The 56,944-nt window shown below is 68.1% G+C and carries 49 protein-coding genes, 1 tRNA gene and 1 pseudogene (1 of these 51 cut by a window edge); 30 read left to right on the top strand and 21 right to left on the bottom strand.

What is annotated here, in order from left to right; all coding sequences use genetic code 11:
• On the top strand, window positions 1–639 hold the end of the coding sequence (locus tag AC5I49_RS24900; RefSeq protein WP_495790054.1) for an EAL domain-containing protein. Its footprint begins 1,245 nt before the window's first position; the window shows 639 of its 1,884 coding nt (coding positions 1,246–1,884); the start codon falls outside the window, past its left edge; its stop codon occupies window positions 637–639.
• Between the two features lie 70 nt (window positions 640–709).
• On the opposite strand, the gene AC5I49_RS24895 is transcribed toward AC5I49_RS24900, so the two are convergent.
• Both AC5I49_RS24895 and xdhC read right to left on the bottom strand, forming a co-directional pair.
• Window positions 710–2,047, bottom strand: a complete 1,338-nt coding sequence (locus AC5I49_RS24895) for a urate hydroxylase PuuD (protein WP_495790053.1) — start codon at window positions 2,045–2,047, stop codon at window positions 710–712.
• A 186-nt stretch (window positions 2,048–2,233) separates the two neighbouring features.
• Window positions 2,234–3,109 (bottom strand): xanthine dehydrogenase accessory protein XdhC, encoded by an 876-nt coding sequence (xdhC, locus tag AC5I49_RS24890; RefSeq protein WP_043790727.1) that lies wholly within the window; start codon window positions 3,107–3,109, stop codon window positions 2,234–2,236.
• Between the two features lie 130 nt (window positions 3,110–3,239).
• Between xdhC and AC5I49_RS24885 the strand changes: the two genes are divergently transcribed.
• On the top strand, window positions 3,240–3,728 hold the full coding sequence (locus AC5I49_RS24885; RefSeq protein WP_495790052.1) for a hypothetical protein: 489 nt from the start codon (window positions 3,240–3,242) through the stop codon (window positions 3,726–3,728).
• 3 nt (window positions 3,729–3,731) lie between these two features.
• On the opposite strand, the gene AC5I49_RS24880 is transcribed toward AC5I49_RS24885, so the two are convergent.
• Window positions 3,732–4,121, bottom strand: coding sequence for a hypothetical protein (locus AC5I49_RS24880; protein ID WP_016449774.1), 390 nt, complete (start codon window positions 4,119–4,121; stop codon window positions 3,732–3,734).
• Between the two features lie 93 nt (window positions 4,122–4,214).
• Here AC5I49_RS24880 and AC5I49_RS24875 point away from each other — a divergent pair, with 93 nt between their 5' ends.
• Entirely contained in the window at window positions 4,215–4,544 is a 330-nt protein-coding gene (locus tag AC5I49_RS24875) for an Arc family DNA-binding protein (RefSeq protein ID WP_047217817.1), read from the top strand.
• A 65-nt stretch (window positions 4,545–4,609) separates the two neighbouring features.
• Here AC5I49_RS24875 and AC5I49_RS24870 read toward each other — a convergent pair whose 3' ends face one another.
• The gene (locus tag AC5I49_RS24870) at window positions 4,610–5,194 is read right to left on the bottom strand and encodes a BPSL1445 family SYLF domain-containing lipoprotein (RefSeq protein WP_016449776.1); all 585 of its coding nucleotides are present in this window, start codon (window positions 5,192–5,194) and stop codon (window positions 4,610–4,612) included.
• 318 nt (window positions 5,195–5,512) lie between these two features.
• Between AC5I49_RS24870 and AC5I49_RS24865 the strand changes: the two genes are divergently transcribed.
• Window positions 5,513–5,902 (top strand): DoxX family protein, encoded by a 390-nt coding sequence (locus tag AC5I49_RS24865; RefSeq protein ID WP_016449777.1) that lies wholly within the window; start codon window positions 5,513–5,515, stop codon window positions 5,900–5,902.
• 110 nt (window positions 5,903–6,012) lie between these two features.
• Here the strand turns inward: AC5I49_RS24865 and uraH are convergent, their stop codons facing one another.
• Window positions 6,013–6,363 (bottom strand): hydroxyisourate hydrolase, encoded by a 351-nt coding sequence (gene uraH, locus AC5I49_RS24860; protein ID WP_012204044.1) that lies wholly within the window; start codon window positions 6,361–6,363, stop codon window positions 6,013–6,015.
• Between the two features lie 337 nt (window positions 6,364–6,700).
• Between uraH and ggt the strand changes: the two genes are divergently transcribed.
• A complete protein-coding gene (gene ggt / locus AC5I49_RS24855) occupies window positions 6,701–8,521 on the top strand; it encodes a gamma-glutamyltransferase (RefSeq protein ID WP_047325885.1) in 1,821 nt (606 codons plus the stop codon).
• Between the two features lie 96 nt (window positions 8,522–8,617).
• On the opposite strand, the gene glxR is transcribed toward ggt, so the two are convergent.
• From glxR to gcl, 3 genes are all read right to left on the bottom strand, one after another.
• On the bottom strand, window positions 8,618–9,532 hold the full coding sequence (gene glxR / locus AC5I49_RS24850) for a 2-hydroxy-3-oxopropionate reductase (protein ID WP_126312416.1): 915 nt from the start codon (window positions 9,530–9,532) through the stop codon (window positions 8,618–8,620).
• Between the two features lie 52 nt (window positions 9,533–9,584).
• A complete protein-coding gene (gene hyi / locus AC5I49_RS24845; protein WP_016449781.1) occupies window positions 9,585–10,385 on the bottom strand; it encodes a hydroxypyruvate isomerase in 801 nt (266 codons plus the stop codon).
• 115 nt (window positions 10,386–10,500) lie between these two features.
• Entirely contained in the window at window positions 10,501–12,291 is a 1,791-nt protein-coding gene (gene gcl, locus AC5I49_RS24840; protein ID WP_495790051.1) for a glyoxylate carboligase, read from the bottom strand.
• 120 nt (window positions 12,292–12,411) lie between these two features.
• Here gcl and AC5I49_RS24835 point away from each other — a divergent pair, with 120 nt between their 5' ends.
• Window positions 12,412–13,329 carry a LysR family transcriptional regulator gene (locus tag AC5I49_RS24835; RefSeq protein ID WP_016449783.1) on the top strand — a complete coding sequence of 306 codons (918 nt, stop codon included), beginning with the start codon at window positions 12,412–12,414 and terminating at the stop codon, window positions 13,327–13,329.
• Between the two features lie 83 nt (window positions 13,330–13,412).
• On the opposite strand, the gene AC5I49_RS24830 is transcribed toward AC5I49_RS24835, so the two are convergent.
• The 3 genes from AC5I49_RS24830 to AC5I49_RS24820 all read right to left on the bottom strand — a co-directional run bounded on the left by AC5I49_RS24830 (window position 13,413) and on the right by AC5I49_RS24820 (window position 16,976).
• Window positions 13,413–14,735 carry a glycerate kinase type-2 family protein gene (locus AC5I49_RS24830; protein ID WP_016449784.1) on the bottom strand — a complete coding sequence of 441 codons (1,323 nt, stop codon included), beginning with the start codon at window positions 14,733–14,735 and terminating at the stop codon, window positions 13,413–13,415.
• 104 nt (window positions 14,736–14,839) lie between these two features.
• Entirely contained in the window at window positions 14,840–15,817 is a 978-nt protein-coding gene (locus AC5I49_RS24825; protein ID WP_126312413.1) for a tripartite tricarboxylate transporter substrate binding protein, read from the bottom strand.
• Between the two features lie 52 nt (window positions 15,818–15,869).
• Entirely contained in the window at window positions 15,870–16,976 is a 1,107-nt protein-coding gene (locus AC5I49_RS24820) for a tartrate dehydrogenase (protein WP_495790050.1), read from the bottom strand.
• Window positions 16,977–17,100: 124 nt separating this feature from the next.
• Here AC5I49_RS24820 and AC5I49_RS24815 point away from each other — a divergent pair, with 124 nt between their 5' ends.
• The 8 genes from AC5I49_RS24815 to AC5I49_RS24780 all read left to right on the top strand — a co-directional run bounded on the left by AC5I49_RS24815 (window position 17,101) and on the right by AC5I49_RS24780 (window position 27,376).
• Window positions 17,101–18,024, top strand: a complete 924-nt coding sequence (locus AC5I49_RS24815; protein ID WP_126312412.1) for a LysR family transcriptional regulator — start codon at window positions 17,101–17,103, stop codon at window positions 18,022–18,024.
• Window positions 18,025–18,110: 86 nt separating this feature from the next.
• Window positions 18,111–18,788 (top strand): GntR family transcriptional regulator, encoded by a 678-nt coding sequence (locus AC5I49_RS24810; protein WP_012204034.1) that lies wholly within the window; start codon window positions 18,111–18,113, stop codon window positions 18,786–18,788.
• Window positions 18,785–19,741, top strand: coding sequence for an allantoinase PuuE (gene puuE / locus AC5I49_RS24805; RefSeq protein WP_016452629.1), 957 nt, complete (start codon window positions 18,785–18,787; stop codon window positions 19,739–19,741). The genes AC5I49_RS24810 and puuE overlap by 4 nt, the downstream gene beginning before the upstream one ends.
• Window positions 19,742–19,747: 6 nt before the next feature.
• Window positions 19,748–21,523, top strand: a complete 1,776-nt coding sequence (uraD, locus tag AC5I49_RS24800) for a 2-oxo-4-hydroxy-4-carboxy-5-ureidoimidazoline decarboxylase (RefSeq protein ID WP_016452630.1) — start codon at window positions 19,748–19,750, stop codon at window positions 21,521–21,523.
• Entirely contained in the window at window positions 21,520–22,812 is a 1,293-nt protein-coding gene (locus AC5I49_RS24795) for a M20 family metallopeptidase (RefSeq protein ID WP_495790049.1), read from the top strand. Before uraD ends, AC5I49_RS24795 begins: the two co-directional genes overlap by 4 nt.
• A 404-nt stretch (window positions 22,813–23,216) precedes the next feature.
• Complete coding sequence (locus AC5I49_RS24790) at window positions 23,217–24,704, top strand: nucleobase:cation symporter-2 family protein (protein WP_016449790.1); 1,488 nt, start codon at window positions 23,217–23,219, stop codon at window positions 24,702–24,704.
• Between the two features lie 185 nt (window positions 24,705–24,889).
• Window positions 24,890–27,187, top strand: a complete 2,298-nt coding sequence (locus AC5I49_RS24785; protein WP_495790048.1) for an NADP-dependent malic enzyme — start codon at window positions 24,890–24,892, stop codon at window positions 27,185–27,187.
• Between the two features lie 101 nt (window positions 27,188–27,288).
• Window positions 27,289–27,376: transfer RNA gene (locus AC5I49_RS24780), tRNA-Ser, on the top strand.
• Window positions 27,377–27,483: 107 nt separating this feature from the next.
• Here the strand turns inward: AC5I49_RS24780 and AC5I49_RS24775 are convergent.
• The 5 genes from AC5I49_RS24775 to AC5I49_RS24755 form a co-directional block, all read right to left on the bottom strand.
• Window positions 27,484–28,461, bottom strand: a complete 978-nt coding sequence (locus AC5I49_RS24775) for a VOC family protein (protein WP_495790047.1) — start codon at window positions 28,459–28,461, stop codon at window positions 27,484–27,486.
• 76 nt (window positions 28,462–28,537) lie between these two features.
• A complete protein-coding gene (locus AC5I49_RS24770) occupies window positions 28,538–29,374 on the bottom strand; it encodes a fumarylacetoacetate hydrolase family protein (RefSeq protein ID WP_016449792.1) in 837 nt (278 codons plus the stop codon).
• Between the two features lie 77 nt (window positions 29,375–29,451).
• Entirely contained in the window at window positions 29,452–30,576 is a 1,125-nt protein-coding gene (locus tag AC5I49_RS24765) for a porin (RefSeq protein WP_495790046.1), read from the bottom strand.
• A gap of 157 nt (window positions 30,577–30,733) precedes the next feature.
• Window positions 30,734–32,404, bottom strand: coding sequence for an FAD-dependent monooxygenase (locus AC5I49_RS24760; RefSeq protein WP_495790045.1), 1,671 nt, complete (start codon window positions 32,402–32,404; stop codon window positions 30,734–30,736).
• Window positions 32,405–32,420: 16 nt separating this feature from the next.
• Window positions 32,421–33,389: a Bug family tripartite tricarboxylate transporter substrate binding protein gene (locus tag AC5I49_RS24755; RefSeq protein ID WP_495790044.1), complete on the bottom strand. Its 969-nt coding sequence runs from the start codon at window positions 33,387–33,389 to the stop codon at window positions 32,421–32,423.
• Window positions 33,390–33,615: 226 nt separating this feature from the next.
• Between AC5I49_RS24755 and AC5I49_RS24750 the strand changes: the two genes are divergently transcribed.
• The gene (locus AC5I49_RS24750) at window positions 33,616–34,533 is read left to right on the top strand and encodes a LysR substrate-binding domain-containing protein (RefSeq protein ID WP_016449796.1); all 918 of its coding nucleotides are present in this window, start codon (window positions 33,616–33,618) and stop codon (window positions 34,531–34,533) included.
• 191 nt (window positions 34,534–34,724) lie between these two features.
• Window positions 34,725–36,257, top strand: coding sequence for an ArnT family glycosyltransferase (locus tag AC5I49_RS24745; protein ID WP_461609118.1), 1,533 nt, complete (start codon window positions 34,725–34,727; stop codon window positions 36,255–36,257).
• A gap of 24 nt (window positions 36,258–36,281) precedes the next feature.
• On the opposite strand, the gene AC5I49_RS24740 is transcribed toward AC5I49_RS24745, so the two are convergent.
• Both AC5I49_RS24740 and AC5I49_RS24735 read right to left on the bottom strand, forming a co-directional pair.
• Entirely contained in the window at window positions 36,282–36,809 is a 528-nt protein-coding gene (locus tag AC5I49_RS24740; protein WP_016452638.1) for a hypothetical protein, read from the bottom strand.
• Window positions 36,810–36,830: 21 nt separating this feature from the next.
• Complete coding sequence (locus AC5I49_RS24735; protein ID WP_016452639.1) at window positions 36,831–37,175, bottom strand: hypothetical protein; 345 nt, start codon at window positions 37,173–37,175, stop codon at window positions 36,831–36,833.
• Window positions 37,176–37,333: 158 nt separating this feature from the next.
• Between AC5I49_RS24735 and AC5I49_RS24730 the strand changes: the two genes are divergently transcribed.
• Window positions 37,334–37,882 (top strand): hypothetical protein, encoded by a 549-nt coding sequence (locus AC5I49_RS24730; RefSeq protein WP_016452640.1) that lies wholly within the window; start codon window positions 37,334–37,336, stop codon window positions 37,880–37,882.
• A 31-nt stretch (window positions 37,883–37,913) separates the two neighbouring features.
• On the opposite strand, the gene AC5I49_RS24725 is transcribed toward AC5I49_RS24730, so the two are convergent.
• On the bottom strand, window positions 37,914–38,573 hold the full coding sequence (locus tag AC5I49_RS24725) for a TetR/AcrR family transcriptional regulator (protein WP_013803729.1): 660 nt from the start codon (window positions 38,571–38,573) through the stop codon (window positions 37,914–37,916).
• A 60-nt stretch (window positions 38,574–38,633) separates the two neighbouring features.
• Here AC5I49_RS24725 and AC5I49_RS24720 point away from each other — a divergent pair, with 60 nt between their 5' ends.
• From AC5I49_RS24720 to AC5I49_RS24665, 12 genes are all read left to right on the top strand, one after another.
• Window positions 38,634–39,842 carry an arabinose transporter gene (locus AC5I49_RS24720; RefSeq protein WP_495790043.1) on the top strand — a complete coding sequence of 403 codons (1,209 nt, stop codon included), beginning with the start codon at window positions 38,634–38,636 and terminating at the stop codon, window positions 39,840–39,842.
• Entirely contained in the window at window positions 39,835–40,608 is a 774-nt protein-coding gene (locus tag AC5I49_RS24715; protein WP_495790042.1) for a siderophore-interacting protein, read from the top strand. The genes AC5I49_RS24720 and AC5I49_RS24715 overlap by 8 nt, the downstream gene beginning before the upstream one ends.
• A gap of 136 nt (window positions 40,609–40,744) precedes the next feature.
• A complete protein-coding gene (locus AC5I49_RS24710) occupies window positions 40,745–42,187 on the top strand; it encodes an amidase (protein WP_495790041.1) in 1,443 nt (480 codons plus the stop codon).
• Between the two features lie 16 nt (window positions 42,188–42,203).
• On the top strand, window positions 42,204–43,079 hold the full coding sequence (locus AC5I49_RS24705) for a polysaccharide deacetylase family protein (RefSeq protein ID WP_016449802.1): 876 nt from the start codon (window positions 42,204–42,206) through the stop codon (window positions 43,077–43,079).
• 28 nt (window positions 43,080–43,107) lie between these two features.
• The gene (locus tag AC5I49_RS24700) at window positions 43,108–44,553 is read left to right on the top strand and encodes an MFS transporter (protein WP_016449803.1); all 1,446 of its coding nucleotides are present in this window, start codon (window positions 43,108–43,110) and stop codon (window positions 44,551–44,553) included.
• 7 nt (window positions 44,554–44,560) lie between these two features.
• The gene (locus AC5I49_RS24695; protein ID WP_495790040.1) at window positions 44,561–45,337 is read left to right on the top strand and encodes an SDR family NAD(P)-dependent oxidoreductase; all 777 of its coding nucleotides are present in this window, start codon (window positions 44,561–44,563) and stop codon (window positions 45,335–45,337) included.
• An 11-nt stretch (window positions 45,338–45,348) separates the two neighbouring features.
• Window positions 45,349–46,107, top strand: coding sequence for an SDR family NAD(P)-dependent oxidoreductase (locus tag AC5I49_RS24690; protein WP_495790039.1), 759 nt, complete (start codon window positions 45,349–45,351; stop codon window positions 46,105–46,107).
• A gap of 183 nt (window positions 46,108–46,290) precedes the next feature.
• On the top strand, window positions 46,291–46,584 hold the full coding sequence (locus AC5I49_RS24685; protein WP_016449806.1) for a hypothetical protein: 294 nt from the start codon (window positions 46,291–46,293) through the stop codon (window positions 46,582–46,584).
• Window positions 46,581–47,624 carry a CobW family GTP-binding protein gene (locus tag AC5I49_RS24680; RefSeq protein WP_016449807.1) on the top strand — a complete coding sequence of 348 codons (1,044 nt, stop codon included), beginning with the start codon at window positions 46,581–46,583 and terminating at the stop codon, window positions 47,622–47,624. The genes AC5I49_RS24685 and AC5I49_RS24680 overlap by 4 nt, the downstream gene beginning before the upstream one ends.
• A gap of 13 nt (window positions 47,625–47,637) precedes the next feature.
• Window positions 47,638–48,828, top strand: a complete 1,191-nt coding sequence (locus AC5I49_RS24675) for an ABC transporter substrate-binding protein (protein ID WP_203399845.1) — start codon at window positions 47,638–47,640, stop codon at window positions 48,826–48,828.
• A gap of 63 nt (window positions 48,829–48,891) precedes the next feature.
• Window positions 48,892–49,944 (top strand): GntR family transcriptional regulator, encoded by a 1,053-nt coding sequence (locus tag AC5I49_RS24670; protein WP_016449809.1) that lies wholly within the window; start codon window positions 48,892–48,894, stop codon window positions 49,942–49,944.
• 192 nt (window positions 49,945–50,136) lie between these two features.
• On the top strand, window positions 50,137–50,526 hold the full coding sequence (locus AC5I49_RS24665; protein ID WP_016449810.1) for a hypothetical protein: 390 nt from the start codon (window positions 50,137–50,139) through the stop codon (window positions 50,524–50,526).
• Window positions 50,527–50,538: 12 nt separating this feature from the next.
• Here the strand turns inward: AC5I49_RS24665 and AC5I49_RS24660 are convergent, their stop codons facing one another.
• Complete coding sequence (locus AC5I49_RS24660; RefSeq protein WP_154835176.1) at window positions 50,539–52,047, bottom strand: L,D-transpeptidase family protein; 1,509 nt, start codon at window positions 52,045–52,047, stop codon at window positions 50,539–50,541.
• Complete coding sequence (locus AC5I49_RS24655; protein WP_227740817.1) at window positions 52,047–53,384, bottom strand: L,D-transpeptidase Cds6 family protein; 1,338 nt, start codon at window positions 53,382–53,384, stop codon at window positions 52,047–52,049. Before AC5I49_RS24655 ends, AC5I49_RS24660 begins: the two co-directional genes overlap by 1 nt.
• A 480-nt stretch (window positions 53,385–53,864) precedes the next feature.
• Between AC5I49_RS24655 and AC5I49_RS24650 the strand changes: the two are divergent.
• A pseudogene (locus tag AC5I49_RS24650) lies at window positions 53,865–56,944 on the top strand (hypothetical protein); the annotation flags it as partial.

Here is a 56,944-nt window from a genome sequence, read left to right as displayed (position 1 = left end):
CTGGTGCGCCGCGTGACCGAGGCCCGCATCGAGGCCGCGCGCCACGCCAACCCGCTGACCTTCCTGCCCGGCAACATCCCCATCAGCCTGCACATGCAGCGCCTGCTGGACAGCGGCGCCGGCTTCGTGGCCTGCTACGCCGACCTCAACCACTTCAAGCCCTTCAACGACCACTACGGCTACTGGCGCGGCGACCAGATGATCCGCCTGGTGGCGCGGCTGGCCGTGGCGCACTGCGATGCGCGGCGCGACTTCGTGGGCCATGTGGGCGGGGACGACTTCATGCTGCTGCTGCAAAGCGAGGACTGGCAGCGGCGCTGCGAGGACATCGTCGGCGCCTTCGCAGGCGAGGCGCGCCAGCTGTTCGACGACCAGGCGCGCGAGGCCGGCGGCATCTGGGCCGAGGACCGCCACGGCATCCGGCGATTCTTTGCCTGTACCACGCTGTCCATCGGCGTGGTGCGCGTCGCGCCGGGCAGCGTGCTGGCACCCGAGGACATCGCCAACCTCGCGGCCCTGGCCAAGCAGCAGGCCAAGGCGCAAAGCCTGCCGGGGCGCGGCGCCATCGCGCTGCACACGCCGCACGATGAAGCGCGGCATCCGGCCCTGCACGGCGCCGCAGCGGCCTGGCCTGCCTGAAACAAGAAGCCCGCAGGCTCTTGCGAGACTGCGGGCGGGTGGTTGGCAGCGCATGGGCGCGGCAGGATGATCAGTTCACCGATGCACCCGATTCGTACCAGCGCTTGACCATGCCGCGCTCGTCATCGCTCAGGGCGCCCGGATTGCCGAAGGGCATCTTGCGCAGCTGCACCACCTGCTGGTAGATCTGCTGGGCATGGGCCTTGACCTGCTCGGGCGAGTCCAGGCGCACATTCTTTTGCTGCAGGGCGGCACCGTGGCAGACCACGCAATGCTGCTGCAAGAAGGGCGCGAGCTGGGCATAGCCGACGGCGCCGTCGGCAGGAGCGGCGGCAGCCGGTGACGCAGGGGCTGCAGGGGCTGCAGGCGCAGCCGGCGCTGCCGTGTCACCACCGGGAGCCGCTGCTGCGGGCCCGGTCGTTGCGGCAGGCGACTGTACGGCGGCGGGAGCCGGCGCAGGCGCTGCGGCAGGCGCCGGCGCGGGCTTGAGCCAGACGGCCGTGCCGATCAGCACCAGCACGCCGACCAGGGCGTAGGGCCAGGGATGGGCATTGCGGCCCAGCTTGAAGCCGTGGCGCATCACGAAGAACTGGCGGATGGCGGCGCCTGCGAACATCATCAGGATCAGCACCAGCCAGTTCAGCTCATGGCTGTACAGCCAGCCGTAGTGGTTGGACAGCATGGCGAACAGCACCGGCAGCGTGAAGTACGTGTTGTGCACGCTGCGCTGCTTGCCGCGCTTGCCGTGGATGGGGTCCACGGGCTGGCCTTCCTTCAGGGCCTTCACCACCGTGCGCTGGCCGGGGATGATCCAGAAGAACACGTTGGCGCTCATCGAGGTCGCCAGCATGGCGCCCATCAGCAGGAAGGCGGCCTGGCCCGGGAAGATGTGGCAGGCCAGGAAGGCCGCGATGCACACCAGCACCAGCACCATGGCGCCCACCGTGGCGTCGCCGTTCTTCTTCTGGCCGAAGACGCGGCAGATGCCGTCGTACAGCAGCCAGAACACGACCAGGAAGGCCAGGGCCGAGGCAATGGCCGCAGCCGAGCCCATGGCATTGGGATCGGCCGGATTGACGAGGTAGATCTTGGCGTTCCACAGGTACGACACCGTCAGCAGCGCAAAGCCGCTGAGCCAGGTGGTGTAGCTTTCCCAGTAGAACCAGTGCAGGTGGTCCGGCAGCTTGGGCGGGGAGACATTGAACTTGACAGGGTGGTAGAACCCACCGCCGTGCACGGCCCAGAGTTCGCCGCTGACGCCCTGCTTCTTGAGATCGTCATCGACGGGCGGCGTCAGGCTGCTGTCGAGGAAGACGAAATAGAAGGAGGAACCGACCCAGGCGATGGCCGTAATGACGTGGAGCCACCGCAACAGCAGGTTGGCCCAGTCGAGAATGTAGCTTTCCATAGCTCTCAACCTTGGCAGCGTGGGGGCCGCCGGTGTTCAACCTGCTCACCACTGCGGGCGCTCTGAGCAGAAGAAAAAGGCCGCGCACCCGGTAGATATACCGCCGGTGCACCGCTGCGACCATTTCGTAGACACAAAGTGTATGCAATTTTTCGCCAGCCCATCGGCTTGCGCAGCATCAATTCACTAGAGATTTCCCTGATTCCGCGCGGACACCGCGCTGCGCCGCTGCAGAAGCTGCGCCGCCACGGCCACCGCGATCACCTCGGGCTCCTTGCCCTTGATGCCGGGCACGCCGATGGGGCAGGTCACATGGTCCAGCTCGGCATCGCTGAAGCCGCGCTCGCGCAGCCTGCGCCGGAAGGTGGCCCATTTGGTGGCGCTGCCGATCAGGCCCACATAGGGCAGATCCCCCTGCGCACGCTGGCGGCCCAGGCACTGGGCGACCACTTCCAGGTCCTCGGCATGGCTGAAGCTCATGATCAGCACCTGGGAGCCTGCAGGCAGATCGGCCACGGCCGATTGCACGGGGTCTGAATACTCGCACTGCACGAGCTCGTGCTCCTCCTCGGGGAAGACCGAATCGCGGCTGTCCACCCACATCACGCGGTAGGGAAGATTGCACAGCAGGCGCACCAGCGCATGGCCGACGTGGCCTGCGCCGAACAGGGCCACGCAGTCGCGCGGCGGCTGCAGCCGCTCGCGCAGCATGTCCATGCGGCCCTGGGGCACCAGCACGAACCTCAGCATCACCACGCCGCCGCAGCACTGGCCCAGGCTGGGGCCCAGCGGATAGCGGTGCTGGTGCTCGGTGGCGACCTGGCCGCCCTGGCTACCCTGCTCGCCAGGCGTTGCCCAGCCGCGCAGCAGGCTGCGGGCCCTGTCGATGGCATCGAACTCCAGGTGCCCACCGCCGATGGTGCCGGCCACGCGGTCGGCGAAAACCGCCATCCAGGCGCCGCGCTCGCGCGGCACGGAGCCTCGCGAGTCCATCACTTCGACCCAGCACAGCGGCCCCTGCGCAAGGCCCTGCTCGACTTTGTTGAACGTGTCACTCCACATGGGCGCACCTGACAGCCCGTCGTGGCGCCTGCGGGCTTCGTTGGAATTTGTTGCGGGATTGTCCGCTGCGGCACTTGAGTTTTGCGCTCCGACTGCCGGTGCCGCAGTGTTTCAGGATACGCTCGCAATCATGCCCGATTCCCCTGATTCCACGCAGCACAGTTCCGTGCAAAAGCCACGTTCCGGCCGCCCCTGGCTGTGGACCGGCCTGATGGCCGCCATTGCCTCCCTGGTCACGGCCTGCAAGTCCCCGCCCGGCCCCGGCCCGCGCCCCGACGACGTCAGCTCCAGCGCACAGCTGCAGTACCGCAAGGTGGCCGCCAACCATCTGTACGCGCGCAATGCCGATCGCATCTACAAGGGCCAGTTGCCGCCCATGCTCTACGCGATCGGCGTGCTCCAGGTCCAGATCGACCGCAACGGCCAGGTCCAGCGCCTGCACTGGATGCGCGCGCCCGGCCATGCCCCCGAGGTGGTGAGCGAGATCGAGCGCCTGGTGCGCGCCGCCGCGCCCTTCCCCGCCCCGGCCGGCGCCGCCCGCATCACCTATACCGATACCTGGCTCTGGGACAAGTCCGGCCGCTTCCAGCTCGACACGCTGACCGAGGGCCAGCTCTGAGCCTCAGGCCGCTGCGCACGGCTGGCCGTCGGCAAAGCTTCGGGCGCTTCTGAGCAGGCAGGTCACGGCATAGAGCACCAGGTCGTCCGGTGCGTCATCGTTCACGCGATCGATGACCTCGATGGCATAGCCCAGGTCCTGCGACAGCTGCGGCAGCACGCCTGCCGAGCGGCCGCCGGCCTGCAGGCCGGCCACCGCCTGGTCAGCGCTGGCGTGGTAGCCACGCAGCAAATCACGCGCGGCACACACCATGGCCGAGCCGGCGCGTTCGGCATGCAGCTCCAGCACGCCCAGGGCCGCTCCCATATGGCACAACGCATCCACCGCCAGCACCTCCTGGTGCTGCGGTGAGGGTTCCTGATGGCTGTGGCCCGATTGCTTCACTGTCTTCATGGCATCCCTTGCGCGGGACCGTGCTGGTCCCGAAGCAACAATACCTATCAGGTCCCTTGCAGTCAATACCTTTCCGGTCCATGATTGCCGGCGATGAAACAGACCGATCCTCAGTACAAGCTGCGCCTGCCGCAGGAACTCAAGGACCTCGTCGAGGAGGCAGCCAAGCGCACCGGCCGTTCCATGAACGCCGAAGTCGTGGCCCGGCTGCAGACCACGTTCGAGGCCCCCCTGCTGGGCCGCCTGTCGGCCTCGACGGACCCTTCGCTGGAATGCGAAGAGCCCGTGAGCATCTACGACATCAAGATGAGCGCCGAAGCCGTGGAGCGTATCGAAAAGCGCCTGGAACGCATAGAGCAGGCCGTGCTCGCGCCCGCTGCGCCGCAATCCGCCAGTGAAGACGGCGCAACCGGCAGCGCCTGATCCGCCCGCACAAAAGAAAACCGGCCCGCAGGCCGGTTTCGTTCAAAGGCCCCTCAGGGCCGGGATCATTCGACCACCTTGGTGATCTTCGAGCCCTGCAGCGACACGCCGGCTTCCAGGCCCGCGTTGGTCAGCACGTAGCTGGTGACGGGGCCCTGGGCGGTCGTGGTGTCCACGCTGCCATTGGCGCCCACCTTGCCTGCGGCCACCGTGGCATCCGCGCCCACGGACCAGCCGTCGCTGGCCAGGAACTTGTCCAGCGCTTCCTGGGTGTTGAACACATAGATCACAGCCTTGGACTGGCCGCCTGCCTGCCAGCCCACCGAGGCGCCCGTGGTGCTGTAGAAGCCCTTGTTCTGGCCGCCGACGCGCAGCACGCCGCGGCCATGCTCCACACCGATGACGAAACTGCCGCCGATCACCGAGGGGAAGATCAGCACGCCCTTGGAGCGGGCCACCATTTCCTTGGAGCCCGGCGCCGTCTGGTACAGCCGCTCCAGCGCAGCGTTGGCGCGCGCATTGACTGTGGTGGAATCAGCACGCGGCGCGGACTGGGTTTCCGGCTTGGTGGTGGTGCAGCCGACCATGGCCACGCTGCCGGCCGCCAGTGCAGTGGCCATCACGACGGTACGCAAAGAAAACTGACGCATGGGAAAACCTGCCTTTCTTGATTGGACGTTTTGGGGAGACCCCATCGGTTCATTGGATTGATCACCTTGCCTCCCGGTCCCGGGCACCCCTACCAGTGCTCGCAAACCGCTTCGGAGACAGGCTGGGGACGATGCTAGGCCGCTTTGCGGTACTTGTGATGAGACATGTCACAAGTTGCGCCATAGGACTACAGGCCCGCAGGAAATGTCTGAAAATCCCGTTCCGGGCCGCCACAGCCGACACCGAAAGCCCGCTGATGCCAGAATGCACCCACAGCAACACCCGGCCCACCGGGCCCATCCACATCGAGGGAGTTCATGAAGTTCTGGAGCCACTTTCACCATCCCCAGGCAGCCATGGTGCTGTTGCGCGTCACGCTTGCGGTCCTGCTGCTTTTTCATGGCTGGGCCAAGATCCGCTACGGCATAGGCAGCATCGAGCGCATGGTGGAGTCCGCGGGCGCGCCGGGCTGGCTGGCCTATGCGGTGTATCTGGGTGAGGTGGTGGCGCCGCTGCTGCTGCTGGTGGGCCTGTGGGTGGTGCCCGCGGCGCTGGTGATTGCGGTCAACATGATCGTGGCCTTCGCGCTGGTGCACACGGGCCAGGTGATGCAGCTGCACAGCTCGGGAGGCTGGGCGCTGGAGCTGCAGGCCTTCTTCTTCATCTCGGCCCTGGTCGTGGCCATGGGGCATTCCAAGGGCAAGTAGGCCGCACGCTTGCTGGAGATGCAAAAGCAACGGCCCGCAATGCGGGCCGTTCGTCATTTCAGGTTTCACTCCAGGCCATCCCCCGACAGCCTGCGCCTGCAGTCCAGGGCTCAGGAGCCCCGGTACGTCGAATAGCTCCAGGGGCTGACCAGCAGGGGCACATGGTAATGCTGGTCGGCATGGGCCACGCCGAAGTCCAGGCTCACCTTGTTGAGGAAATTGGGCTCGGGCAGTTGCACGCCACGGGCCTTGAAGTAGGCCGCCACGTCGAAGGTCAGGCGGTAGGTGCCGGTCCTGAGGCTGTTGTTGTCGAACAGCGGCGCATCGGTGCGGCCGTCGTGGTTGAGCACCAGGCTCTTGATCAGCGTGGCCTGGTCGCCATCGGTGGAATACAGCGCGACAGCCATGCCGGCTGCGGGGCAGCCGTTCATGGTGTCGAGGACGTGGGTGCTCAGGCCCATGGAAATCTCCTGTGAAGCGGGAGCTGGCCCGCCCGGTTGTCATTGGTTGGTCGATGCACGAAGCGCGGCGCGCGACAGCACTCGCGGCCCCCTCGTGCATTCGCAAAGTGTATACAGTTTTTGTACGCCCTTGAAGTGCGCCATGCAGCTCGAGCCTAGGCAGATACCCGCACTTTCGGCGTCGGCAGCGGCCCGTGGGCAGGCCTGCAACGCCATGCTTCTACACTGTGGTCCGCCGCCGCCCCGGCTGCAGGCCCTGCGGCCATCGCATACCGGGCGGCAAAGGACTTTCGCTCATTTCAACGGTTCCACTGTTTCATCTGCCAAGGAGATACCGATGCCATTTCGCTCCCCCTTGCTGGCAACCAGCCTGGCGCTGGCCATTGCCAGCCTGGCCGCCTGCAGCAGCACACAGCCGCCCGCGGCCTCGGCGCCGCCAGCGCCGGTGGCCGCAGCACCTGCACCGGCGGCAGCGCCCATCACGCAAAGCAATGCAGCCCAGGCGGCCAGTGCGGCCTATGACTTCGACATGGATGTATTCCATCCCGTCGTGGCCAGGAACGGCATGGTGTCCAGCGAGCAGGAGCTGGCCTCGCGCATCGGCCTGCAGATCCTGAAGTCGGGCGGCAATGCGGTGGATGCCGCCGTGGCCATGGGCTTTGCGCTGGCGGTGGCCCTGCCCAATGCCGGCAACATCGGCGGCGGCGGTTTCATGATCGTGCACGACGCCAAGAGCGGCAAGAACATTGCGCTGGACTTCCGCGAGGTCGCACCCTCCAAGGCCACGCGGGACATGTACGTGGGTGCGGACGGCCAGGTCATCGACGGCAAGTCGCTGTACACCCACTACGCCGTGGGCGTGCCCGGCACCGTGGCCGGCATGGAGCATGCATTGAAGAAATGGGGCTCTCTGCCGCTGTCCACGGTGATTGCGCCATCCGTGAAGCTGGCCGACAAGGGCTTTACGGTCAGCGAGACCCTGGCCAAGATCCTGGAGCAGGAAAAGAAGAACATGGGCCAGTGGCCCGCCACCCAGGCCATCTTCTGGCGCAACGGCGAGCCCCTCAAGCGCGGCGACCGCCTGGTGCAAAAGGACCTGGCGCAGTCGCTGCGCCTGATCGGGCAGCAGGGCTCCAAGGTGTTCTACGAAGGCGCCATTGCCCGCAAGCTCGCGGCCGAGATGGCGCCGCATGCGGGCGCCCTGTCGCTGCAGGATCTCAAGAACTACAAGGTGGTCGAGCGCGAGCCCGTGCGCGGCACCTATCGCGGCTATGAGATCGTGACCATGCCGCCCCCGTCCTCCGGCGGCGCCCACCTGATCCAGATCCTCAACATGATGGAACGCTGGCCCATGAACCAGTGGGGCGCCAACAGCGCACAGAGCATTCACTACATGGCCGAAGGCATGAAGCTGGCCTATGCCGACCGGGCCGAATACCTGGGCGACCCGGACTTCGTGACCGTGCCGCTCAAGGGCCTGACGTCCAAGCGCTACGCCGAGGCGCTGGCCGCCGGCATCGACCCCTACCAGGCGCGCGCCGGCAAGGACATCAAGCCCGGCAAGCCCCAGCCCTACGAGAGCGACCAGACCACGCACTACTCCGTGGTGGACAGGATGGGCAACGCCGTGGCCGTGACCTATACGCTGAACACCAACTTCGGCAGCGGCATCGTGGCCAAGGGCACGGGCATCCTGCTCAACAACGAGATGGACGACTTCTCTGCCAAGCCCGGCGTGGCCAACGCCTACGGCCTGGTCGGCGGCGATGCCAATGCGGTGGCCGCAGGCAAACGCCCGCTGTCGTCCATGACGCCCACCATGGTGCTCAAGGACGGCAAGCCCGTGCTGGTCACCGGCAGCCCCGGCGGCGCGCGCATCATCACCACCGTGCTGCAGACCGTGGTCAATACCATCGACTTCGGCATGAACCCGGCCGAGGCCGCCGCCACGCCGCGCTTTCACCACCAGTGGACGCCCGACGAGCTGCGCGTGGAAAAGGGCATCAGCCCCGACACCGTGGCCCTGCTCAAGTCGCGCGGCCACAACGTTGCCGTGAAGGCATCCATGGGCCGCACGCAGACCATCCAGCTGCGCGACGGCATGCTCTACGGCGCCTCCGACCCGCGCAACCCCGACGGTCAGACGCTGGGCTATTGAAGCAAGAAAAAGCCGCGCCCGTTGCCGAGCGCGGCTTTTCACAACAGGGCGGCGCAAGGCCGCCCTCCCACCAATCGCGTTGTCAGTTGCGCGGCATCAGGCCGTGACCTTCTGGCCGACCTCGAAGTTGGCCTGGATCTCCAGCGCACGCACCATGCCCGAGTGGTCCCAGTTCGCGCCGCCGTGGGCCACGCAGCTGTTGAACAGCTCCTGGGCCTGGGCGGTGTTGGGCAGGGACACGCCGAGCTGGCGCGCGCTGCTCAGGGCCAGGTTCAGGTCCTTCTGGTGCAGCGAGATGCGGAAGCCCGGATCGAACGTGCGCTTGATCATGCGCTCGGCATGCACCTCCAGGATCTTGGACGAGGCAAAGCCGCCCAGCAGCGCCTCGCGCACGCGGGCCGGGTCGGCGCCGGCGCGCGATGCGAACAGCAGGGCCTCTGCCACCGCCTCGATGTTCAGCGCCACGATGATCTGGTTGGCCACCTTGGCGGTCTGGCCGTCGCCATTGCCGCCCACCAGGGTGATGTTCTTGCCCATGCGCTCGAACAGCGGCTTGACGCGCGCGAACACGTCCTCGGGGCCGCCGACCATGATGGACAGCGTGGCGTTCTTGGCGCCCACCTCGCCGCCGGAGACCGGCGCATCCAGGTACTGGGCGCCGATGGCCTCGATGCGGCGAGCGAAGTCCTTGGTGGCCACGGGCGAGATGGAGCTCATGTCCACCACCACCTTGCCGCTGCTGCCCTTGAGGCCGGCGGCCACGCCGTCCTCGCCGAACAGCACCTTCTCGACATCGGGCGTGTCGGGCAGCATCAGGAAGATGATGTCGGCCCGCTCGGCCACGCCGCGCGCGGTGGTGCACTGGGTGGCGCTGCTCTCGGCGATCTGCGCCGGGATCTTGCCCAGGGTGTTCACGAAGAGCTGGTGGCCAGCCGCCAGAAGGTGGCCTGCCATGGGCGCGCCCATGATGCCCAGGCCCACGAAACCGAGCTTGAGAGAGGATGCATTCATGCTGTGTACTCCTTGTCGTTTTTGAAAAGCTGAGAAAAAACTCCGGCGGCGCTCAGGCGGCGACTGCCGTGCGCACGCTGGTGTGGGCGTCCAGCCAGCCCAGGCCCGATTCGGTATCGCGCGCAGGCTTGTACTCGCAGCCCACCCAGCCCTGGTAGCCGATGCGGTCCAGGTGCGCGAACAGGAAGGGGTAGTTGATCTCGCCCGTGCCCGGCTCGTTGCGGCCCGGGTTGTCGGCCAGCTGCACATGGCCGATGCGCGCCAGATGCTTTTGCAGCGTGGCCGCCAGTTCGCCCTCGGTGCGCTGCGCGTGGTAGATGTCGTACTGCACGAAGGCATTGGGCGCGCCCACCTCGTCGAGGATGGACAGGGCCTCGTCCGTGCGGTTCAGATAGAAGCCGGGAATGTCGAAGGGGTTGATGGGCTCGATCAGCAGGCGCAGATTGGCCGCGCTCAGCGCCGATGCGGCAAAGCGCAGGTTGTCCACGAAGGTGCGGCGCAGCAGCGCGGCATCGGCACCGGCAGGCGCCTTGCCGGCCAGGCAGTTGAGCTGGGGCACGCCCAGCGCATGGCCATAGGTCACGGCCTTGGCCACGCCGGCGCGGAACTCGTCCACGCGGTCGGGGTGGCAGGCAATGCCGCGCTCGCCCGCATCCCAGTCGCCGGCAGGCAGGTTGTGCAGCACGATCTGCAGGCCGTGGGCGTCGACGCGCTCCTTGATCTCCTGGACCGTATGGGCGTAGGGAAACAGGAATTCCACGGCCTCGAAGCCGGCGCGCGCCGCGCGCTCGAAACGGTCGAGGAAGGGCACCTCGGTGAACAGCATGCTGAGGTTGGCAGCAAAACGGGGCATGTCAGAAGTCTCCGGTTGTCGTTTGGTGGGTTGGGAGCGGCAGGGCACGCAGGGTGCCCCGCCGATAGAAAAAGCAGTGCAGTGCAATGCCGTGCGATGTGCCGTGGCGGGCCGGTCAATCCAGCAGTGCAAGCGCGCTGGGCACGTCGGCAGGCGCTGCGGCCAGGTCCTCGAACTCGATCACGTTGTCGATCTCGGCACCCATGGAGATGTTGGTCACGCGCTCCAGGATGACCTCGACGACGACCGGCGTGCGGTGCTCGGCCATCCAGGCCTCGGCCTGCTGCATGGCGGGCGCGAAGTCCTCGGGACGGTGCACGCGGATCGCCTTGCAGCCCAGGCCCTCGACCACCTTGACGTGGTCCACGCCGTAGCCCTTGGACTCTTCCTTGTCGTCGACATTGATGTTGTCGAAGGCCAGCTGCACGCAGTAGTCGATGGAGAAGGCGCGCTGCGCCTGGCGGATCAGGCCCAGGTAGCTGTTGTTGACCAGCACATGGATGTAGGGCAGCTTGAACTGCGCCCCCACGGCCAGCTCCTCGATCATGAACTGGAAGTCATAGTCGCCCGACAGCGCCACGATCTTGCGGGCCGGGTCGGCCACGCGCACACCCAGGGCGGCCGGCACGGTCCAGCCCAGCGGGCCGGCCTGGCCGCAGTTGATCCAGTTGCGCGGCTTGTAGACATGCAGGAACTGCGCGCCGGCAATCTGAGACAGGCCGATGGTGGAGACGTAGCAGGTGTCCTTGTCCAGGCTGCGGTTCATGCACTGGTAGACACGCTGCGGCTTCATGGGCACGTTGTCGAAATTGGTCTTGCGCAGGTACTCCACATTGTTCTTGCGGGCCTGGCATTCGGCCACCCAGCCGCTGCGGTCCTTCAGGCGGCCAGCCGCCTTCCACTCGCGCGCCACCTCCACGAAAAGCTGCAACGCCGCGCCGGCATCCGAGACGATGCCGTAGTCGGGCGCGAACACGCGGCCGATCTGCGTGGGCTCGATGTCCACGTGCACGAACTTGCGGCCCTTGGTGTAGACCTCGACCGAGCCCGTGTGGCGGTTGGCCCAGCGGTTGCCGATGCCCAGCACGAAGTCGGAGGCCAGCATGGTGGCATTGCCGTAGCGGTGGCTGGTCTGCAGGCCGCACATGCCGGCCATCAGGCGGTGGTCGTCAGGGATGGTGCCCCAGCCCATCAGCGTGGGGATCACGGGTACGTCCAGCAGCTCGGCGAACTCCACCAGCAGATCGGACGCATCGGCGTTGATCACGCCGCCGCCCGACACCAGCAGCGGACGCTCGGACTCGTTGAGCATGGCGATGGCCTTTTCCACCTGCTTGCGCGTGGCGGCAGGCTTGTAGACAGGCAGGGGCTCGTAGGTATCGATGTCGAACTCGATCTCGGCCAGCTGCACGTCGATGGGCAGGTCGATCAGCACGGGGCCGGGGCGGCCCGAGCGCATCAGGTGGAAGGCCTGCTGGAAGGCGCGCGGCACCTGAGCCGGCTCCAGCACCGTGGTGGCCCACTTGGTCACGGTCTTGGCGATGGAGGCAATGTCCACGGCCTGGAAATCTTCCTTGTGCAGACGCGAGCGCGGCGCCTGGCCCGTGATGCACAGGATCGGAATCGAATCCGCGCTGGCCGAGTACAGGCCCGTGATCATGTCCGTGCCGGCCGGGCCGCTGGTGCCGATGCACACGCCGATGTTGCCGGCCACGGCGCGGGTGTAGCCCTCGGCCATGTGGCTTGCGCCTTCGACGTGGCGCGCCAGGATATGGCCTATGCCGCCATGGTCCTTGAGCGCTGCGTACAGCGGGTTGATGGCGGCACCGGGAACGCCGAATGCGACGGTGACGCCTTCTTTTTCCAGCACGCGGACTGCGGCTTCGATTGCTTTCATTTTCGCCATGGAGGTCTCCTTCAAACTGGAGACAACTCTAGGCAGACGGGCCTGTTGGTGGAACGCCTGCACAGACCATAAAATTTATTCCGTGCAGGAATAACTACCAATGAAAAAGGAGACAGCACCATGGACAGACTCGATGCCATGCACATGTTCGTGCGCGTGGTGGAGACCGGCAGCTTCACCAAGGTCGCGCACGAGTTCGCCACCACCCAGCCCACGGTGACCAAGCAGGTCGCGGCCATGGAGACGCGCCTGAAGGTGCGCCTGCTCAACCGCAACACGCGTGGCGTGAGCCTCACCGAAGCGGGCGCGCTGTACTACGAGAAATGCAAGACCATCGTCAACGACGTGGCCGAGGCGGACAAGGTGGTGCAGGTGCGACAGACCCAGGTGCAGGGCCAGCTGCGCATCGGCAGCTCGGTGGCCTTCGGCCGGCGCGTGCTGATCCCGCTGGCGCTGGAGTTCATGACGCACAACCCCCAGGTGCAGATCGACCTGAGCTTCGAGGACCGCTACACCGACCTGGTGGCCAACGGCATCGACGTGGCCCTGCGCCTGGGCAAGCTGGCCGACTCCAGCCTGGGCGCACGCACCCTGGGCGTGAACCCCTGGGTGCTGGTGGCCTCGCCCGCCTACCTGCGCAAGCGCGGCACGCCGCGCCGCCCCTCCGACCTCAAGGAACACGCCACGCTGATCTACAGCAGCGTGCAGGGCAACGACCTCTGGCGCCTGCGCAACGCCAGCGGCGAGCCCGTGTCCGTGCCCGTCACCGGCCGCCTGCGCTCCAACAACCTCTCGGCCCTGCTGGCGGCCTCACGCTCGCACATGGGCATCGCCGCCCTGCCCCGCTACGTGGCCCACGACTCGCTGCAGGCCGGCCGCGTGGTCGAAGTCCTCAAGACCTGCCGCCTGCCCGAGCAGGAAATCCACGCCGTCTACCCCTCGCCGCGCCTGGTGCCGCAGAAGGTGCAGTCCTTCATCGCCTTCCTGCAGGGGCGGTTCGATGCCGAATGGTGGGAGACGCTGCCGCGCGGGGCGTGAGCGCCTGAAGCAAGCGGGCCTGAAACAAGTGGCCGGGCGCACGTCCCGGCCTCGAAAAACAACCACCCGGCAGGGACAAAAACCTAGAGAACCAGAATCGCCCGGAAGTCATTCACGTTGGTATGCGTGGGCCCGGTCACCACCAGATCCCCCAGCGCATCAAAGAACCCATACGCATCATTGCGGTCCAGGTACTCGGCAATCCGCATGCCCTGGGCCTGGGCCCGCGCCAGGGTATCCGGCGACACGCGCGCTCCCGCGTTGTCTTCCACGCCATCGATGCCATCGGTATCGGCCGCCAGCGCCCAGACCTTCTCCTGCCCCTGCAGGGCCTGGGCCAGGCCCATGCAGAACTCGCCCGCGCGGCCGCCGCGTCCCTTGGGCGTGCCGGCCGGGCGCTGCCGGATCGTGACCGTGGTCTCGCCGCCGGACAGGATCACGCAGGGCTTTGCAAACGGCTGGCCGTGGCGGGACACGGCGCGCGCCAGGGCGGCGTGGACCTTGGCGACTTCGCGCGATTCGCCCTCGATCTCGTCGGACAGCACATGGGCGCGCAGGCCTGCGGCCTCGGCCACGCGTGCGGCCGCCTCCAGCGAGTGCTGGGGCGTGGCGATCATGTGGACCTCGTGGCCGTCGAAGCGCGCGTCGCCGGGCTTGGGGGTTTCCAGCTCGCCTGCCTCCAGCGCGCGGCGCACGGATTCGGGCACGTTGATGCGGTAGCGCGCGAGGATGGCCAGCGCGTCGGCGCAGCTACTGGCATCGGGCACGGTGGGGCCGCTGGCGATGATGGAGGGGTCGTCGCCCGGCACGTCGCTGATGGTCAGCGTGACAACGCGCGCAGGTGCGCAGGCCGCGCCCAGGCGCCCGCCCTTGATGCGCGACAGGTGCTTGCGCACGCAGTTCATCTCGCCGATGGCGGCGCCGCTTTCCAGCAGGGCGCGGTTGATGCGCTGCTTTTCCTCCAGGTCGATGCCTTCGGCCGGCAGGGTCAACAGGGCCGAGCCGCCGCCCGAGATCAGGCACAGCACGAGGTCGTCCTCGGTCAGCCCTTCGGTCAGCGCGAGGATGCGTTCGGCGGCGTCCAGGCCTGCCGCATCGGGCACGGGGTGGGCGGCCTCGACCACCTCGATGCGCTGCGCCAGCCCTTCGGGGCGCGGCGGGATGTGGCCGTAGCGTGTGACCACGAGGCCGGACAGCGGCGCGTCCGCCGGCCACAGCGCCTCCAGCGCCTGGGCCATGGAGCCGCCGGCCTTGCCCGCGCCCAGCACAAGGGTGCGGCCCTTGGGAGGCTTTGGCAGGCATTGGGCCATGCTGTACAGGGGCTGCGCATCCTTGACCGCAGCGCGGTAGAGGTCGAGCAGAAAGGCTTGGGGATCGGTGAGGTGCAGGTCCGTGGTGCTGGTCATGGTGTGTTGTCTCCGCCGGGCATTATGGAATTTCCTGCACCGGCGGTGGCATGCGGTCAAGTCACAACTGATTCGCCCGGCCTCGTTCCTCGCGCCAACTCAACTCAATCCAGGGCCACCTTGGCGTCCTTGACCAGCCTGGCGAAGCGGTCGGTGTCGTCGCGGATCTGGCGCGCCATCTGCTCCGGCGATCCGCCGATGGGCTCGGCGCCTATCTCCTCCATCTTCCGGCGGAACTGCGGGGACTCGATGATGCGGTTCATGTCCGCGCCCAGCCGCGCCAGTACCTCCCTGGGCGTGGCGGCCGGTGCCAGCACGCCGAACCAGGTGCCCATGTCGAAGCCCTTGAGCCCGGCCTCGTCCAGCGTGGGCACATCGGGCAGGGCCACCGAGCGCCGGGCCGTGGTCACGGCCAGCGCGCGCAGCTTGCCGGCCTTGATGTGGGGCAGCACAGGCGTGACGGTATCGAAGGACATGGCGATTTGCCCGCCCAGCAGGTCCGTGGTCAGCGGCCCGCTGCCCTTGTAGGGCACGTGCAGCAGCTGCACGCCGCCCATGGACTCGAACTGCGCGCCGATCAGGTGCTGGCCCGTGCCCGCGCCGTTGGAGCCATAGGCCAGCTTGCCGGGCTGGGCCCGGGCCTGGGCCAGCAGCTCCTGCACGGTTTTGGCGGGCACCTGCGGATGGACCACCAGCACATTGGGGACCACGGCCACCACGGTGATGGGCGCCAGGTCCTTCTGGAAGTCATAGCCCAGCCTGCGGTAGACGCTGGTGGCAATGGTGTGGTGCACGGCGCCCATGAGCAGGGTGTAGCCGTCAGGTTTCGCCTTGGCCACATGGTCGGCGCCCAGGGTGGCGCCCGCGCCGGGGCGGTTTTCCACGACCACGGGCTGGCCCAGACTCTTGGACAGCTCCTGGCCCAGCGCACGCGCCAGCACATCGGTGGTGCCGCCTGCGGGAAACGGCACGATGAGGTTGACGGGGCGCGCCGGCCAGGCCTGGGCCCAGACAGCTGGGATGGTGGCAGGAATGGCGGCGGCCAGCGCGCACGCTGCGGCAACCCTGGTGATGCGGTTCATGGCTTGTCTCCTGTCTGTTCTTTTGTGGGTTATCGGACCATGCAGCGCGCGCTCAGGCAGGCACGGGCTCGGCCTGGGTCTCGGCGGTCTGCGCGCGCAGCCGTGCGCAGACCGCGTCGGTGACCTGCCGCGTGGTGGCCTTGCCGCCCAGGTCGCGCGTGTGCAGCGCGGCATCGGCGGTCACCTGCTCCACGGCCTGCATCAGCCGCTGCGCGGCACGGTGCTCGCCCAGGTGCTCCAACAGCATCACGCAGCTCCAGAAGGTTCCCACGGGATTGGCCAGGCCCTGGCCCATGATGTCGAAGGCCGATCCGTGGATGGGCTCGAACATGCTGGGGTAGCGGCGCTCCGGATCGATGTTGCCCGTGGGCGCAATGCCCAGGCTGCCGGCCAGCGCGGCCGCCAGATCGCTGAGGATGTCGGCATGCAGGTTGGTGGCAACCAGGGTGTCCAGCGAGGCCGGGCGGTTGACCATGCGCGCCGTGGCTGCGTCCACCAGTTCCTTGTCCCAGCGCACGTCGGGAAACTCGGCGGCCACCTGCACCGCGATCTCGTCCCACATCACCATGGCATGGCGCTGGGCGTTGGACTTGGTGATCACCGTCAGCAGCTTGCGCGGCCGCGACTGCGCCAGGCGGAAGGCGAAGCGCATGATGCGCTCCACGCCCGCGCGGGTCATCATGCTCACGTCGGTGGCCACCTCGATGGGATGGCCCTGGTGGGCGCGGCCGCCCACGCCCGCGTATTCGCCTTCGGAATTCTCGCGCACGATGACCCAGTCCAGGTCCTCGCGCGAGCAGCGCTTGAGCGGCGCTTCGATGCCGGGCAGGATGCGCGTGGGCCGCACATTGGCGTACTGGTCGAACCCCTGGCAGATCTTCAGGCGCAGCCCCCACAGCGTGACATGGTCGGGAATGTGCGGGTCGCCGGCCGAGCCGAACAGGATGGCGTCCTGGCCGCGCAACGCGTCCAGCCCGCCGGCCGGCATCATCTCGCCGTGCGCGCGGTACCAGTCGCCGCCCCAGCCGAAACTGGTGAAGGCAAAGCCCAGGCCGGGCTGGGTTTCGGCCAGCGCCTGCAGCACCTCCTGCCCTGCGGGCACCACTTCCTTGCCGATGCCATCGCCGGGAATGCAGGCGATGCGGTATGTCTTTGTCATGAGGGCTCCTTGGATTGCGGTGGATGAAGCGCCATGCGGATCCATGGCCTTGTCCGTGAATCTATCGATGGAACAACGCCGCGCGCGCCTCTAGAGTGATGGCATCGTTCACTTTGATTCAACAATGAGCACTCCCGTCTCGGCGCCATCGGAGATGGCCTTCTTCTGCCTGCTGGCCCGCAGCGCCAGCCTGTCGGCCACGGCCCGCGAGCTGGGCATCACCACGCCGGCGGCCAGCAAGCGCCTGTCCCAGATGGAGACGCGGCTGGGCGTGCAACTGGTCAGCCGCACGACGCGGCGCCTGGGCCTGACCGATGAGGGCCAGACCTACCTGGCCCATGCGCGGCGCATCCTGGACGACATTGCCGCCATGGAGCAGGCCGTGGCCGGCATGCCCGGGCAGCCGCAGGGCCTGCTGCGCATCAATGCGACGCTGGGATTCGGGCGCAGCCATATCGCGCCGCTGATCGCCAGCTTCGTGCGCAGGCACCCGCAGATCCAGGTGCAGCTGCAGCTGTCGGCCTCGCCGCCGCCCCTGGTCGATGACAGCTTCGACCTGTGCATACGCTTTGGCGAGCCGCCGGACGCGCGCGTCATCGCGCGGCGCCTGGCGCCCAACCGGCGGCTGCTGTGCGCGTCTGCCGCCTACCTGGCGCGGCGCGGCACGCCGGCCACCCCGCGCGAGCTGATGCAGCACGACTGCATCGACATCCGCCAGGGCGACGACGCCCACGGCGTCTGGCGCTTCACCCACAACGGCCCCGGCCGCAAGACCGAAGCCATCCGCCTGCGCGACAGCCTGAGCACCAACGATGGCGAGATCGCCGTGGGCTGGGCCCTGGCCGGCCTGGGCATCGTCATGCGGGCCGAATGGGATATCGCCCGCTACCTGCGCAGCGGCCGTCTGGTGCAGGTGCTGGCCGACCATGCCACGGCACCGGCCGACATCCATGTGGTCTATCCGCAGCGGCATGCGGCAACCCAGCGCGTGCAGCGCTTTGTCGAGCACCTGGCACGGCACTTCGATACGGCCGCGCCCGGTTTCTGAAAAGGGATGCCGTATGCGGGGAAACGCCAATAAGCAGTAGACAGAAACTGTATACAACTCTTGTGGCCAGCCGCTATGATGGCCGGATGGAGACTTCCACCACCAGTTTCATTGTCGAGAGCCTGACCCGGGCCATCGTCGAACACCGTCTTCTGCCCGGCACCAAGCTGGCCGAGCAGAAATTGGCAGACCATTTCGGCGTCTCGCGCACCCTGGTGCGCCAGGCGCTGTTCCAGCTGTCGCAAAACCGCCTGATCCGGCTCGAACCCGCGCGCGGGGCCTTCGTGGCCACGCCCTCGGTGGACGAGGCGCGCCAGGTCTTCGCCGTGCGCCGCATGCTCGAGGCCGAGATGGTGCGCGCCTTCATCGCCCAGAGCACGCCGGCCAAGATCCGCGCGCTGCGGCAGCACGTGGCGGCCGAGAAAAAGGCCATGGACGGCAACGACGTCGGCCAGCGCACCGAGCTGCTGGGCGACTTCCACGTGCGCATGGCCGAACTTATGGGCAACGAGGTGCTGGCCCAGCTGCTGGGCGAGCTGATCTCGCGCTGCGCGCTGATCACGCTGATGTACCAGTCCAGCACGGCCGCCGAGCATTCCCATGACGAGCATGCCGAAATCGTCACGGCCCTGGCCGGCGGCGACGCCGACCACGCCGTGCAGCTCATGCAGCAGCACCTGGACCACGTGGAAGCCGGCCTGACCTTCGACCGCGACATGCCGACCAGCGATCTTTCGATGGCCCTTTCCTCCGTATCCGCATGACCTACGACGCCACTGCCCCCTATCCCCGCGACCTGATCGGCTACGGTCGCACGCCCCCCCACGCCCGCTGGCCCGGCCAGGCCCGCGTGGCCGTGCAATTCGTCCTCAACTACGAAGAGGGCGGCGAGAACTGCGTGCTGCATGGCGATGCCGCCAGCGAGCAGTTCCTGTCCGAAATGTTCAATCCGGCCGCCTACCCCGAGCGCCACATGAGCATGGAAGGCATCTACGAGTACGGCTCGCGCGCCGGTGTCTGGCGCATCCTGCGCGAGTTCGAGAAGCGCGGCCTGCCGCTGACCGTGTTCGGCGTGGCCACGGCCCTGCAAAAGCACCGCGAACTGGCCGCCGCCTTCCACGAGCTGGGCCATGAAGTGGCCTGCCACGGCCTCAAGTGGATCCACTACCAGAACATTCCCGCCGAGGTCGAGCGCGAGCACATGCGCCAGTGCATGGAGATCTTCGGCGAGCTGTATGGCCACGATGGCGACCACGGCCTGGGCTGGTACACGGGCCGCGACAGCCCCAACACCCACCGCCTGGTGGCCGACGACGGCCGCTTCGCCTATGACAGCGACTACTACGGCGACGACCTGCCCTTCTGGATGAAGGTCGGCAAGAGCGACGGCAGCACCCGCAGCCAGCTCATCGTGCCCTACACGCTGGACTGCAACGACATGCGCTTCGCCCTGCCCCAGGGCTACTCGCACGCCGACCCGTTCTTCCAATACCTGAAGGACACGTTCGACGCCCTCTACGCCGAGGGCGATCCGGCCGGCGATGACTCCCCCAAGATGATGAGCATTGGCATGCACTGCCGCCTGCTGGGCCGCCCCGGCCGCATCACGGCACTGCAGCGCTTTCTGGACCACATCCAGCGGCACGACAAGGTCTGGGTCTGCCGCCGCATCGACCTCGCGCGCCACTGGGCGCACCACCATCCCGACAAGGAATAACGCAGCATGGCTCTGACGCTGGAACAACTCAATGCCGCCGACCTGGCCACCGCCACCGGTCTGCTCGACGGCCTGTACGAACACTCGCCCTGGATTGCCGAGGCCGCGCTGGCCCAGCGCCCCTTCCGCTCGCTGGCACAGATCAAGTACGCCATGGCCCAGGTGCTGGACAAGGCGCCGGTGCAGGCCAAGCTCGACCTGATCCGCGCCCACCCGGAGCTGGCCGGCAAGGCCATGGAGACCAACACGCTCACGGCCGAATCCACCAACGAGCAGAACAAGGCGGGCCTGACCCGCTGCACGCCCGAGGAGCTGGAGCACATCCGCAAGCTCAACGCCGAGTACGGCAAGCGCTTCGGCTTTCCCTTCATCCTGGCCGTGCGCGGTCCGCGCGGCGCGGGCCTGGCCAAGGCCGAGATCATCGAGACCTTCGAGCGCCGCCTGCACAACCATCCCGACTTCGAGCTGGGCGAGGCGCTGCGCAACATCCACCGCATTGCCGAAATCCGCCTGAACGACAAGTTCGGCTACACGCCCGAGCTGGGCAACGATGTCTGGGACTGGCAGGAAAAGCTGGCCCAGCACAGCGACCCCGGCTATGCCGAAAAGGGCCAGCTCACCGTCACCTACCTCACCGATGCCCACCGCGCCTGCGCCCAGCGCATCAGCCACTGGATGCGCGACTGCGGCTTCGACGAGGTAGAGATCGACGCCGTGGGCAACGTCGTGGGCCGCTACAAGGCGGCCACCGACGATGCCAAGACCCTGCTGACCGGCAGCCACTACGACACCGTGCGCAACGGCGGCAAGTACGACGGCCGCCTGGGCATCTTCGTGCCCATGGCCTGCGTGCGCGAGCTGCACCGCCAGGGCAGGCGCCTGCCGTTCCACATCGAGGTCGTGGGCTTTGCGGAAGAGGAAGGCCAGCGCTACAAGGCCACCTTCCTGGGCTCGGGCGCGCTGATCGGCGACTTCAGGCAGGAATGGCTGGAGCAAAAGGATGCCGACGGCATCACCCTGCGCGAGGCCATGCAGCATGCCGGCCTGTGCATTGACGACATTCCGAAGCTGCAGCGCGATCCGGCCCGCTACCTGGGCTTCATCGAGGTGCACATCGAACAGGGCCCGGTGCTCAACGAGCTGGACATCCCGCTGGGCATCGTCACCTCCATCAACGGCAGCGCGCGCTACATCTGCGAGATGATCGGCATGGCCAGCCACGCCGGCACCACGCCCATGGACCGCCGCCGCGATGCCGCCTGCGGCGTGGCCGAGCTGGCGCTGTACATCGAAAAGCGCGCCGCGCGCGACGGCACCTCGGTGGCCACCATGGGCCAGCTCAATGTGCCCAGCGGCTCGGTCAACGTGGTTCCCGGCCGCTGCCAGTTCAGCCTGGACCTGCGCGCGCCCACCAACGAGCAGCGCGACGCCATGGTGGCCGACATCCTGGCCGAGATCGAGGCCATCGCCCAGCGCCGTGGCCTGCGCTACAGCACCGAGCTGGCCATGAAGGCCGCCGCCGCTCCCAGCGCCCCCGAATGGCAGCAACGCTGGGAAGCCGCCGTGGACGCCCTGGGCGTGCCCCTGTACCGCATGCCCAGCGGCGCCGGCCACGACGCCATGAAGCTGCATGAAATCATGCCCCAGGCCATGCTGTTCGTACGCGGCCTGAACGCCGGCATCAGCCACAACCCGCTGGAAAGCTCCACCGCCGACGACATGCAACTGTCCGTCGATGCCTTCTCCCACGTACTGAACCAACTGGCCCAAGAGCAGCAATGACCAACATGAACCAAGACAAGCAAGCCACCTACGCCGCCCTGGACGCCTGGATCGACCAGCATTTCGATGAAGAGGTGCAATTCCTGCAGGCCCTGGTCCAGGTTCCGACCGACACCCCGCCCGGCAACAACGCACCCCACGCCGAGCGCACGGCCGAGCTGCTCAAGACCCTGGGCTACGAGGCCGAGAAGCACACCGTGCCCGAGGCCGAGGTCAAGGCCTACGGCATGGAATCCATCACCAACCTGATCGTGCGCCGCCCCTACGGCAGCGCAGGTGACGCCGGCGGCGGCCTGACCATCGCGCTGAACGCCCACGGCGACGTGGTGCCGCCCGGTGAAGGCTGGACCCAGGACCCCTATGGCGCCGCCATCGAGGACGGCAAGCTCTACGGCCGCGCCGCCGCCGTGAGCAAGAGCGACTTCGCCACCTTCACCTACGCCGTGCGTGCGCTCGAAGCGGTGGCCAAGCCCTCCAAGGGCGCGGTGGAACTGCACTTCACCTATGACGAGGAATTCGGCGGCATCCTGGGCCCCGGCTGGCTGCTGGCCAACAACCTCACCCAACCCGACCTGATGGTCGCGGCCGGCTTCAGCTACGAAGTCGTCACCGCCCACAATGGCTGCCTGCAGATGGAAGTGACCGTGCAGGGCAAGATGGCCCATGCCGCCGTGCCCCACACGGGCGTGGACGCGCTGCAGGCCGCCGTGGTGCTGATGAACGCGCTGTACGCCGAGAACACCAAGTACCAGCAGGTGACCTCCAAGGTGCCGGGCATCAAGCACCCCTACCTGAACATCGGCCGCATCGAAGGCGGCACCAACACCAACGTGGTGCCCGGCAAGGTCGTGCTCAAGATCGACCGCCGCATGATCCCCGAGGAGAACCCCTCCGAGGTCGAGGCCAGCATCCGCGCCGTCATTGCCCAGGCCATTGCCGACTTCAACGCCAAGGGCGGCTACACCGGCGAGGATGCCGTGCGCGTGGACATCAAGCGCCTGCTGCTGGCCAATGCCATGACGCCGCTGGCCGGCAACAAGCCCCTGGTGGACGCCATCCAGGCCCATGGCGAAGCCGTCTTCGGCGAAAAGCCCCCGGCCGTGGGCACGCCGCTGTACACCGACGTGCGCCTGTACGTGGAGCGTGGCATTCCCGGCGTGATCTACGGCGCCGGCCCGCGCACCGTGCTGGAGTCCCATGCCAAGCGCGCCGACGAGCGCCTGGTGCTGGAGGACCTGCGCCGCGCCACCAAGGTCATCGCGCGCATGCTGTGCGACCTGACGGCCTGACCGCCTGACGGCCCGCATCAAGGCCTGACCCCCAAGCCCGGCGCCGCCGGGCTTTTTTGCGTCCGGGCACCGCATCGGGGCGCGTGCACCTCCGCAGCCCATGCCGTGCACCCGAGCCGCGCCCGACCCACGCCCGAGCCGCGCCACAGCGGCCGCCAGGCACCAGCACGGTGCCTGTTGCTTGCCTGGCGCTTGCCTGGCGGCTGGCATCCATCTTGCAATGCACCATGGCACTCCCGCCCTGGCAGGCGATGCGCACCAAAACGGGTTGGCGCGACTGCCGCAACAGGGTTTACCGGGAGCAGAAATTTCCCATGATCTGTATACACTTTTTGTATGGATGTTGGTGCCAAACCCTGTCACGCCGGCGTCCGTTCCCATAAATCCCGAGGAGACAAATCCCCATGCAATCTTCCGTTCATCCCGTCGATGAGATGCTGCCCGCAGGCAAGCTCACGGCGCTGGGCCTGCAGCACGTTCTCGTGATGTATGCGGGCGCCGTGGCCGTGCCCCTGATCGTCGGCCGCGCACTCAACCTGCCGCCCGAGCAGGTGGCCCACCTGATCTCGGCCGACCTGTTTTGCTGCGGCCTGATCACGCTGATCCAGGCCATGGGCGCGACCCAGTGGTTCGGCATCAAGCTGCCCGTGATGATGGGCGTGACCTTCGCCAGCGTGGCGCCCATGGTGTCCATGGCGCAGACCACGGGCGGCTCGGCGGGCGCGGGGCTGATCTTCGGCTCGGTGATCGGGGCGGGGATCGTGTCCATCCTCATCGCCCCGCTGATCAGCCGCATGCTGCGCTTTTTCCCGCCCGTGGTGACCGGCACCATCATTGCCGTCATCGGCATCAGCCTGATGCGCGTGGGCGTGAACTGGATCTTCGGCAACCCCGTCGGCCCCACCGCGCCCAGCGTGCCCAACCCCGAGCACCTGAAATGGCTGGCCGACGCCCAGGCCACGGCCGGCGCGCCAGGCTCCTCGCTGCCGCCCGTGCCCAAGGGCTTCGCGGTCGTGCCCACCATTCCCAACCCCAAGTACGGCGACCTGACCGGCGTGGGCATCTCGGCCATCGTGCTGCTGTCCATCCTGCTGATCGCGCGCTTTGCCAAGGGCTTCCTGGCCAACGTCTCGGTGCTCATGGGCATCCTGATCGGCGGCGTGCTGTCCGTGGCCATGGGCCTGATGGACTTCAGCAAGGTCGCCAAGGCCGAATGGTTCACGATGGTGCTGCCCTTCGAGATCGCCACGCCGGTGTTCGACCCCATCCTCATCCTCACCATGAGCCTGGTGATGGTGGTGGTGATGATCGAGTCCACCGGCATGTTCCTGGCCCTGGGCGACATGACCGATCGCAAGATCAGCCAGGACGAGCTGACACGCGGCCTGCGCACCGACGGCCTGGGCACGCTGATCGGCGGCATCTTCAACACCTTCCCCTACACCAGCTTCTCGCAGAACGTGGGCCTGGTCGCCGTCACCGGCGTCAAGAGCCGCTGGGTCTGCGTGGCCGGCGGCGTGATCCTGATCGTGCTGGGCGTGCTGCCCAAGATGGGCGCCCTGGTCGAGTCCCTGCCCACCGTGGTGCTGGGCGGCGCGGGCCTGGTGATGTTCGGCATGGTGGCCTCCACCGGCATCCGCATCCTGAGCAACGTGGATTTCCAGACCAACCGCAACAACGCCATGATCGTCGCCGTGTCCATCGGCGTGGGCATGATTCCGCTGGTGGCGCCGAATTTCCGCCAATGGATGCCCCACGGCATTCATCCGTTGATCGAATCCGGTATCCTGCTGGCCTCGATTACCGCGGTGGCATTGAACATTTTCTTCAACGGAGCCAGCAGCGACACCTCTGCTGCCGTCCGGGCCGCACGCCAGGCAGACGCCCACTGATGAAACAGTGCCCGCCCTGGCGGGCACGCCCAACAACCGCCCGGCCTACCCGCCGGGCCGTGCGCCCCCTGCCGTCCATAGGCGCCAGGGGGCTTGTTGTCGAAATCCCTGAGGCAAAACTGTCCTGACCCTCATAGGCTGTAGCTATCCGGTAAGCTCCGAGAGCATTTGCAGAGAATTCCTGTATGACCCAAAACCTGTCCAACGCCGAACAAGCCCTGCGCGACGCAGCCCGCGAATACCATCGCAGCCCCAACAAGGGCAAGATCTCCGTCACGCCCACCAAGCCCTTGTCCAACCAGCGCGACCTGTCGCTGGCCTATTCGCCCGGCGTGGCCTACCCCTGCCTGGACATCCAGGCCGACCCCTCGCTGGCCGCCGAATACACGGCGCGCGGCAACCTGGTCGGCGTCATCACCAACGGCACGGCCGTGCTGGGCCTGGGTGACATCGGCCCGCTGGCCGGCAAGCCAGTGATGGAAGGCAAGGGCTGTCTGTTCAAGAAGTTCGCCGGCGTCGACGTGTTCGACATCGAACTGGCCGAGCGCGATCCGGACAAGCTGATCGAGATCATCGCCTCGCTCGAACCCACGCTGGGCGGCATCAACCTCGAGGACATCAAGGCGCCCGAGTGCTTCTACATCGAGCAGGAGCTGTCCAAGCGCATGAACATCCCCGTGTTCCATGACGACCAGCACGGCACGGCCATCATCTCCAGCGCCGCCCTGCTCAACGGGCTGGAGCTGGTGGACAAGCAGATCGGCAACGTCAAGATCGCCGTCTCCGGCGCCGGCGCCGCCGCCATCGCCTGCGTGAACGTGATGGTGGGACTGGGCGTCAAGCGCGAAAACGTCTTCATGTGCGACTCCAAGGGCGTGATCTATGAAGGCCGCCCCGGTGGCCTGGACGCCTCCAAGGCCCAGTACGCGCAAAAGACGGACGCCCGCACCCTGGCCGACGCCGTCAAGGACGCCGACGTCTTCCTGGGCTGCTCGGCTCCCGGCGTGCTCACTGCCGACATGGTCAAGACCATGGCCGACAAGCCCATCATCCTGGCCCTGGCCAACCCCGAACCCGAGATCCGCCCTGAGCTGGCCAAGGCCGTGCGCCCGGACTGCATCATGGCCACGGGCCGTTCTGACTACCCCAACCAGGTCAACAACGTCCTGTGCTTCCCCTACATCTTCCGTGGCGCGCTGGACTGCGGCGCCACCAAGATCACCGAAGCCATGAAGCTGGCCTGCGTGCGCGAAATCGCCGCACTGGCCAAGCAGGACGTCAGCGATGAAGTCGCCGCCGCCTACCAGGGCAAGGAGCTGAAGTTCGGCCCCGACTACCTGATCCCCACGCCCTTCGACACCCGCCTGATCCTGCGCATCGCGCCGGCCGTGGCCAAGGCTGCCGAAGAGTCCGGTGTCGCCACCCGCCCCATCGCCGACTACGACGCCTACCGCGAGAGCCTGACCCGCTTCGTCTACCAGACCAGCATGTTCATGCGTCCGGTGTTCGCCGCTGCCAAGGCCAACCAGCAGCGCGTGGCCTATGCCGAAGGCGAAGACGAGCGCGTGCTGCGCGCCGCCCAGGTCGCCGTCGATGACGGCCTGGCCAAGCCCATCCTGATCGGCCGCCCCGCCGTGATCGAGGCCCGCATCGCCAAGGCCGGCCTGCGCCTGGTGCTGGGCAAGGACGTGGAGATCTGCAACCCCGAGGACGATCCGCGCTTCCGCCAGTACTGGGAAAGCTACCACCGCCTGATGGGCCGCAACGGCGTCACGCCCGAGACCGCCAAGGCCGCCGTGCGCCGCTCCAACACGCTGATCGCAGCGCTCATGGTCCACCTGGGCGATGCCGACGCCATGCTCTGCGGCCTGGTCGGCAAGTTCGACAGCCACCTGGCCCATGTGCGCGACGTGCTCGGCCTCAAGCAAGGCGCCGGCGAATTCGCCACCGTCAACGCCGTGATGCTGGACAGCGGCACGCTGTTCATCGCCGACACCTACATCAACGAGGCGCCCAACGCCACCGAGCTGGCCGACATCGCCCGCCTGGCGGCCGAGGAAGTGGCCCGCTTCGGCCTGCCGCCCAAGGTGGCCTTCCTGTCGCACAGCAACTACGGCTCGTCCAGCCGCCCCTCGGCGCTGAAGATGCGCGCTGCGCGCGACCTGTTCGCCGCCGCCAACCCCGACGTGGAATGCGATGGCGAAATGCACGGCGACTCCGCCCTGTCCGAAGCCATCCGCGACCGCGCCCTGCTCGAATCCTCGCTGCACGGCGAGGCCAACGTGCTGATCTGCCCCAACCTGGACGCCGCGAACATCCTGTTCAACGTGCTCAAGACCACGGGCGGCCACGGCACGACCATCGGCCCCATCCTGCTGGGCGGTGCTGCCGCAGCCCATGTGCTGACCCCCTCCGCCACCGTGCGCCGCGTGGTCAACATGACGGCCCTGGCCGCAGCCCAGGCCATCGCTGCCCGCGGCTGATCCGCGCCGCACCCAAAAAAGGCGCCCCTTCACAGGGGCGCCTTTTTTACGCCCCCTGCCCCGGCAGGAGCGGCCTAAGCCCGGCTAGAATACGCAGCTTCGGAGGTTTGGGTGAGTGGTTTAAACCAGCAGTCTTGAAAACTGCCGACGGGCAACCGTCCGTGAGTTCGAATCTCACAGCCTCCGCCAGATCCTTGTATCAACCGACAGGCGGCCAAAGAGCCGGCCCTGTTGCACAGCGCCCCGATGCCGCAAGGCAGCGGGGCGTTCCTGCGTCTGGGGCATTGGCGGGCGCCTCAGCGTGGAGGCTCGTGGTTGGTGACGAAGTCGGCGGGCACGTCCGGCCCCCAGACGTAGAGCGAATCCTCGGGAGGATGGTCGGCCGCAGGCCACACCGCGCCCGCCTCGACAAAGTCGATGTCGCAGGAGTACTCGGCGAAGCTGCCCCAGGGATCGCGCACATAGCGAAAGAAGTTGGAGCCCAGCACATGCCTGCCCACGCCCCAGCCCTGCGCATAGCCCGCCTCGGCCATCTGCCGGGCGCCGCTGCCCACGGCGTCGACAGAAGGCACGCACCAGCTGCTGTGGTGCAGGCCGGGTCCATGCGATGCGGCCAGTGCCAGCAGGTGATGGTCGCTGCCGTGCGGGCTGTGCAGGAAGGCGATGACCGAGCCCGAGCGGTCCGAGAGCCTGAGTCCCAGCACCTCGGTGTAGAACGCCAGCGCGGCATCCACGTCGGCGCAGAACAAAAGCACATGCGACAGGTGCAGCGGCCGGATCTGCGGCATGAGGCTGCGAGCCGGCGCGCGGCCGGCATTGCGGCAGGCCGGCGGCAGCACGTGCGGTGCGGGCGCCGACGGAGAGCTCTTGGCGGCTGCACGCAGCTGGATGGGCACCCCGTCGGGGCTGGCGATCCAGATACCGTCGGCCTGGGCACCGGCCGGCGCAGGAATGCGTGCGATCCCCGCGCCGTCGATCCGGTGCGAGAAGGCATCGAGATCGGCCGCATGGATGCCCAGGCTCAGCCACTGCAGCTTCTTGTGCGTTGCGGCCTCCAGCACCCGCGCCCAGCGGTGGGGATGCCCGTAGGTGTGCAGCGCCAGCGCGCCGTCGATGTCGCGCACCTCGAGCCCGAAACTGGCGTAGAAATGCCGCGCCGCTTCGAGATCGGGCACGCTGAAGACGAACTCATCGATCGAATGCACGGCCGGCTGCCCGGCCGCGCCGGACGGCGTTCCAGGTGTCGTTCCAGATGGCGTGGGAAGGCCGCTCATGGTGTCCCCTCCTTTGCATGTTCACTGTGCGAAGACCGGCGGGCAGCGCCACGCGGCCGGTGGGCGGGCGAGGCCATCACCGCACCCGCTGGAGCTGCCGCCCAAGAACCCCGCCGTCCAGCGTCATGACATCGCCGGACTTCAGGAAGCGGGGCGGCTTCATGCCCAGGCCGACACCTGCCGGCGTGCCGGTGATGACAAGGTCGCCGGGCAGCAGCGTCATGAACTGGCTCAGATAGGACACGAGACAGGCCACCGGAAAAATCATGTCTGCCGTGCTGCTGCGCTGCATGACCTCGCCGTTGACGGACAGCGTCAGTTCGATGGCCTGGGGGTCGGGCAGCTCGTCGGCCGTGACCAGCCACGGCCCGACCGGGCCGAAGCCATCGAAGCTCTTGCCCTTGCCCCACTGGCCGTTGCGCTTGATCTGCCAGTCACGCTCGGAGATGTCGTTGGCCAGCAGGTAGCCGGCCACATGCGCGAGCGCACCTTCCACGGGGATGCGGCTTGCGCGCGTGCCGATCACAAAGCCCAGTTCGATCTCCCAGTCGGTGGCAACCGACGCTTCGGGCAGGCGCACCTCGTCGTCCGGCCCGGCCAGCGATGAAAGCGCCTTGTGAAAGACCACGGGCTCCTTCGGAATGTCGAGACCCGACTCCTCGGCATGCCGCCGGTAGTTGAGCCCGATGGCAACGAACTGGCGCGTGCCGGCGACAGGGGGCCCCAGGCGGCTGCCTTGCGCCACCAGCGGCAACCGCTGCAGATCGACGGCGGCCAGCGCGGCCAGCCTGCCGGGCGCCATCCACTCGGGCGTGAAATCGGGCACCAGGTCCGACAGGTCGCGCGCCTGGCCTTGGGAATCGATGGCGCCGGGCTTCTCGCAGCCGCTGGCGCCGTGGCGTATCAGTTTCATGGTCTGTCTCCTGGGACGGGAAGTGGAAAGTGGGAAGGAAATGGATCGAGACGCGGACCCTGCATGCGGGTGGAGCCTCAGAAGCTATGCCGCACGCCGGCAGCGAAGCCGTTCTGCGAACGCCCGGGGGCGGGCGCGGCGCCTGGCGCCGCATTGCTGACCGACAGCGCAAGTGCTCCCTCGTTGGACAGATGCCCTGCGGTCGCATACAGCGTGGTGCGCTTGGACAGCGAATACCGGGACCGCAGGGCAAAGAGCCGGGCCCCATCGTCGCTTCGCCTGAAACGCAGATCCAAGGCCTGCGCATCGAGGGTCAGGGCCGGTGTGACGGCGACACTGGCGCCCAGGTACCAGAGATCGCTGCGTGGCGCGTCGGGACGGCCGTCGTTGTGGCGGGCAATGACCCCGGCGCCGAGCTTCCATGCCCCCCAGCGCACCCATCCCGCGGCGGTGGAGCGACGGTCCTTGCGCGCGCTGCTGGTCAGGCCTGCGAAGGCGCCGGGGCCTCCACGGATTTCATCGACGGCCAGCGCGATGCCCCAGGCCTTGGCCTCGTACTTGAGCATTGCCGACCATTGCCGGCAGGCGCTGGAGTCGCCCGGCTGCTCGCCGGGGCAGTTGGTTCCCGCGGGACCGGGGCCCGCATTGACGGCATCACGCCCCAGGCTGTAGGTCGCGCCGACGGTGAAGCCGCCAAGGCCGGCGCGCCACGCAAGCGCGTTGTCCGCGCGCGCATTGGGCAGGTAGCTGTCCAGCGATGCCGCACCGTAGGCATTCGGGCCGAGGGTGTCCGCATCGAGCTGGGACCAGTACAGCATGGTGTACTGGCGCCCCAGTGTGAGGCTGCCCCAGTCGCCGGACAGGCCGACGAAGGCCTGGCGCCCCCAGGCGCGCCCGCCCTGGTTCAGCACGCCCGCGTCGAGCGCCAGGCCCTGCTCCATCGTGAACAGGGCACGCAGGCCGCCGCCCAGGTCCTCCGAGCCGCGCAGGCCGATGCGCGACGGCACGCTGCCGGTGAGGCCCGGCATGCGGTTCAGCGAAGCGCCTCCCTGGCCCACATCCGTCAGGTGCTCGACGGATGCATCGAGCAGGCCATAGAGCGTGACGCCCTGGGCCAGGGCGGGTGCCGAGGGCACGGCAGCGGCACCGGCCAGGCATAGCGCGGATAGCGCGGCGCGAACAGGAAAGGAGGGATGTGGCATGTTGTCTCCTGAAAGTGATGGATGTCGGCCAGGACGGCGAAAGCGCAGACTCAGGCGCAGACTCAGGCGCAGGCCGGCGTCCCCCGGCCGGACTGGCCAGGGTCAGGAACGCGCAAGGCCGGACGGCCCCGGGGGCAGGCTGCCGGATGGGCCGGGGCTAGCCGGGCCCCACCGGCGGGGTGCGATGGCCCAGTGCCAGCGCCAGGACCTCGGTCGGCGGCGCCGCACCGTCGCCGCGCCAGGCGATGTGGTGGTCCGGGCGGATCAGGACGCGGTCGGCGCCATACAGCGCACGCGTCTGCCCGTCTTCGCTCCTCACCACATCCAGCCGGATGCCGTATTGCGCAGCAGCCTGCCTCCAGGGTTCCAGCCCGTCAGGGCCGTCCGGGCCGAATGCGAGCAGTGTGAAATCGCATCCGAAGTCATCGAGCAGGGACCGGTCCGGCCCCGTTGCCACATGCGGAGCGCGCGTGCCGGGATAACCTCCAGGCAGGTAGCGGTTGGGCTCGTCCGGCGGGGGCTCGGCCAACTCCCGGGCGACGACGGGGCTGTCGGCATAGCGCAGGCCCAGTTGCAGCCCCGGGATGTTGAACTCGCGTGCCACATGCTCCGAAAGTGCCTGCCCGAGCGCATGGCGGGCGCTGTCGCCCGCGGGCCCCTCCTGCTCCACTGCAGCCGTGACCGGCAGGCATCCTATGCTGTCGGCCATGCTGCGTGCAAAACTGGTGTTGCGCTGGGCGATCGGCCGCCGCTCGGCCTCATAGCTGTCCAGCAGCGCCGGGCCGGCCGCCCCCTGGATGGCCGCCGCCAGCTTCCAGCCCAGGTTCACGACGTCGTCCACGCTGGTGTTGTAGCCCATGCCGCCCGTGGGCGTGAACAGGTGCGCCGCATCGCCGGCGATGAACATCCTGCCGTGCCGCAGGCGCTCGGCCACCAGGGCATAGCCCGCGTTCCAGGGGGTCAGCGCGATCAGCTCGTGCGCAAAAGGCCGGCCGACGACGGCCTGCAGCGCCTGCTGCGGATGGAAATCGGCAGGCTGGGTGCCTTGGGGCAGCTGCACGATCAGCACGAACCGGTCCACGCCGTCGATGGCGCACAGCAGGCCGCGCTGCCCGGGACCGACGGCCCAGTACTGCCAGGCCCTGGGCTTGCCGATCAGCCCATACAGACCGGGGGCCCGGAAGTAGATGGACATCATCTGGCCGCCCAGGAAGTCCCGCCGCTCGCTGCCATGGCCTGCGTAGACGACGCCCATGGCCTGGCGGACCAGGCTGCGCGGCCCGTCGCAGCCGACCACATAGGCGGCCTGCAGCAACTCGGTACGGCCCGTGTCCGGCTCGCGGCATTCGATCTGGACTGCGCAACCGGTGTCCCGCACCGCCTCGGCCCTCAGGCCAAAACGCAGCACGGCGCTGGCATGGCGTTCGGCCTGCGCCCTGAGCACGGGCTCGATGAACATCTGCTGCGCCCGATGCGGCAGCTCGGGCGTGGGCCAGGCCTGTTCCCCGTAGTCGCCATAGGCCGTGCCCGAGGCGGCCTCCTCGGCCGAGGGAATGCGAAAGCGCGCCAGCTCGGGCCCCGTGAGCCGCGTGCAATAGACGACGTCCTGGGGGTGCGAGGGCGGCAGGCCCAGCCTGCGTACCTGGTCGGCAAAGCCCCGGCGGCGGTAATGCTCCATGGTCCGGGACGAGGTGGCATTGGCCTTGGGCAGCGTCGGCGGCCCGCTGCGCTCCTCGATCAGCACGCACGGTATGTCCCTGCAGCCCAGCTCGATGGCCAGCATCAGCCCCGCGGGCCCTCCTCCGATGATCGCGACTTCGGTCTTCATGGCGTCTCCCCGGGGCTCAATCGACGGTCACCTTGACGCGGCGCAGCACTTGGGCATAGCGCTCGCGGTCGGCCTGCATGAGGTCAGCGACCTGCCTTGCGGGGCCGATGCTGGTGAAGAATCCGAAACCGGCCAGGCGATCCCTGACGTCAGGCGCGGACAGGGCCCGGTTCACCGCCTCGTTGATGCGCTCGGCGACGGCCGGCGCCGTGCCCTTGGGCGCCATGAGCGCAACCCAGGTCAGCGCATCGATGCCGGCCGGGCCACCGGCCTCCTGCACGGTCGGCACATCGGGCAGCGCCGGGGAACGCTGGCTGTCCGCCACGGCAAGAAAGCGCAGCTTGCCGGCCTGCTGCAGGGGGCCGGACGTCGCAATGCTGCCGTAAGCCCAGTCCACCTCGCCCGTCGACACGGCGGCGTACAGCTGCGAAGTCTCCTTGTAGGGGACATGCATCATTTCGGCACCCATGGCGGTCGCGGCCCGGGCCGCGCCCAGATGCAGCGGCCCGCCCACCGCATTGGAGCCATAGGTCATGCCGGGCCTGCGCCGCGCCGCCGCCATCAGTTCGGCCAGGCTGTGGAAGGGGCTTTGCGCGCCGACCACGACGAAGAAGGCGGTCTTGTAGAGCAGCGCCACCGGCGTCAGCTCGCTTTGCGGGTCATAGGCCAGCTTGCGCAAGACCAGCGGATTGATGGACAAGTGGCCTACGTCCACCACCACCAGGTCGTTGCCCATGGGCGGCGCGTTCTTCATCGCATTGATGGCCACCACGCCGGCCCCACCCGGCCTGGGGTCGACGACGACCGGCTGCCTCCATTGCGCCGAGAGCTTGTCGGCGACCAGCCGGGCCACCACGTCGGGGCCGCTGCCCGCGGGAAAGGCGCTGGTGATGCGCACCGTTCCGCCGGCGGCCGTCTGCGCGGCGACGGAGCCCGCCGCCAGGGTTGCCAGCGCACAGGCGCCGGCCCATTTCCTCATGCTCATGCTGCTTGTCTCCTATGGGTCGCCGGGCTGCGCCGACGTTATGGAGGGCATGCTAGGTCTGGCAGGCCGGCTGCGGCAGAGGGCAGAAACGCCTCAGCGATGCATGGCTGTTATCACTGGAGCGTTCCGCAGCGGCTCAGGCGCGGCGGAGCCCGCGTGCACGGCCCCTGCGGGAAATCCCCTGGCCTTGGCGCGCTCGGAAACGGGCATAAACACGCTCCGACCGATGCCCAAACTTCATCACCTTCGCAATTTCGTCGCCGTTGCTCGGGCACGCAGCCTGCGCAGCGCCGCCCGCAGCCTGGGCCTGACCCAGCCGGCACTGACGCGCAGCGTGCGCGAGCTGGAAGCCGAGCTCGGCGTGGCGCTGTTCCAGCGCCATGCGCGCGGGGTATCGCTGACCGTGGCGGGAGAGCGATTCCTGCTGCGCGCGCAGGCCGCGCTCGAGGAACTGCGTCGCGGCAGCGAGGAGGCCGCCCAGGCGCGCGGCGAAATGCAGGGCCATGTCGCCGTCGCTCTGTCCAGCGCCCCCGTGCTGTCGCTGCTGGCCCGCGCCTATGCCCAGTTCCGGCGCGACTGGCCGGATGTGCACCTGCGTTTCGTCGAAGGCCTGTTCCCGGCCGTCGAGCCGGCGCTGCGCGACGGTCGGCTGGACTTCTATCTGGGCCCCCGGCCCGAGAGGCAATTGAGCGCCAGCTACCAGGTGGCCCTGGTTCACCGCAACGAGCGTGTCGTGCTGGCCCGCCGCGGCCATCCGCTGCGCACCGCGGGCAGCCTGCAGGCGTTGCTGGAGGCGGACTGGATCGTCACCGGCCTGCGCGAGCGCCGCGAGGAAGAATTCGAGGAGCAGTTCTCCGCGCTCGGCCTGCGCAGCCCGCGCGTGGTGACGGTCGCCGAATCGTTGATGGCCCTGCTGGCGCTGCTGGCCAGCAGCGACGCCCTCGCCTTCTTGCCGCGCCAGTGGGCCGATACGCCCCTCTTCAACGGTGTGCTGGAGCCCATTGCTGTGCGCGAGAGCCTGATGGCACCCGACATCGTGCAGGTCACGCGTGCTGCGCTGCCTCTGACGCCCGCCGCGGAACGCCTGTCGATGCTGCTGCTGCGCGCGGCAGTCCACGACTTCGGCGAGCCGGCCGGCGCCTGAGCCGCGGCCGGCGTCTCCACAATATCTTCATACAATCTTTACATTGCATTGACCAGGCAGACATATTCTGCCGGACTCATAGCGCCTCGCGTAAGCCAAGAGTCCGTAGCCAACGCTGAAGCTCCCGTTCGACCGCCTTCCTGGGAATTTCCCCTGTGCCAGCGCACTTGTCATCGCCGCTGGCATTTCCTATGACCCATCCCGTCCCCTCACAAGCAGCGAGCACGATCACGCGAAGCGCTCCGCTGGCCATGCCCGCACCGTCGCTTTCCCTGGACATCAAGGTCCTCATCGGCCTCCTTCTCTTTTCGGTGGTCTGGCTGCTGCAGATCGACAGCTCCAGCCTCACGGCACCCAAGGACAACCTCGAGCAGCTGACCTGGGTGCACAGCCTGGAATGGGGCTACTACAAGCATCCGCCGCTGCCGACCTGGATGTTCTCGGTGCCGGTCAATGTGTTCGGACTGTCTGCCCGCACCAGCTATGTGACGGGCGCGCTTTTCACGCTGGCCGGCCTGTTTGTCTTCTGGAAGCTGATGCAGACCTTGCGCGGCAGCCGCCATGCCACGCTGGCCCTGCTGGCGGCCCTGTGCATCACCTACTACAACGAGCGGCTGCACTTCTTCAACCATGAAGTGGTGCTGATGCCCTTCTTCGTGGCCAGTGCCCTGCTGGTGTGGCGTGCGGTGGGCAGCAGGCAACTGCACTGGTGGGCGGCCCTGGGCTGCTGCCTGGGCCTGGGCGCACTGGCCAAGTACCAGATGATCCTGGCCGCCGTGGCGGTATTCCTGTTCTGGCTGGCGTCAGGCGCCTGGCGCGAACGGGTCCATGTCATCGGCCTGGCACTGGCCGCTGCCATTTCGCTGGCCATCATCTCGCCGCACCTGTACTGGCTGTTCCTGAACGACTTCGGCCCCATCCGCTATGCCACCGAATCCTCGCTGGGCGCCAGCCTGGGCGGCGGCGCAAGACTGCTCAATACGCTGCACTGGCTGGCCGACCAGCTGCTCAACCGCGCATTGCTCGCCTGGGTGCTGCTGGGACTGGTGATGGCATTGCACCGCCGCAGCCGCCTTGCGCCGCAGGACACACCGCAGCGTCCCGGGACAGCCGATGCATCGCGCGCGCTGATCCTGTGCTTTGGCCTCACGCCCATCGTGCTGACCTGCGCCATCGGCATCTTTGCGGGCTCGTCGCTGCAGCTGCACTGGGGCACGCCCTTTCTGCTGCTGGCCGTTCCCGTCGCCATGGAGCTGGCCGGTGCCAGACTGCAGCCGTCGCGCATATCGATCACCACCGCCATCAAGTGCTTCGTGGCACTTCAACTGGCCTTGCTGCTCGTGGCCCAGATGACCTCGGCGCGCAGTGAACTGCGGCTTAACAGCCGGCACTGGAGAAACTTCGATTCAAAGGCCTTGAGCCAGGCGCTTGCCGAACCCGCGCGCGAGGCACTGGGAGGCGACATCCGCGTGATCTCAGGCCCCACGGCCGAGGCCAAGGCCCTGGCCCTGAAGCTGCGCGAAAAGCCGCTGGTGCTGATCGATGGCCGCATGGACATCAGCCCCTGGATTTCCCAGCACATGGTGGATGCCTGCGGGGTGCTACATCTGCAGCTGGCGGCATCGCAGCCGCCCGGCCACCAGCCGGTGGGCGAAGGCTTTCCCTCCCTTTACTGGCGTGTCACCCCGCCGGAGGAAGATGCGGGCAACTGCGTCCCAAGCTGAACAGGGTGATGGCTGGGCCGGGCACTAGCGAACCAGCGCGTGCCGCACATCGATGGCAAAGCCGCTCAAACCCTTGCCCGGGGCTTCGCCGTCTTCGACGTCCACATCGAACAACTGCCAGTGCGCTTGCCTGCCTTGCGGCAAAGGCAGACAGGAGATCTGCGGCCCCATGTCGATCATGGCTGCGATGTTGTTGACCGCCTGCACCTGTGCCGCTCGCACCAGGGGCATCAGCAAGTCGTCGGCAATGCCCAACGCGCGCAGGTGGCCCAGCGCCTGCTGCGCATCGCTGAGCAACGGGCCTTCGTTGACGTTCAGATCTCCTTGGTGCAACTGCTCCAGCCGGCGGCTGTCTCCGGCAGCCGATACCTCGCTGCACAACCCGTGAACCAGTGCCGCCATTGCCACGGCGGGCTCTCCGCGGCTTTCGCTCAGAGCCCATAGCACGGGCTCGGCCATACCCAGGGATTCGTAGTACGGAAAAAGCGCGTGCAGCTCGGGATGCTGTTCGAGCAAGTATTCGCTGTAAGTCTTCTTGGGCTTCTTGGACATGGGTGCGCTATGTGTTTCAAATCAAGGCTTGTTAATTTTCTGCTGTCTTGGCTGAATCACGGTCACATATCCAATGACCATTCCACCGATCAAGGCCATGGGCCAACCAAAAAGAAACACCACCACATAGGCCATGGATGCACCGCCGCCTGCATAGGGCGCGCATTCTTGTGCATTGGCCCACAGACTGAAAATCAGCACCGTTGCCGCAGAAACCAGGCAAGGCCAGGAACTGGGCCAGGCCAGCATGCCCAGCGGCACCAGCATCACGAGTGCATTGGCAAGCCAGAAACGGGTCAGACCTGCATGGCACCAGATCTGTGTGAACAGGGATTGAATGGGAAAGCTGGCAAGCAGGGCCAGCATGCCAAGCCGTCTGACCGCGTAATGGTGACGCAAAAATCCAGGCCTCATGTCACATTGCCTTGCTCGAGAAATGATGGGCAGAAAGAATACGCTGCTTGCGGGCCGCGCCTGTCGGCATTGCGTGATTGCACCCATTGTTGAGAACCACCACCGTGCCCATGAAATCCCCCTGCGAAGAACTCATCGACATGCTGGGCCAGCCCTATGGCGCCGGCAAAGTGGCCCAACTGCTTGGCCCACTGGGTGTCAAGCGAATGCCCAGGCCGTCGAGCCATTTTGATGACGACATCATCTGGTCCGCCAAGTCCTCGCTGCGCATCGATGTCTATCGTCCCCGGGCACTTTCCAGGCTGACGGGGAGAGACTGGGAGGATGGCGATGTCTGGCTCATTGGCTCCGTGCATTTTCTTGCGCCGGGGGCAGACAGCAGAATCCGGGCCGTATTTGCGGGCAGCCTGCCTTCGGGGCTGAGCATGCAATCCCCACCTGAAGCGCTGGTGGCGGTTTTTGGGCCGCCGCAAATGGAAGATGGGATCGAGCGACCGGGACATGGCGGACGTCTGCTGGCCTGGCGCAAGCCGCAGGTCAACATCGTGGCCGAGTATGCGGATGCCGGCGAAGCTGGCTCCATCACCAGCTTTGTGGTGTGCCTCATCGGCTGCATAGGCGCATGGCGCCACGACGATCCGGAGGTCTTCGCGCCCTGAGGACCTGGCGGCCAAATCGCTCCTTGCATCCTCAACCCAGGGCAGGCGCTCGCAGATACCCCATCAGCACCTGCACGATGCCATCCTCCAGGGCCTGGGGGGTGAACATGGCAGGCGGATCGATGACGGCGGCATGCACCAGGGACTCCATGGTCTGCAGCAGCATCCAGGTGGCCAGGTCCAGGTCGCGGTGGGCGAGCTGACTGCGGTGCAGCTCCAGGAGCTGGCGCACCTGGCGGAAGATGCCGCCGTCGGCCGCGCTTTGCTCGCGCGGCGCGTCGAAGAAGGGGAATTCCTTTTCCAGCACCCGGTGCAGATCGGGCTCGACCCGGTGCGCCGCCAGCAGCGCCCGGACCATGGCCTGCACATGGCCTTGCAGGCCCTGCGGCCGCTCTGCAGCAAGCACGGCGGCAATGGCCGCGTACATCTGCGCGGCGTGGCGCTCGTGCAAGGCCGTGATCAGCGAGTCCTTGTTGGGAAAGTACTGGTAGAGCGAACCCACGCTCACGCCTGCGCGCTCGGCCACCAGATTGGTGTTGGTGGCGGCATAGCCGCGCTCGGCCAGAACGCGAGCCGCAGCTTCCAGAATGGCCTCGACCGTGGCAAGGGAACGCGCCTGCCGTGGCTGCTTGCGGGGCTGGGGCGGCTGCCGCTGCGCCGCCTGCGAATGCGAGTTTTCAATGCGAGCCATGGCTCATATTCTCCTGGACATGTGACCTGAGTTTTTACTCGTATTTGAAAGGGAATGCACATGTCTTCCGGAATTTCGCCATCTGCGGCCGCGTCGCCGCCGGTGAACGCATTCGCGCGGCTGCTGCCGCTGACGCTGGCGGTCTTCGTCAGCTTTCTCTGCCTGGGCATGCCCATGCCCGTGCTGCCCCTGCACCTGAGCCAGACCCTGGGACTGGGCACGCTGGGGGTGGGCACGGTGATGGGCTGCCAGTTCGCGGCCGCCCTGCTGTCGCGGGCCTGGGCCGGCTCTCTGGCCGACACGCGCGGCGCCAGGCAGGCCGTGGTGCTGGGCATGGCGCTGGCGGCCGTTTCGGGCCTGGCCTACCTGATGTCACGCGCCTTCGAGGGCGGACAGGCCGCAGTCTGGGTGCTGGCCGCCGGCCGCGTGATGCTGGGCTGCGCCGAGAGCCTGATCATCACCGGCGCCCTGAGCTGGGGCATGGGAATGATCGGCCCGCAACATGCCGGCAAGGTGATGGCCTGGGTGGGCATTGCCATGTACGGCGCCTATGCGGCGGGCGCGCCGGCCGGCGTGGCAGTGCAGGCTGCCTGGGGCTTCTCGGGCATTGCCGTGGCCACCATCGTGCTGCCGCTGGCCGCCCTGGCCATGGTCTGGGGCCTGCGCGCCACGCCGGCTGCGGCCCAGCGCCGCACGCCGTTCTACAAGGTGCTGGGCACGGTGTGGCTGCCCGGCCTGGGGCTGGCCCTGTCCAGCGCGGGCTTTGGCGTGATCACCACTTTTGCGGCGCTGCTGTTCGCGTCGCGCGGGTGGGGCGCGGCCTCGCTGGCCTTCACGGCCTTCGGCCTGGCCTTCATCGGCGCGCGCCTGCTCTTCGGCCATCTGCCTGACAAGCTGGGCGGCGTGCGGGTGGCACTGGCCAGCATTCCGCTGGAAGCCGCCGGCCTGCTGCTGATCTGGGGCGGGGGCGATGCGCCATGGGCCTATGCAGGCGCCGCGCTCACCGGCTTCGGCTACTCGCTGGCCTTCCCGGCCTTCGGCGTGGAAGCCGTCCGCCGGGCGCCTGCCCAGGCGCGCGGTGCGGCCATGGGCGCCTATGTGGCCTTCTTCGACCTGTCGATGGGGCTGACGGCCCCTGCCGCCGGGCTGCTGGCCAGTGTTACGGGCGTCGGAGACGTGTATTTCGCCGCCGCCGTGAGCGTGGCGCTGTCCATCGCCGTGGCCTTGCTGCTGCGCTTGAACGCAGCCCGGGGAGCCACCCATGGCTGAGCCGCTTCACATGCCTGCCGGCACGCAGCGCGCACTGGGCGCCGTGGTGAAGGTGCAATCCGTCACGCCGCGCATGCGCCGCATCACGCTGGGTGGCGAGCAGATCGCCGCCTTCTCGCGGGCGCCTGCCGTGGATGCGCCCGCCGCCTGGGTCAAGCTGTTCCTGCCCACGGGCGAGGGCCGGGCGTACACGCTGCGCAGCGTGGACCGCCAGGCCGGCACGCTGGACATTGACCTGGTACTGCATGGCGATGCGTTCAATGCCAAGCATGAGAACAGCACCTCCGCTGGCGGCGACGGCCCCGCCTCCCGCTGGGCCGCCCAGGCCCGCGTGGGCGAGCAGGTGGCCATTGCCGGCCCGCGCAGCGGCGGCTTCGCCCCGCCGGCCGGCACCGATTGGCTCATGCTGGCGGGCGATGGCTCGGCACTGCCGGCCATGCAATCGATCGCGGCAAGCCTGCCGTCCTCCGCCCGGGTGAAGGCCTACGTGGAAATCACCGATGACGGCGAATGCCAGCCCATGGACAGCGCTGCCCGCTGGCGCACCGAGTGGATCACCGCCGCGCCGGGCCAGCCTGGGCAGAGGCTGTGCCAGCGGCTGATGTACCGGCCGCTGCCGCCGGGCAACGGCTATCTGTGGATGGCGGGCGAGTCCGGCGCCATGCGTGCGCTGAAGCGGCATTTCCTGGACCGTGGCATCGCACCCGGCCAGCTGAGCGCCAAGGGCTACTGGAAGTGCGGCGAAGCGGACCACAAGGACCGCTAGAGCGGCGCAAACGGCACAAAACGGCCTCCTTCACAGATCACACAGAGCGCCTCATCCCCCGGGTAATCACCCGGACACGGGATGGAGGCGCTCACTAGAATTCAAAAATGAACTTTGACAACAACATTCAAATTCAATGAAAAACAGCGGCCTCCGGACAGCGCCTGCCTCGGCTTGCGAACTGCATGCAGCCTATGCGGCCGGCACGCTGACGCCCACGCAAGCCACCGAGCATTGCCTGCAAGCGGCCTGTGAAAGCCCGTCCGTGTTCACGCGCATCACTGCGGAGCGCGCGCTGGAAGAGGCCAGGCAATCCACGCAGCGCTGGCGTACGGGCCGCCCGCTCGGGCCGCTGGACGGCGTGCCCATCAGCTGGAAGGACCTGTTCGATGTGCGTGGCACGCCCACCACGGCGGCATCGGCCCTGCTTCGCTCTGCCCCGCCAGCCCCTGCCGATGCCCCCGTGGTGGCGCGGGCCGCGGCGGCCGGCATGGTCTGCCTGGGCAAGACCAACCTCAGCGAGTTCGCCTATTCGGGACTGGGCCTGAACCCCGGCTTCGGCACCCCCGCCAATCCCCGCCTGGGTGGGCGCGCACGGGCGCCTGGCGGCTCCTCCAGCGGCGCGGCCCTGGCCGTGGTGCAGGGCTGCGGGCCGCTGGCCATGGGAACGGACACGGCAGGATCGGTGCGCATTCCCGCAGCCTTCAACGGGCTGGTGGGATTTCGTGCCAGCCGGGGGCGCTATCCCATGCAAGGGGTCTTTGCGCTGTCACCTTCCCTGGACACGCTGGGGCCGCTGGCCCTGGGCGTGGCCGACTGCATGGCCCTGGACCAGGTGCTGCGCAGCACCGTGCCTGCCGGCGATGCCGCTGCCGCTGCAGGCCCTGCCGTCCCAGGCACTGCCATAGGCCTGCAGGGGCAGGTGTTCGTCATCGACCCCGGCCTGCTGGACGACGACCGCGTGCAGGCGCAGGTGCGCGACGCGATTGCAGCCGGCCTGGCCCTGCTGCAGCGGCAGGGCGCCCGCGTGCAGCGGCGCCGGCTGCAAAGCCTGGACACGGTGCAGACGCTGACGCAGCGCCATGGCTGGCTGGGCGCGCATGAGGCATTGGCCACGCACCGCGAGCGCCTGGATGCCCCGGAGCAGGCCGCGCGCATGGACCCGCGTGTGCGCAGCCGGCTGGAGGCCGCAAGGCATCTGGACCATGGCGACTACCTGCAACTGCTGGCACGGCGCCAGCCATTGATGGCGCTGTTTGCGCAGGAGCTGGGCGGCGCCACCCTGGTGCTGCCCACGGTGGGCCATCCGGCGCCGCTGCTGCAGCCCCTGCTGGAAGACGACGCGCTGTTTGCCCAGACCAATCTCGCCACGCTGCGCCTGACCATGCCCGGCAGCTTCCTGGATGCGCCGGCCGTGGCCCTGCCCTGCGGCGCCCTGTGCCTGCAAGGCCCCGGCGCGAGCGCCGAACGGCTTCCCATCGGCCTGCAGCTGATGCGCCCGCAGGGCGATGACGACCGGCTGCTGCGCATTGCCCTGGCCGTCGAACAGGCGCTTTCCTCCCTCAACCGTTCCCAGTGAAAAAGGAGTGCATGCAATGAGCAAGGACATACAGATCACGTTTGGCGTGGACGTCGATGCCGTCGGCGGCTGGCTCGGCTCGTATGGCGGGGAGGACTCGCCCGACGACATCTCGCGCGGCATGTTCGCGGGCGAGGTCGGCTCGCTGCGGCTGCTCAGGCTGTTCGACAAATACGGCCTCAAGACCACCTGGTTCATCCCGGGCCACTCTGCCGAGACCTTTCCCGAGCAGATGAAGGCCGTGGTGGACGCAGGCCATGAGATCGGCATCCACGGCTACAGCCACGAGAACCCGATTGCCATGACGCCCGAGCAGGAGGAAGCGGTGCTCGACCGCAGCATCGAGGTCATCACGCGGCTGGCCGGCCGCGCACCCACGGGCTATGTGGCGCCCTGGTGGGAGTTCAGCCCCGTCACCAACGAGCTGCTGCTCAAGAAAGGCATCAAGTACGACCACAGCCTGATGCACAACGACTTCCACCCGTACTACGTGCGCGTGGGCGACCAGTGGACCCGCATCGACTACAGCAAGCATCCCGACACCTGGATGAAGCCCCTTGTGCGCGGCAAGGAGACACGGCTGGTCGAGATCCCCGCCAACTGGTATCTGGACGACCTGCCGCCCATGATGTTCATCAAGAAGTCGCCCAACAGCCACGGCTTCGTCAATCCGCGCGACATAGAGCAGATGTGGCGCGACCAGTTCGACTGGGTCTACCGCGAGCACGACTACGCGGTCTTCCCCATCACCATCCACCCCGACGTCTCCGGCCGCCCCCAGGTGCTGCTGATGCTGGAGCGCCTGATCGAGCATTTCCAGTCGCACGACGGCGTGCGCTTCATGACGTGCGACCAGATCGCCGACGACTTCCTGCGCCGCCAGCCGCGTTGATGCCGCATCCCACCTCAGCGAGGACACCATGAATACCTCCGCCATTGCCTCCGACGCCCCAGGCGCCGGCCATCCGGCCCCGGCCGGGACCGATGCCCCCTGGACCGCGCCCACCGTGACGCGCAGGCAGGTCAGCTACGCCACCTGGGTCTGCTTTTTCGCCTGGGTGTTCGCCGTCTACGACTTCATCCTCTTCGGCACCCTGCTGCCGCAACTGGGCGAGCACTTCCAGTGGAGCGCCGAGCAGCAGGCGCGGCTGAACACCTGGGTGACGCTGGGCACGGTGATCGTGGCCTTCGGCATCGGCCCCATCGCCGACCGGCTGGGCCGGCGCAAGGGCATCATCATCGCCGTGGCGGGCGCCGCGCTGTGCTCGGGCCTGACGGCGCTGGCCGGCTGGGTGATCGGGCTGTCGGCGGGGCTGGGCTTCGTGCTGCTGATCGTGGTGCGCTCGCTGGCGGGCCTGGGCTATGCAGAGCAAAGCATCAACGCCACCTACCTGAGCGAGCTGTTCTCCCTGGTCTACACGGACCCGGCCTCCCTGCGCCGGCGCGGCTTCATCTACTCGCTGGTGCAAGGCGGCTGGCCCGTGGGCGCGGTGCTCACGGCCGTGCTGGTGGCCCTGCTGTATCCGCTGGGCGAGCGCTGGTTCGGCCAGGGCGGCGGCTGGGTGCTGTCCTTCGTGTTCGCCATGTTCCCCGCCCTGGTGATTGCCGTGCTGGGCCGACGGCTGGTGGAAACGCCCCAGTTCCTGACCGCGCGGCGCGTTGCCGATCTGCGCCGTGCCGGACGCGAGGCAGAGGCCGCACGCCTGGCCCAGGCCCATGGCGCCCACCCGCAGCAAGCGCAGCACACCGGCCTGTCGGCCATGTTCCGGGGCGCCTCGCTGCGGCCCACGCTGTCGCTGGCCCTGGGCTTTTTCCTGAACTGGTTCGCCATCGTGATCTTCGCGGTGCTGGGCACCTCGGTGCTGGGCGGCGCCGGTGGCACGCCGGGCAAGGGCGTGGATTTCTCCAGCGCGCTGCAGGTGCTCATCATCTCCAATCTCGCGGGCTTCCTGGGCTATGTCTTCCATGGCTGGCTCGGTGACCGCATAGGCCGGCGCAACGCCGTGGCCATAGGCTGGATGCTGGGTGGCCTGGCCTTCGCGCTCATGCTGAACGCGCCTTCGGGCGACTTCTGGCGCATCGTGCCGCTGTACTCGCTGGGGCTGTTCTTCCTGATCGGCCCCTATGCAGCGGCCCTCTTCCTGATCGGCGAGAGCTTTCCCAGCCACATCCGCGCCACGGCCAGCTCCTTTGTCAACGCCATGGGCCAGGTGGGCGCCATCGCGGCGGGCTTCGGCGTGACCTGGACGCTGTCGCAGGGGGCGGACTGGGCACAGGCGGCGCTGTACTGGGGAGCCATTCCCTGCGCAGCCTCGGGACTGCTGATGTTCCTGGCACCCCATGTCGATCCCCAGACCGTGAAGTGAGGCCGCCATGCACCCGCAGATCGACAGGAACAAGGTCGCCCTCATCACCGGCGCTGCCAGCGGCATCGGCCAGGCGCTGGCCGTGGCCTACGCGCAGGCCGGCGTTGCCGTGGCCGGCAGCTACTACCCGCAGGACCCGCACGATCCCGGCCAGACCCGGGACCTTGTCGAGCGCGCGGGCGGGCGGTGCGTCATGGAGGCGGTCGATGTGGGCGATGCCGAACAGGTCGAGCACCTGGCCCGGGTCGCCGTGGACCGCTTCGGCCGGCTGGACTTCGCCGTCGCCAATGCGGGTTTGCTGCGCCAGGCGGCCCTGGTCGAGATGAGCGATGCGCAGTGGCTGGAGGTCATCAACATCGACCTGGGCGGCGTCATGCGCACCTTCCGGGCCAGCGCGCGCCACATGGCGGCAGGCGGGGCCATGGTGGCCGTCTCCTCCATTGCAGGCGGCGTCTACGGCTGGGAGCAGCATGCCCACTATGCGGCCGCCAAGGCAGGCGTGCCCGGGCTGTGCCGCGCCGTGGCCATGGAGCTGGCACCGCGCGGCATACGCTGCAACGCCGTGATTCCGGGCCTGATCGAGACGCCGCAGTCGCTGGACCCGGTCAACTCGCTGGGCCCGGCGGGCCTGGCGCAGGCGGCAAAAAGCATTCCGTTGGGGCGTGTCGGGCAGGCCCGAGAAATCGCTGCCCTGATCCGTTTCCTGACCAGCGACGAGGCTTCCTACATCACCGGCCAATCCATCATTGCCGACGGCGGCCTGACCGTGCGCTGGCCCAGTTGAGGACATCCGACATGAACACCTCCAAGCCCCTGGACGGCCGCCGCGCCGTCGTGACAGGCGCCGGCAGCGGCATCGGCGAGGCCATTGCCCTGGCCTATGCGCAGGCCGGCGCGCGGCTGCTGCTGGCCGACATCGATGCCGCGCGGGCCGAGGACGTGGCCTGGCGCTGCCGCGCGCTGGGCACGCAGGCCGAGACCGTCATCGGCGACGTGGGCGACGAGTCCACGGCCCACCGCATCATCGACCGCTGCGTGCAGGCCTTCGGCGGCATCGACATCCTGGTCAACAACGCCGGCATGCTCACCCAGTCGCGCTGTGCCGACATGTCCACCGCGATGTGGGACGAGATGCTGCGCGTGGACCTGCGCAGCGTCTTCCTGTGCGCGCGGCGCGCAGTGCCGCACATGCAGGCCCGGCGCTGGGGTCGCATCATCAGCATCGCCTCGCAGCTGGGCATCAAGGGCGGCGTGGAGCTGAGCCACTATGCGGCGGCCAAGGCCGGCGTGATCGGCTTCACCAAGTCGCTGGCGCTGGAAGTGGCACCCGACAATGTCCTGGTCAATGCCATTGCCCCCGGCCCCATCGCCACGCCGCTGGTCGACGGCATCAGCGCGGACTGGAAGCGCGCCAAGGAGGCCAGCCTGCCGCTGGGCCGCTTCGGCCGCGCCGACGAGGTGGCGCCCACGGCGGTGCTGCTGGCCTCCGATCCCGGTGGCAATCTGTATGTGGGACAGACGCTGGGGCCCAATTCCGGCGATGTCATGCCGTGAAAAGAAGCACCCCCTGAGTCGCTTCGCGCCTTCCCCCTCTCTTCGGAGGGGGGCGTACGGGCCCGCCGGCGACACCCTCGGTGCGGGGCGGCGCGGCCGGCATAGGCCCTTCCTCGGTGTCTCTGCTCTTTGGCTGCGCCAGTTTCGCAGGCGGCTCCATTCGCAACCGAAAGGGTTTCTGTCATGTGTGGAATGTGCGGTTTGCTGCAGGGCTCCGGCCACTGGAGCCAGGCGCCGGCCGGATCGGCCGGGCGCCGCCAGCGGCTGATTCAGATTGCGCGCGCCAACCGGCTGCTGGCGCTGTGGCGGCTGCGGCTCAGCGACTTCCACGGCCAGTCCTACCTGCTGCAGGGGCCTACGGGCGCCAGCGTTCTGGTGCCCGACTTCGGTGCGTTGTGGCCTGCGGCCGAGCGGCTGCTGGCCCGCGAGCTGGATCCGCTGGCCATGCCCTGGCCGCAACCGGAGCAGGCGCCATGACCGGCGATGCACGCCTGCCCGTGGGTGTGCTCACGGGCTCTCTGGGCAGCGGCAAGACCACGCTGCTCAGGCAATGGCTGCAGGACTCTCCCGCTGCCGAGACCGCCGTGCTGATCAACGAATTCGGCGCCGTGGGGCTGGACCATCTGCTGGTAGGCCGCATCGACGCCGACACGGTGCTGCTGGACAACGGCTGCATCTGCTGCGCCATCCGCGGCGAACTCAAGGAGGCGCTGTGGCGGCTGCACCAGCGCCGCGAGCGCGGCGAGCTGCCTGCGTTCCAGCGCGTGCTGATCGAAACCACGGGCCTTGCCGCGCCCGGCCCGGTGATCGCCACCCTCATAGGGGATGCGCAATTGCGCCAGGTCTTCAGGCCCGCCCATGTCGCCACCGTGGTCGATGCCCTGCACGCGGCCACGCATGCGCAGCGGCCCGAATGGCAGGCCCAGGTCGCCGCCGCCGACCGGTTGTACCTGAGCAAGACCGACCTGGCCCGGCCGCAGGACGCCGAGGCGCTGCGCGCGCAGCTTGCCAGGCTCAATCCGCTGGCCGTGCTCGGCAACAGCCGCCAGGCGCTGCCGGCCTGGCAGGAGCAGCCCGTGCAGGAGAGCAATTGGCTGGCACGCGCCATTGCAGGCACGCCTCGCAGCCGCAAGGGCCAGGAGCCGCACGGCAGCATCCAGGCCTTCTGCCTGGAACTCGACGGCCCCGTGGACTGGTGTGCGCTGACGCTGTGGCTGACCTGGCTGCTGCACCGCCATGGCGAGCGGGTGCTGCGACTCAAGGGGCTCGTGGCCGTGGCCGCCGAAGGATGGCCGCAGGGGCAGCCGACGGTGCTGCACGGCATGGGCCATCTGATGCATGCGCCCGAGCATCTGGCCGAATGGCCCGGTGGCGACGGCCGCTCGCGCCTGGTCTTCATCGCCTCGGGGCTCAACGGGCAGCAGGTGGACGACTCCTGGCAGTCGTTCCAGCGTTTCTTCGCGCAGGACAATGGGGCGCAACCCGGCGCCGCACCCGGCCCGGCCGCCTTCCATTGACAAGGAACACCCCATGCGCAAGAACATGCCTGAACTGCGGGTACTGGGCACCTCGGTGACGCTGACCGAGGCCATGCGCCGCCGCGCCGAGCAGGACCTGGGCCTGCGCATCCGCTTCGAGGTGCTCGACGGCTTCGACGCGCAGCGACAGGCCGTCATGCGCCAGGACAGCTTCGATCTCTACGACCAGTGGTTCCACAGCCTGGACTGCCTGTGGCCGACAGGGGCGCTGCAACCCATAGACATCGGCAGGCTGGCGCATTGGGACGAGGTCAACGCCCTGCCCAAGACCGGGCGCATCACGCCGCAGGCGGCCCTGGGCGCGGGCTGCAACCCGGCCATGCGTCTGTACGTGCAGGCCGATGGCACCCTGGGCGGCACGCCCGCATCGCGCATCAGCATGCTGCCGCTGACGCACAACGCCGACAGCTTCGTCTACCTGCCCGCCGCCGTGCCGGAGCTGTTCGCGCAGACCGAGGAGAGCTGGTCGTGGTTGCTGTCTCCCGCCTGCCGTGGCCGTGCGGCCCTGCAGGCGGATGCGGCCATCGGCGCGCTGGATGCGGCCCTGGCCCTGCAGGCCGGCGGCGACATGCGTTTTGGCGACATCAGCAACCTGGGACTGGAGGAGATCGACCAGATGATGGCCCTGCTGCTGCAGCGGCAGGAGTCGGAGCAGTTCCGGGGCTTCTGGGGCAACTACGCCGATGCGGCGCGGCTGATGATCGATGCCGGCGTCGCCATACAAAGCCACTGGTCGCCGGCCATCGCCCACTACCGCGCGGCGGGACTGGACTACCGGCTGGCCTGCCCGCGCGAAGGCTACCGGGCCTGGTACGGCGGCCTGGGCATCTCCAGCCAGGCCAGGGGCGACACGCTGGATGCCGCCTACCGCTACCTGAATTGGTGGCAGTCCGGCTGGCCCGGTGCGGCGATGGCACGGCAGGGCTACTACATCTCCAACCCGCTGCGCAGCCGCGAGCACCTGCGCGCCAGCGAATGGGACTACTGGTACGCCGGCCTGCCTGCCGCCGAGGACCTGCGGGGCACCGACGGCCAGGTCGTGATCCCGCGCGGCAGCGTGCGCGACGGCGGCTCCTACGAGCAGCGCCTGGGCCACATCGCCGTCTGGAACACCGTCATGGACGAGCACAACTACCTGGTGCGCCAATGGGCCACGCTGCTGCGCCGCGCCCGCCCCTTATAGTCCTGCCGGATACCGGCCCCCTTTGCGGCGGCCAGTGCACAGGTACATGCAGATGAAGCAGGAATGACAAGAGCCACCCCAGCACCCACGCAGCTTGCCCGCGACGAGGAAGCAGGCCCCGGCGAATCCGGTGAATCCGGTGATCCCGGCGAACGCCGGCTGCGCTATGAACTGATACGCCAGCGCCTGCGCGGGGCCATCGTCGAGCAGCGGATCGAGCCCGGCCTGGTGCTGCTGGAGGGGCCGGTGGCCAAGGTCTTCGGCACCAGCCGCATACCCGTGCGCAAGGCCTTCGAGCTGCTGCATGCCGAAGGGCTGCTGTGCACCTTCGACGGACGCGGCTACCTGGTGGCCCGGCCCGGGCAGGCCGTGCAGCCCCAGCGCCTGCCGCTGGACGCGCGGGCCCTGGGCCTGGAGGAGGGCAACGCCACCATCCACATCCCCTCGGAAAGCGAGCGCATCCACGACGAGCTGGAGCAGACCATCTCCATCGCCATGATCTTCGGGCGCTTCCAGATCGACGAAAGCGCGGCCATGGAGCACTTCAACGTGAACCGCGTGGCCCTGCGCGAGGTGCTGAGCCGGCTCGTGGACCGGGGACTGGTGGACAAGAGCACCTATGCCTCCTGGCGCGTGGCGGCGTTGACGGCACGCGCGGTGAACCAGGACTTCGAGCTGCTGGCGCTGCTGGCGCCCGCGGCGCTGCGCGAAAGCGGCCCGCGCCTGGACAGGGACATGCTCGCAGACCTGCGCCGCCGCCTGCACGCCCCCGCCGCACCGCAAGCGCAGGAGCTTTTGCGGCTGGAGCAGCACCTGCACGGCGCTTTGCTGGCACGGCATCCCAACCACAAGCTGGTGGGCATGCTGCAGCAGTGCCAGATGCCGTGGCTGATCCACAGCACCTTTGACCGCATGTTCCCGCAGTCGCCCAACCCACCCCTGCTCGAGAACTGCCGCCAGGTCATCGACGCCCTGTGGGATGGTGAGTACGAGCGGGCCGCGCAGGCGCTGCAGGACTACCTGGCCCAGGCACGCAAGCGCGCCCAGCTGCAGCTCAAGGTCCTGTCCGTGCTGCCCGAGGCGCAGCTGCCGGCCTATCTTGTGCGGCAGTCGTGACCCCCTGAGGGACGCATCGGGCCAGGCAGGGCCGAAGCGGACAAGACTGCGACCGGTGCGCCTGGTTGCATGTGCAACCACCGGTTTGCGCCGGGTTCACCGGGCGTTTACGCAAGCGCGGCATATTGGGCGGCCGACAGGGAACCGCAGGAACCCACAGGTACCGAAGGACCGCACCGAAAGACCGCACCGATGAATGCCCTGCGCATCAGCACCACCGTCTTCACCGAAGCCAGATTCTGGAGCCTGGTGGTTTTCTCGGTCGTTCTTCCCTGCGCCATCTACGCCGCCCTGCTGGCCAAGCGCAGCATCTCGCGCACCACGGTGCTGCTGTTCGGGCTGGCCCTGGTGGCCATGGCGGGGGTGGATGTCTACCTGCTGCAAAGCCTGGCCTCGGCGGCCAAGGCGACGCCTTCGCTGTCCGACAACACCCTCTTCGTCTCCGAGCTGTCCACGGCGCTGTACCTGCTGCCGGCCATGATTGGCGGCATCGGCGTGAACATGACCTCGCATGTGCTGATACAGCATCTGTTCGATGCGGAGCGCCGCTTCGACAGCAACCGCCACAACGAGAACACCTGAGCTGCGCCGGGCTCAGCCCATCACGTCCTCGGAGAAAAGCTGCCAGCGCCCGCCCGTCTTGCGCCAGTACTGGCGCAGCGGCAGGCCTTCGGCAAAGGACTTGCTGCTGGCGCGCAGGTTGACCACGCGGATCTCGCCCTTGGCGTCCTTCCAGGAATAGATGGACAGGTCCTGCAGCGTCACGCCGGGGCGGTTGAGGTAGGCGGCCAGCCGCTCCTGTGATGTGCGCGAGGCCGGCGACTGCAGCAGGTCGGGCGCGTAGAGGGCGGCCAGCTTGCGCGGGTCCGCACCGTTCCAGGCGCTCTTCCAGTCGTCGATGACGCGCACGAAGGCGTCTGCCGCCTTCTGCTGGGCCTGGGCCTTGGGGGCCACCCATTGCAGCTTTTCGCGGATCAGCACCGGCGTCTGCCGGTCCACGGTCTGCATGAGCAAGGTGAGATCGGGGTTGGCCAGCACCAGGCAGCCATCGCTGGCCTCGGGCGCCCGCGAGAACTGGTCGGGCGGCGAGCCATGCAGCCAGATGCCGCTGCCCGAGCGGCCCACGGCCTTGTCCCAGTCATTGGGAAAGTTCACCGTGAGCGCACCCTTGCCATAGAACTCCGGCAGACGGGGCCCGGGGATGTGGCGGCCCACGAAGTAGATGCCCAGCGGCGTGCGCTGGTCGCCTTCCTGCCATTTGTCGGTGCCCAGCTTGCCCACGGAGACATAGAAGTCCCCCAGCAGCCGCAGCCCGCCTGCCTCATGGGCGAACAGGTACAGCCGCGACTTGCTGGCGTCGATGGCAATGGCATGCCGCACGGATGCGCCCAGCATCAAAAACTCGCCGGGAACGGAACCCGCAGGCGGCGCGCCGCTGTCCGCCTGCAGGCGGCGCTTGAGTTCGTTTTGCAGATCCTGCAGCTGGGCCTGCGCGGGACTGGCCGGACCCTCGAGCCGTGTGACGCTGCCCACGGACAGGTTGTGCCGCACCAGCACGCCCTGGCCCGGATGGCTGGGGGCGGCGGACGCAGCCACGGGCGTGCCCGCCAGCACCTCGCCGGCACGGCCGGTCTTGAAGCGCAGCAGGTCTGCATACACCAGCTGGGCTGCGCGGAAATTGGGGACTTCGGCGGTGAGATCGGCGGCCGCCTTCAGGGCGCCATCCAGATCCCGCTGCTCCACCTGGCGGATGATGGCCAGCAGGCGGGCCTCCGCCTGGCTTTGCGAGCCGGCCGCCGCCTTGGCCTGGCCTGCCGTGGCAGCAGCGCCGCCTGCCGTGGCCGCCACCGCAGCAGCGGCCACGGCCGTCTTGCCCGACGCCGAGCGCAGCCTGGCTGCGCCGGCCTTGCCGGTCTTGCTGGTCTTGCCCGTTGCGGGCTTGGCGGATGCCGTCTTGGAGGCCTTGGCCGGCTTGGCGTAGGCCGCCGTGCCGAACGACATCGTGGACAGAGCGGCCAGCAGCACGGCCACGCCGGCGGCCCGCGCATGCAGGCGCAGCAAGCCGGCGGATGACCGTGCCAGGGGGCGCGCTCTTTCAGGCATCAGGAACCGGTTCCTTCGTGGGTGATGCGCCATTGTCCCTTTTCGCGCTGCATGCGCAGGGTCTTGCGGGTCGTGGTCTTGAGCGCGCCCGATGCGTAGTACTGGCGGAACTGGGCCGTGGCCTTGTCGCCGTCCACCGTCACCTTGAGGTCGCGCACGGTGACGACGATGGTGGTGCGTCCGACAATGCGCTGGCGGCGCTGTTCCTTCCACTTGGCCAGGCTGCTGCCATCGGCCGGGGAGAAGTGGTCGCTGTAGGCGTCCAGGTAGCGGTCCATGTCCTGTCCGGCCCAGGCGGTGGACCAGGCCTTGACGGCGGCCTCCACTTCCTGCGCTGCGGCCGACTGGGCCGCCTTCTTCTCGTCGACGGCAGGCGCTGCCTTGGCGGGCTCGGCGGCGGCCACAGCGGCGGCGGCAGGGGCCGCAGCGGTGGTGGTCACGGCGGCGGCCTTGGCCGCAGCCTGCCTGGCTTCCTCGGCAGCGCGCGCCTTGTCCTGTGCGGCCTGGGCAGCCTTCTCCTGGGCCAGCCTGGTCTCGGCGGCCTTGGCTTCCGCTGCCTTGGCCTGGGCCAGCTTGGCCTCCGCTGCCTTGGCCTCCGCTGCCTTGGCCTCTGCGGCCTTGGCTTCTGCGGCCTTGGCCTGCGCTGCCTTGGCATCGGCGGCCTTCACTTCAGCGGCCTTGAATTCGGCGGCCTTGGCCTCTGCCGCCTTGGTCTCGGCGGCGCGGGCCTCGGCCAGCTTGGCGTCGGATTCGCGGGCCTTGGCATCGGCCGCCTTGGCATCGGCGACCTTGGTCGAGGCAGCTGCAGCCTGGACCGTCTTGCCCTGGGCGCCACCTTGCTTGGGGAAGATCTGCGTGATCAGGGCGAGCTTGGGCTGGATGGCCTGGCGCGATCCGTCCAGCTGCAAGGCCTTGGCATAGGCATCGCTGGCCATGCGCGCATACAGGTCGCCCAGGTTCTCATGCGCCGTGGCGTAGCTGGGGTTGGTGCGAATGGCCTGCTCCAGCACTTCCGAGGCCTTGCGTTCCTGGCCTTCGGCGGCGTACAGCACGGCCAGGTTGTTGTAGGGCTCGGGCAGGCTGGGGTAGTCACGGGTCAACGCCGTGAAGATCTTGATGGCCTGGGCGTTCTGGCGCTGCTCCGCGGCGATCACGCCCTGCAGAAAGCGCATCTGCACATCGGCCGGGTTTTGCTTGAGGTAGGCCTCGGCCTGCTTGGCGGCCTGGGGCGCCTTGCCCTGCTCCAGCAGCCGTGAGACCTCGTCCACCGCCTCCTGCGATGCATGGGCAAACGCCCCGCACAAAGCCGCCCCCAGACTGAAGGCGGCAATGGCCACGGGCCGGGCTATCCGCAAATAGGTACGACCCGGCACTCGCGACGGAACTCTGGACGAAATCAGCATATGGGCGCTCTCTACGCAATGAAAGTTGGAAGACGGGCCTGTTCGCTTTTGGGCTTACTGCATGCGCCGATACACGCCTGCAGCCAAAAGCCAGCGATTTTATAGGCGAAAGCCATCTTGCCCCGCTGCATGGGCCCGCGAGTCAAGGGCCATGAAACATGGCGCGGCACCGGCGCCCGAGTAACGGAGCAGACCCGGCAGCGTTACGTAACGTGTGCCGTAACAGACCCTTGATGAGACATTGTGATCAATAGATAAATCCATACAAATCAATATCTTAGGATGATTCCTAGGCCATCCGGACCTGCAGCGTGCACGTGGCATGCATGTTGCACAAAAGGGCTCGACAGATTTTTCACGGCTTCCAAGCCACCGTCTGACCTTGTCGTCTCAACCCTTGTCTGGAGAGAGTAAATGACCGCCCAATCGATGCAGCCCACCGGCAACACCACCGTCAGCCCCGTGCAGTTCGGTGACCCGCAGCCCTCCAGCGTTGTGCTTGCGCAGCTCAATACGTCGAACATGCAGCCCGGCGCAGCCGCAGCGGTCATGCCCCGGGGCACGCCTCCCGCCACGCTGTCCCAGGTCAGCCCGGGCGTGCAGATCGTGCGCAATGGGGAAACCCTGATGGCCCAGCCGGGCAGTGCCCTGCAGGTCGGCGACAAGATCATCGTGCCCGCCGATGGCAGCGCCAAGGCGCTGTTCCAGGGCAAGGACGGCCAGACCCTGGTCGGCACCTTCGAGGGCGGCACCCAGGCCACGCTGGCCCAGCGCGAGGGTGATGGCGCAGGCGCCATGGTGCTGGACCTGGCATCTGGCAACGTCCAGGTGGCGCCCGCCAGTGACGGTGACGCCGTGGGCCTGATCGTGACCAAGGAAAGCGCCGCAGCCGCAGCCGGCGGCTCCGTGCTCAGCGACTTCCTGCTGGCCGGCCTGATCGGCGCGGGCGGCGTGGGCCTGATCGCCGCAGCCAGCAACGACGACGACGACCCAGCCCCCCCGGTGCCGACCGATCCCACGAATCCGACCAACCCCACGGATCCCACGAATCCGACCAATCCCACGAACCCGACCAACCCGACCAATCCGACGGATCCCACCAACCCGACGAATCCTACGAATCCTACGAATCCCACGGATCCGACGAACCCTACGAACCCCACCAATCCTACGAACCCCACCAATCCGACCAATCCCACGGATCCCACGAACCCGACCAATCCTACGAACCCGACCAATCCGACCAACCCCACGGATCCCACGAACCCGACCAACCCCACGAATCCGACCAATCCGACCAACCCCACGGATCCCACGAACCCGACCAACCCTACGAACCCCACCAATCCGACCAACCCCACGGATCCCACGAACCCGACCAATCCTACGAACCCCACCAATCCGACCAACCCCACGGATCCCACGAACCCGACCAACCCCACCAATCCCACGGACCCGACGAACCCGACCAATCCGACCAATCCGACCAATCCCACGGACCCCACCAATCCGACGGATCCCACGGACGGCCACGGCCTGATCACCTCCGTGCAGGACGTGGTGGGTGCGCTGTCCGGTGGCACGGTCGCCGGCCCGGTGGGCAACCTGATCGATACGCTGGTCAATCCCGGCAGCGGCACGCTGTCCGGGGTGACAGGCCTGCTGGAGAGCCTGACCAGCACCAATGGCGGGCCGCTGGGCGTGCTCACCGAGCTGGTGGACGGCCTGGTCAACATCCAGAACCAGGGCCTGGAGCCCCTGATCAGCACGCTCAATGAGCTGCTCAAGGGCCTGGACGAAGCGGGCTCCGGCGGCTCCATCGGCACGGTAGTGGACAACGTGCTCGGCGGCCTGCTCGACGAAGACGGCGCGCTGGGCGGCCTGCTCGCCGGCGTGGGTGGCCTGCTGGGCGGCCTGGTGGGCGGCGGAACGGGCAACCCGCCCGGCACGCCTGACAGCGGGGTGGTCACGTCCGTGCAGGACGTCGTGGACGGCCTGCTGGGCGGCACGGTGGCAGCGCCTGTGGGCCAGTTGCTGGATGCCCTGGCCAACCCCACGGACGGACTGCTGTCCACCGTGACCGGCGCGCTGGAGAACCTGACCAATGTCGAGGGCGGCCCCCTGGGTGTGCTGACCGAACTGGTCAACGGCCTCACCCAGGTGGACGGCGAAGGCCTGGCCCCGGTGATCGGCACGCTCAACGAGCTGATTGCCGGCCTGGGCAACGGCCTGGGCGAAGATGGGCTCGGCGGACTGGTCGGCAGCCTGCTGGGTGGATTGGTGCCCGGCGGCGGCACGGGTGGCGGCACGGGAGAAGGCCTGGTCACCACGGTCCAGGACGTGGTGGACGGCCTGCTCGGCGGCACCGTCGCAGCCCCTGTGGGCCAACTGCTGGACGCGCTGGCCAATCCCACCGATGGAACGGCCTCGGTCGTCACCGGCCTGCTGGAAGGCCTGACCAGCGTGGAAGGCGGCCCCCTGGGCGTGCTGACCGAGCTGGTCAATGGCCTGACCCAGGTGGACGGCCAGGCCCTGCAGCCGGTGATCGGCACCCTCAACGGCCTGATTGCCGGCCTGGGCAGCGGCCTGGGTGAAGGCGGCATCGGTGAACTGGTCGACGGCCTGCTGGGCGGCCTGATCCCGGGCGGCACGGGAGGCGGCAGCGGTGACGGCCTGGTCACCACGGTCCAGGACGTGGTGGACGGCCTGCTCGGCGGCACCGTCGCAGCCCCTGTGGGCCAACTGCTGGACGCGCTGGCCAATCCCACCGATGGAACGGCCTCGGTCGTCACCGGCCTGCTGGAAGGCCTGACCAGCGTGGACGGCGGCCCCCTGGGCGTGCTGACCGAACTGGTCAATGGACTGACCCAGGTCGATGGCCAGGCACTGCAGCCCGTGATCGGAACCCTCAACGGGCTGATTGCCGGCCTGGGCAGCGGCCTGGGTGAAGGCGGCATCGGCGAGCTGGTCAGCGGCCTGCTGGGCGGTGACAGTGGCCTGCTGGGCGGCGTCCTTGGCGACGATGGCCTGGTCGGCGGCTTGCTGGGCGGTGACAGTGGCCTGCTGGGTGGCGTCCTTGGCGACGACGGCCTGGTCGGCGGACTGCTGGGCGGCCTGGTTCCGGGCGGCGGCACAGGCAGCGGCGACGGCCTTGTCACCACGGTGCAGAACACCGTTGGCGACCTGCTCGGTGGCACGGCCGGAGCGCCTGTGGGCCAGGTACTGGATGCGCTGATCGACCCCGGCACCGGCGCCCTGTCCGTGGTCACGGGTCTGGTGGAAGGCGTGACCCAGGTCAACGGCGGTCCGCTGGGTGTGGTGACGGACCTGGCCAACGGCCTCACGCAGGTCCCGGGCCAGGCACTGCAGCCGGTGATCGGCACCGTCAATGGCGTGCTGGCCGGTCTGACGGGAGGCGACGGCCTGCTGGGCGGCGTGGTCGGCGGTGACGGCGGCCTGCTGGGCGGCGTGCTCGGCGACGACGGCCTGGTCGG

This window comes from Delftia sp., from assembly GCF_059499305.1.
Note: the sequence above shows the minus strand (reverse complement) of the source record. Positions and strands in the feature narration are given on the sequence as shown.

Coding starts and splice junctions, on each gene's coding strand:
- hyi (WP_016449781.1), bottom strand. CDS start 10,385: ATGCCCCGTTTTGCTGCCAACCTCAGCATGCTGTTCACCGAGGTGCCC.
- AC5I49_RS24885 (WP_495790052.1), top strand. CDS start 3,240: ATGCCCGATTCCCCTGATTCCACGCAGCACAGTTCCGTGCAAAAGCCA.
- AC5I49_RS24825 (WP_126312413.1), bottom strand. CDS start 15,817: ATGAACCGCATCACCAGGGTTGCCGCAGCGTGCGCGCTGGCCGCCGCC.
- AC5I49_RS24835 (WP_016449783.1), top strand. CDS start 12,412: ATGGACAGACTCGATGCCATGCACATGTTCGTGCGCGTGGTGGAGACC.
- AC5I49_RS24685 (WP_016449806.1), top strand. CDS start 46,291: ATGTGTGGAATGTGCGGTTTGCTGCAGGGCTCCGGCCACTGGAGCCAG.
- AC5I49_RS24870 (WP_016449776.1), bottom strand. CDS start 5,194: ATGCGTCAGTTTTCTTTGCGTACCGTCGTGATGGCCACTGCACTGGCG.
- AC5I49_RS24815 (WP_126312412.1), top strand. CDS start 17,101: ATGAGCACTCCCGTCTCGGCGCCATCGGAGATGGCCTTCTTCTGCCTG.
- AC5I49_RS24715 (WP_495790042.1), top strand. CDS start 39,835: ATGGCTGAGCCGCTTCACATGCCTGCCGGCACGCAGCGCGCACTGGGC.
- AC5I49_RS24700 (WP_016449803.1), top strand. CDS start 43,108: ATGAATACCTCCGCCATTGCCTCCGACGCCCCAGGCGCCGGCCATCCG.
- AC5I49_RS24665 (WP_016449810.1), top strand. CDS start 50,137: ATGAATGCCCTGCGCATCAGCACCACCGTCTTCACCGAAGCCAGATTC.
- AC5I49_RS24705 (WP_016449802.1), top strand. CDS start 42,204: ATGAGCAAGGACATACAGATCACGTTTGGCGTGGACGTCGATGCCGTC.
- AC5I49_RS24795 (WP_495790049.1), top strand. CDS start 21,520: ATGACCAACATGAACCAAGACAAGCAAGCCACCTACGCCGCCCTGGAC.
- AC5I49_RS24770 (WP_016449792.1), bottom strand. CDS start 29,374: ATGAAACTGATACGCCACGGCGCCAGCGGCTGCGAGAAGCCCGGCGCC.
- puuE (WP_016452629.1), top strand. CDS start 18,785: ATGACCTACGACGCCACTGCCCCCTATCCCCGCGACCTGATCGGCTAC.
- AC5I49_RS24750 (WP_016449796.1), top strand. CDS start 33,616: ATGCCCAAACTTCATCACCTTCGCAATTTCGTCGCCGTTGCTCGGGCA.
- AC5I49_RS24820 (WP_495790050.1), bottom strand. CDS start 16,976: ATGACAAAGACATACCGCATCGCCTGCATTCCCGGCGATGGCATCGGC.
- ggt (WP_047325885.1), top strand. CDS start 6,701: ATGCCATTTCGCTCCCCCTTGCTGGCAACCAGCCTGGCGCTGGCCATT.
- AC5I49_RS24720 (WP_495790043.1), top strand. CDS start 38,634: ATGTCTTCCGGAATTTCGCCATCTGCGGCCGCGTCGCCGCCGGTGAAC.
- AC5I49_RS24895 (WP_495790053.1), bottom strand. CDS start 2,047: ATGGAAAGCTACATTCTCGACTGGGCCAACCTGCTGTTGCGGTGGCTC.
- AC5I49_RS24690 (WP_495790039.1), top strand. CDS start 45,349: ATGAACACCTCCAAGCCCCTGGACGGCCGCCGCGCCGTCGTGACAGGC.
- AC5I49_RS24675 (WP_203399845.1), top strand. CDS start 47,638: ATGCGCAAGAACATGCCTGAACTGCGGGTACTGGGCACCTCGGTGACG.
- AC5I49_RS24790 (WP_016449790.1), top strand. CDS start 23,217: ATGCAATCTTCCGTTCATCCCGTCGATGAGATGCTGCCCGCAGGCAAG.
- uraD (WP_016452630.1), top strand. CDS start 19,748: ATGGCTCTGACGCTGGAACAACTCAATGCCGCCGACCTGGCCACCGCC.
- AC5I49_RS24785 (WP_495790048.1), top strand. CDS start 24,890: ATGACCCAAAACCTGTCCAACGCCGAACAAGCCCTGCGCGACGCAGCC.
- AC5I49_RS24875 (WP_047217817.1), top strand. CDS start 4,215: ATGAAACAGACCGATCCTCAGTACAAGCTGCGCCTGCCGCAGGAACTC.
- AC5I49_RS24660 (WP_154835176.1), bottom strand. CDS start 52,047: ATGCCTGAAAGAGCGCGCCCCCTGGCACGGTCATCCGCCGGCTTGCTG.
- AC5I49_RS24760 (WP_495790045.1), bottom strand. CDS start 32,404: ATGAAGACCGAAGTCGCGATCATCGGAGGAGGGCCCGCGGGGCTGATG.
- gcl (WP_495790051.1), bottom strand. CDS start 12,291: ATGGCGAAAATGAAAGCAATCGAAGCCGCAGTCCGCGTGCTGGAAAAA.
- AC5I49_RS24740 (WP_016452638.1), bottom strand. CDS start 36,809: ATGTCCAAGAAGCCCAAGAAGACTTACAGCGAATACTTGCTCGAACAG.
- AC5I49_RS24680 (WP_016449807.1), top strand. CDS start 46,581: ATGACCGGCGATGCACGCCTGCCCGTGGGTGTGCTCACGGGCTCTCTG.
- AC5I49_RS24670 (WP_016449809.1), top strand. CDS start 48,892: ATGACAAGAGCCACCCCAGCACCCACGCAGCTTGCCCGCGACGAGGAA.
- AC5I49_RS24730 (WP_016452640.1), top strand. CDS start 37,334: ATGAAATCCCCCTGCGAAGAACTCATCGACATGCTGGGCCAGCCCTAT.
- AC5I49_RS24745 (WP_461609118.1), top strand. CDS start 34,725: ATGACCCATCCCGTCCCCTCACAAGCAGCGAGCACGATCACGCGAAGC.
- AC5I49_RS24695 (WP_495790040.1), top strand. CDS start 44,561: ATGCACCCGCAGATCGACAGGAACAAGGTCGCCCTCATCACCGGCGCT.
- AC5I49_RS24755 (WP_495790044.1), bottom strand. CDS start 33,389: ATGAGCATGAGGAAATGGGCCGGCGCCTGTGCGCTGGCAACCCTGGCG.
- AC5I49_RS24830 (WP_016449784.1), bottom strand. CDS start 14,735: ATGACCAGCACCACGGACCTGCACCTCACCGATCCCCAAGCCTTTCTG.
- AC5I49_RS24735 (WP_016452639.1), bottom strand. CDS start 37,175: ATGCTGGCCCTGCTTGCCAGCTTTCCCATTCAATCCCTGTTCACACAG.
- AC5I49_RS24765 (WP_495790046.1), bottom strand. CDS start 30,576: ATGCCACATCCCTCCTTTCCTGTTCGCGCCGCGCTATCCGCGCTATGC.
- AC5I49_RS24810 (WP_012204034.1), top strand. CDS start 18,111: ATGGAGACTTCCACCACCAGTTTCATTGTCGAGAGCCTGACCCGGGCC.
- uraH (WP_012204044.1), bottom strand. CDS start 6,363: ATGGGCCTGAGCACCCACGTCCTCGACACCATGAACGGCTGCCCCGCA.
- AC5I49_RS24725 (WP_013803729.1), bottom strand. CDS start 38,573: ATGGCTCGCATTGAAAACTCGCATTCGCAGGCGGCGCAGCGGCAGCCG.
- AC5I49_RS24710 (WP_495790041.1), top strand. CDS start 40,745: ATGAAAAACAGCGGCCTCCGGACAGCGCCTGCCTCGGCTTGCGAACTG.
- glxR (WP_126312416.1), bottom strand. CDS start 9,532: ATGAATGCATCCTCTCTCAAGCTCGGTTTCGTGGGCCTGGGCATCATG.
- AC5I49_RS24880 (WP_016449774.1), bottom strand. CDS start 4,121: ATGAAGACAGTGAAGCAATCGGGCCACAGCCATCAGGAACCCTCACCG.
- AC5I49_RS24865 (WP_016449777.1), top strand. CDS start 5,513: ATGAAGTTCTGGAGCCACTTTCACCATCCCCAGGCAGCCATGGTGCTG.
- xdhC (WP_043790727.1), bottom strand. CDS start 3,109: ATGTGGAGTGACACGTTCAACAAAGTCGAGCAGGGCCTTGCGCAGGGG.
- AC5I49_RS24775 (WP_495790047.1), bottom strand. CDS start 28,461: ATGAGCGGCCTTCCCACGCCATCTGGAACGACACCTGGAACGCCGTCC.